Annotated in this window: 49 protein-coding genes and 1 tRNA gene (1 of these 50 cut by a window edge); 22 read left to right on the forward strand and 28 right to left on the reverse strand. The window is 49.4% G+C overall.

The features are described from left to right. Together clpX and ACYVH9_RS11845 are read right to left on the reverse strand one after the other, a co-directional pair. Positions 1-655, reverse strand: the 5' portion of a protein-coding gene (gene clpX / locus ACYVH9_RS11840; protein ID WP_460636564.1) for an ATP-dependent Clp protease ATP-binding subunit ClpX. Its footprint begins 581 nt before the window's first position; only the first 655 of its 1,236 coding nucleotides appear in the window; the start codon lies at positions 653-655; its stop codon lies off the left edge, out of view. A gap of 270 nt (positions 656-925) precedes the next feature. After that, positions 926-1,600, reverse strand: a complete 675-nt coding sequence (locus ACYVH9_RS11845) for a ClpP family protease (protein ID WP_460636565.1) — start codon at positions 1,598-1,600, stop codon at positions 926-928. Between the two features lie 217 nt (positions 1,601-1,817). On the opposite strand from ACYVH9_RS11845, the gene ACYVH9_RS11850 reads away from it, so the two are divergent. Continuing rightward, a complete protein-coding gene (locus ACYVH9_RS11850; RefSeq protein ID WP_460636566.1) occupies positions 1,818-2,216 on the forward strand; it encodes a helix-turn-helix domain-containing protein in 399 nt (132 codons plus the stop codon). A gap of 65 nt (positions 2,217-2,281) precedes the next feature. On the opposite strand, the gene tig is transcribed toward ACYVH9_RS11850, so the two are convergent. Beyond that, on the reverse strand, positions 2,282-3,643 hold the full coding sequence (tig, locus tag ACYVH9_RS11855; RefSeq protein ID WP_460636567.1) for a trigger factor: 1,362 nt from the start codon (positions 3,641-3,643) through the stop codon (positions 2,282-2,284). 114 nt (positions 3,644-3,757) lie between these two features. Then, positions 3,758-3,839: transfer RNA gene (locus ACYVH9_RS11860), tRNA-Leu, on the reverse strand. Between the two features lie 256 nt (positions 3,840-4,095). On the opposite strand from ACYVH9_RS11860, the gene ACYVH9_RS11865 reads away from it, so the two are divergent. From ACYVH9_RS11865 to ACYVH9_RS11880, 4 genes are all read left to right on the forward strand, one after another. Beyond that, positions 4,096-6,342, forward strand: coding sequence for a RelA/SpoT family protein (locus tag ACYVH9_RS11865; RefSeq protein WP_460636568.1), 2,247 nt, complete (start codon positions 4,096-4,098; stop codon positions 6,340-6,342). A 118-nt stretch (positions 6,343-6,460) separates the two neighbouring features. After that, on the forward strand, positions 6,461-6,979 hold the full coding sequence (locus ACYVH9_RS11870; protein ID WP_460636569.1) for a Fur family transcriptional regulator: 519 nt from the start codon (positions 6,461-6,463) through the stop codon (positions 6,977-6,979). Positions 6,980-7,054: 75 nt separating this feature from the next. Then, a complete protein-coding gene (locus ACYVH9_RS11875) occupies positions 7,055-8,338 on the forward strand; it encodes an adenylosuccinate synthase (protein ID WP_460636570.1) in 1,284 nt (427 codons plus the stop codon). Between the two features lie 110 nt (positions 8,339-8,448). Further along, on the forward strand, positions 8,449-9,678 hold the full coding sequence (locus ACYVH9_RS11880) for a sulfite oxidase (protein ID WP_460636571.1): 1,230 nt from the start codon (positions 8,449-8,451) through the stop codon (positions 9,676-9,678). Positions 9,679-9,745: 67 nt separating this feature from the next. On the opposite strand, the gene rodA is transcribed toward ACYVH9_RS11880, so the two are convergent. The 4 genes from rodA to ACYVH9_RS11900 all read right to left on the reverse strand — a co-directional run bounded on the left by rodA (position 9,746) and on the right by ACYVH9_RS11900 (position 16,871). Continuing rightward, positions 9,746-11,026, reverse strand: a complete 1,281-nt coding sequence (gene rodA / locus ACYVH9_RS11885) for a rod shape-determining protein RodA (protein WP_460636572.1) — start codon at positions 11,024-11,026, stop codon at positions 9,746-9,748. Positions 11,027-11,056: 30 nt separating this feature from the next. After that, positions 11,057-13,024 (reverse strand): penicillin-binding protein 2, encoded by a 1,968-nt coding sequence (mrdA, locus tag ACYVH9_RS11890; RefSeq protein ID WP_460636573.1) that lies wholly within the window; start codon positions 13,022-13,024, stop codon positions 11,057-11,059. A gap of 220 nt (positions 13,025-13,244) precedes the next feature. Continuing rightward, entirely contained in the window at positions 13,245-14,282 is a 1,038-nt protein-coding gene (locus tag ACYVH9_RS11895; RefSeq protein ID WP_460636574.1) for an SMP-30/gluconolactonase/LRE family protein, read from the reverse strand. Between the two features lie 120 nt (positions 14,283-14,402). Next, entirely contained in the window at positions 14,403-16,871 is a 2,469-nt protein-coding gene (locus ACYVH9_RS11900) for a TonB-dependent receptor plug domain-containing protein (protein ID WP_460636575.1), read from the reverse strand. Between the two features lie 82 nt (positions 16,872-16,953). Between ACYVH9_RS11900 and ACYVH9_RS11905 the strand changes: the two genes are divergently transcribed. Continuing rightward, entirely contained in the window at positions 16,954-17,604 is a 651-nt protein-coding gene (locus tag ACYVH9_RS11905) for an oxidoreductase (protein ID WP_460636576.1), read from the forward strand. Positions 17,605-17,607: 3 nt separating this feature from the next. Continuing rightward, complete coding sequence (locus tag ACYVH9_RS11910) at positions 17,608-19,533, forward strand: hypothetical protein (RefSeq protein WP_460636577.1); 1,926 nt, start codon at positions 17,608-17,610, stop codon at positions 19,531-19,533. Positions 19,534-19,612: 79 nt separating this feature from the next. On the opposite strand, the gene ACYVH9_RS11915 is transcribed toward ACYVH9_RS11910, so the two are convergent. Continuing rightward, positions 19,613-20,851 (reverse strand): DUF6786 family protein, encoded by a 1,239-nt coding sequence (locus tag ACYVH9_RS11915; RefSeq protein WP_460636578.1) that lies wholly within the window; start codon positions 20,849-20,851, stop codon positions 19,613-19,615. A gap of 87 nt (positions 20,852-20,938) precedes the next feature. Between ACYVH9_RS11915 and ACYVH9_RS11920 the strand changes: the two genes are divergently transcribed. Continuing rightward, on the forward strand, positions 20,939-21,379 hold the full coding sequence (locus ACYVH9_RS11920; protein ID WP_460636579.1) for a GNAT family N-acetyltransferase: 441 nt from the start codon (positions 20,939-20,941) through the stop codon (positions 21,377-21,379). A gap of 4 nt (positions 21,380-21,383) precedes the next feature. Here ACYVH9_RS11920 and ACYVH9_RS11925 read toward each other — a convergent pair whose 3' ends face one another. From ACYVH9_RS11925 to ACYVH9_RS11955, 7 genes are all read right to left on the reverse strand, one after another. Further along, positions 21,384-22,442 carry a CHC2 zinc finger domain-containing protein gene (locus ACYVH9_RS11925; RefSeq protein WP_460636580.1) on the reverse strand — a complete coding sequence of 353 codons (1,059 nt, stop codon included), beginning with the start codon at positions 22,440-22,442 and terminating at the stop codon, positions 21,384-21,386. Positions 22,443-22,583: 141 nt separating this feature from the next. After that, the gene (gene atpH, locus ACYVH9_RS11930; protein WP_460636581.1) at positions 22,584-23,120 is read right to left on the reverse strand and encodes an ATP synthase F1 subunit delta; all 537 of its coding nucleotides are present in this window, start codon (positions 23,118-23,120) and stop codon (positions 22,584-22,586) included. Between the two features lie 82 nt (positions 23,121-23,202). Further along, the gene (atpF, locus tag ACYVH9_RS11935; protein ID WP_460636582.1) at positions 23,203-23,697 is read right to left on the reverse strand and encodes a F0F1 ATP synthase subunit B; all 495 of its coding nucleotides are present in this window, start codon (positions 23,695-23,697) and stop codon (positions 23,203-23,205) included. A 159-nt stretch (positions 23,698-23,856) separates the two neighbouring features. Continuing rightward, complete coding sequence (gene atpE / locus ACYVH9_RS11940) at positions 23,857-24,114, reverse strand: ATP synthase F0 subunit C (protein WP_460636583.1); 258 nt, start codon at positions 24,112-24,114, stop codon at positions 23,857-23,859. Positions 24,115-24,247: 133 nt separating this feature from the next. After that, on the reverse strand, positions 24,248-25,318 hold the full coding sequence (gene atpB, locus ACYVH9_RS11945) for a F0F1 ATP synthase subunit A (RefSeq protein WP_460636584.1): 1,071 nt from the start codon (positions 25,316-25,318) through the stop codon (positions 24,248-24,250). A gap of 19 nt (positions 25,319-25,337) precedes the next feature. Continuing rightward, the gene (locus ACYVH9_RS11950) at positions 25,338-25,700 is read right to left on the reverse strand and encodes a hypothetical protein (protein WP_460636585.1); all 363 of its coding nucleotides are present in this window, start codon (positions 25,698-25,700) and stop codon (positions 25,338-25,340) included. Between the two features lies 1 nt (position 25,701). Next, complete coding sequence (locus ACYVH9_RS11955; protein ID WP_460636586.1) at positions 25,702-25,956, reverse strand: AtpZ/AtpI family protein; 255 nt, start codon at positions 25,954-25,956, stop codon at positions 25,702-25,704. Between the two features lie 209 nt (positions 25,957-26,165). Here ACYVH9_RS11955 and porW point away from each other — a divergent pair, with 209 nt between their 5' ends. From porW to uvrC, 4 genes are all read left to right on the forward strand, one after another. Further along, the gene (gene porW, locus ACYVH9_RS11960; RefSeq protein WP_460636587.1) at positions 26,166-28,331 is read left to right on the forward strand and encodes a type IX secretion system periplasmic lipoprotein PorW/SprE; all 2,166 of its coding nucleotides are present in this window, start codon (positions 26,166-26,168) and stop codon (positions 28,329-28,331) included. Between the two features lie 76 nt (positions 28,332-28,407). Further along, a complete protein-coding gene (locus ACYVH9_RS11965; RefSeq protein WP_460636588.1) occupies positions 28,408-30,762 on the forward strand; it encodes a penicillin-binding protein 1A in 2,355 nt (784 codons plus the stop codon). 101 nt (positions 30,763-30,863) lie between these two features. Further along, the gene (locus ACYVH9_RS11970; protein WP_460636589.1) at positions 30,864-31,985 is read left to right on the forward strand and encodes a glycerate kinase; all 1,122 of its coding nucleotides are present in this window, start codon (positions 30,864-30,866) and stop codon (positions 31,983-31,985) included. 103 nt (positions 31,986-32,088) lie between these two features. Further along, positions 32,089-33,897: an excinuclease ABC subunit UvrC gene (gene uvrC, locus ACYVH9_RS11975; protein ID WP_460636590.1), complete on the forward strand. Its 1,809-nt coding sequence runs from the start codon at positions 32,089-32,091 to the stop codon at positions 33,895-33,897. 64 nt (positions 33,898-33,961) lie between these two features. Here uvrC and porN read toward each other — a convergent pair whose 3' ends face one another. The 8 genes from porN to sucD form a co-directional block, all read right to left on the reverse strand. Further along, positions 33,962-35,023, reverse strand: coding sequence for a type IX secretion system ring subunit PorN/GldN (porN, locus tag ACYVH9_RS11980; RefSeq protein WP_460636591.1), 1,062 nt, complete (start codon positions 35,021-35,023; stop codon positions 33,962-33,964). Between the two features lie 61 nt (positions 35,024-35,084). Beyond that, positions 35,085-36,680: a type IX secretion system motor protein PorM/GldM gene (gene porM / locus ACYVH9_RS11985; protein ID WP_460636592.1), complete on the reverse strand. Its 1,596-nt coding sequence runs from the start codon at positions 36,678-36,680 to the stop codon at positions 35,085-35,087. Positions 36,681-36,718: 38 nt separating this feature from the next. After that, positions 36,719-37,540, reverse strand: a complete 822-nt coding sequence (porL, locus tag ACYVH9_RS11990; RefSeq protein WP_460636593.1) for a type IX secretion system motor protein PorL/GldL — start codon at positions 37,538-37,540, stop codon at positions 36,719-36,721. Between the two features lie 80 nt (positions 37,541-37,620). Then, positions 37,621-38,700 carry a T9SS ring complex lipoprotein PorK/GldK gene (gene porK, locus ACYVH9_RS11995; protein WP_460636594.1) on the reverse strand — a complete coding sequence of 360 codons (1,080 nt, stop codon included), beginning with the start codon at positions 38,698-38,700 and terminating at the stop codon, positions 37,621-37,623. A gap of 265 nt (positions 38,701-38,965) precedes the next feature. Further along, positions 38,966-39,934: a PorP/SprF family type IX secretion system membrane protein gene (locus tag ACYVH9_RS12000; RefSeq protein WP_460636595.1), complete on the reverse strand. Its 969-nt coding sequence runs from the start codon at positions 39,932-39,934 to the stop codon at positions 38,966-38,968. A gap of 259 nt (positions 39,935-40,193) precedes the next feature. Next, positions 40,194-40,979: a uroporphyrinogen-III synthase gene (locus ACYVH9_RS12005; protein WP_460636596.1), complete on the reverse strand. Its 786-nt coding sequence runs from the start codon at positions 40,977-40,979 to the stop codon at positions 40,194-40,196. Positions 40,980-41,018: 39 nt separating this feature from the next. Continuing rightward, positions 41,019-42,155 (reverse strand): DUF4271 domain-containing protein, encoded by a 1,137-nt coding sequence (locus tag ACYVH9_RS12010; protein WP_460636597.1) that lies wholly within the window; start codon positions 42,153-42,155, stop codon positions 41,019-41,021. Between the two features lie 106 nt (positions 42,156-42,261). Next, entirely contained in the window at positions 42,262-43,140 is an 879-nt protein-coding gene (gene sucD, locus ACYVH9_RS12015; protein ID WP_460636598.1) for a succinate--CoA ligase subunit alpha, read from the reverse strand. 201 nt (positions 43,141-43,341) lie between these two features. On the opposite strand from sucD, the gene ACYVH9_RS12020 reads away from it, so the two are divergent. After that, positions 43,342-43,938, forward strand: coding sequence for a DUF6962 family protein (locus tag ACYVH9_RS12020; protein WP_460636599.1), 597 nt, complete (start codon positions 43,342-43,344; stop codon positions 43,936-43,938). A gap of 75 nt (positions 43,939-44,013) precedes the next feature. Further along, positions 44,014-45,840, forward strand: a complete 1,827-nt coding sequence (locus ACYVH9_RS12025) for a DNA polymerase III subunit gamma/tau (RefSeq protein WP_460636600.1) — start codon at positions 44,014-44,016, stop codon at positions 45,838-45,840. Positions 45,841-45,855: 15 nt separating this feature from the next. On the opposite strand, the gene ACYVH9_RS12030 is transcribed toward ACYVH9_RS12025, so the two are convergent. The 3 genes from ACYVH9_RS12030 to ACYVH9_RS12040 form a co-directional block, all read right to left on the reverse strand. Next, positions 45,856-46,275, reverse strand: coding sequence for a hypothetical protein (locus ACYVH9_RS12030; protein ID WP_460636601.1), 420 nt, complete (start codon positions 46,273-46,275; stop codon positions 45,856-45,858). Between the two features lie 499 nt (positions 46,276-46,774). Next, positions 46,775-47,767 (reverse strand): phosphotriesterase family protein, encoded by a 993-nt coding sequence (locus ACYVH9_RS12035; protein ID WP_460636602.1) that lies wholly within the window; start codon positions 47,765-47,767, stop codon positions 46,775-46,777. A gap of 18 nt (positions 47,768-47,785) precedes the next feature. Further along, a complete protein-coding gene (locus ACYVH9_RS12040) occupies positions 47,786-48,895 on the reverse strand; it encodes a tetratricopeptide repeat protein (protein WP_460636603.1) in 1,110 nt (369 codons plus the stop codon). Positions 48,896-49,008: 113 nt separating this feature from the next. On the opposite strand from ACYVH9_RS12040, the gene ACYVH9_RS12045 reads away from it, so the two are divergent. From ACYVH9_RS12045 to ACYVH9_RS12060, 4 genes are all read left to right on the forward strand, one after another. Beyond that, positions 49,009-50,244 carry a M16 family metallopeptidase gene (locus ACYVH9_RS12045; protein ID WP_460636604.1) on the forward strand — a complete coding sequence of 412 codons (1,236 nt, stop codon included), beginning with the start codon at positions 49,009-49,011 and terminating at the stop codon, positions 50,242-50,244. A 47-nt stretch (positions 50,245-50,291) separates the two neighbouring features. Continuing rightward, on the forward strand, positions 50,292-50,768 hold the full coding sequence (gene ispF / locus ACYVH9_RS12050) for a 2-C-methyl-D-erythritol 2,4-cyclodiphosphate synthase (RefSeq protein WP_460636605.1): 477 nt from the start codon (positions 50,292-50,294) through the stop codon (positions 50,766-50,768). 102 nt (positions 50,769-50,870) lie between these two features. Then, on the forward strand, positions 50,871-51,965 hold the full coding sequence (locus ACYVH9_RS12055) for an amidohydrolase family protein (protein ID WP_460637582.1): 1,095 nt from the start codon (positions 50,871-50,873) through the stop codon (positions 51,963-51,965). A gap of 14 nt (positions 51,966-51,979) precedes the next feature. Continuing rightward, positions 51,980-53,077, forward strand: a complete 1,098-nt coding sequence (locus ACYVH9_RS12060; protein ID WP_460636606.1) for a dipeptide epimerase — start codon at positions 51,980-51,982, stop codon at positions 53,075-53,077. A gap of 52 nt (positions 53,078-53,129) precedes the next feature. Here the strand turns inward: ACYVH9_RS12060 and ACYVH9_RS12065 are convergent, their stop codons facing one another. Next, on the reverse strand, positions 53,130-54,911 hold the full coding sequence (locus ACYVH9_RS12065) for an ABC transporter ATP-binding protein (protein ID WP_460636607.1): 1,782 nt from the start codon (positions 54,909-54,911) through the stop codon (positions 53,130-53,132). A 269-nt stretch (positions 54,912-55,180) separates the two neighbouring features. Between ACYVH9_RS12065 and nusB the strand changes: the two genes are divergently transcribed. The 4 genes from nusB to yajC are packed head-to-tail and all read left to right on the forward strand — an operon-like array spanning position 55,181 to position 57,576. Further along, on the forward strand, positions 55,181-56,356 hold the full coding sequence (gene nusB / locus ACYVH9_RS12070; RefSeq protein ID WP_460636608.1) for a transcription antitermination factor NusB: 1,176 nt from the start codon (positions 55,181-55,183) through the stop codon (positions 56,354-56,356). Positions 56,357-56,404: 48 nt separating this feature from the next. After that, positions 56,405-56,707: a YtxH domain-containing protein gene (locus tag ACYVH9_RS12075; protein ID WP_460636609.1), complete on the forward strand. Its 303-nt coding sequence runs from the start codon at positions 56,405-56,407 to the stop codon at positions 56,705-56,707. A 48-nt stretch (positions 56,708-56,755) separates the two neighbouring features. Beyond that, a complete protein-coding gene (locus ACYVH9_RS12080; RefSeq protein ID WP_460636610.1) occupies positions 56,756-57,202 on the forward strand; it encodes a DUF1573 domain-containing protein in 447 nt (148 codons plus the stop codon). 56 nt (positions 57,203-57,258) lie between these two features. Then, complete coding sequence (gene yajC, locus ACYVH9_RS12085; protein ID WP_460636611.1) at positions 57,259-57,576, forward strand: preprotein translocase subunit YajC; 318 nt, start codon at positions 57,259-57,261, stop codon at positions 57,574-57,576. Positions 57,577-57,671: the final 95 nt, after the last annotated feature.

Genomic DNA, 57,671 nt, shown 5'->3' on the forward strand with positions numbered 1-57,671 from the left:
GGGGCGGCACGTTCACAATGGAGCCTTCCAGCAGCTTCAGCATGGCCTGCTGTACGCCTTCCCCACTCACATCGCGCGTGATGGATGGATTGTCCGACTTCCGGGCGATTTTGTCAATTTCATCAATGTAAACGATTCCCCGCTCGGCATTTTCCACGTTATAATCAGCGGCCTGCAACAAACGCGTCAGGATGGTCTCTACGTCTTCGCCCACGTAGCCTGCTTCGGTAATAACCGTAGCGTCGGCGATGCAAAAGGGTACTTGCAGAATTTTCGCGATGGAGCGTGCCAGGTACGTTTTACCCGTCCCGGTGTCACCAACCATTACAATATTCGACTTTTCAATCTGTACTTCGTCATCCGAGGGCGGTTGCATCAGCCGTTTGTAGTGGTTATAAACCGCCACCGTCATGACCTTCTTGGCTTCATCCTGCCCAATAATGTACTGATCGAGGTATTTCTTCATCTCCATCGGTTTGATGAGATTGAAATCGGGCCGATCGTCCGGATTAGAGCGTTTAGGGCGGGTTTCCTCCAGCACAACCTGATGGCCCTGCTCGATGCAAAAATTACAAATATGGGCGTCGATGCCCGATAACAGGAGAGTTACCTCGTTTTTCCGTCGTCCGCAGAACGAACAGCTCACTTGTGGCATATCAATATTTATAAACGGTATTGGTGGCGTTTTGCCTTAACGTTGGCTATCTGTAGCTAGGTTCCGGCTTAGCCGATAAAAACCGGATGCCCCAGGGGAATTCGTCTCGAACCAAGACAAATATACTAGAAATTTTATTGTATGTTTTTACATAGATCGGCCAAAAAGTCCAATCAGAACCAGGTTGATCAGGATGATCTCATTCAGGGCAAATAAAAACGGGAACCGGCCAGACCAGTTCCCGTTTTTAGCATCGGTTTATTGGATGAATTATTTTTCCCGACGGAGGACTTCGTCGATCAAGCCGTACTCTTTGGCTTCGTCTGCCCGGAACCATTTATCACGATCCGAGTCTTTCTCAACCTGCTCTTTCGTTTTACCGGTATGGTAGGCAATGATTTCGTACAGTTCGTCCCGCAGTTTTACAATTTCACGGGCTGTGATCTCAATATCAACCGATTGACCCTGCGCACCCCCCGACGGCTGGTGAATCATCACGCGGGCGTGGGGCAGTGCGGAGCGTTTGCCAGCAGCCCCTCCACAAAGCAGTACAGCTCCCATTGATGCCGCCAGGCTCGTACACACTGTAGCCACATCAGGCCGAACGTACTGCATGGTATCGTAAATTCCCAGACCAGCGTAAACCGAACCGCCCGGGCTGTTGATATACATCAGGATGTCTTTTTTCGGGTCCGCCGACTCCAGGAAAAGTAGTTGAGCCACGATGATGTTGGCAATATTATCATCAACGCCCATTCCCATGAAGATGATCCGGTCGGCCATCAACCGCGAGAATACGTCAACCTCACGGAAATTCATGGGACGTTCTTCAATGACGGAACGGGTCATGTTTTCAACGGTGTGGTTCATATAGCCATCAACCGTCAGGCCGTTCAGACCCATGTGGTGAACGGCAAATTTGCGGAATTCATTTCCTTGATTCATACTCGTTATTCTTTCTGTTTAGCGGGGCTAAAATACAAACTTAACGTACTCTCCAAAACCGTTCCTGTTTTTTTACGAACAAACGGTCGTTGTATACAACAGCGCTTTCTGGAAACCAACTCGCCATTCGTCGTTGTTGTGTTACAAAAATGAGTGATTGCACCCATTTTTAGTAGTCGGTCAGACTTAATTTATTATCAGTATTACTTGAGACCCTATGAAGATTAGCACCCGCATCCGTTCCCTTCGCCAGCAAAAAGGGTATTCGCAGGAAAATATGGCCGACATGCTGGGCCTTTCGACGACCGCTTACGGCGACATCGAGCGCGGAAAAACCGATCTGACGATTTCCCGTCTGCAACAAATTGCTACAGCATTGGGAACCACCGCCCCGCAACTATTGGCCGAAGAACCCGACCTACAGCCGGAATTATACCCCGCAGAAGTGGTTCATCAGGTCGAAACGCTCAAATCGAATCAGGAACGCAAAGACCTGGAAATCGAAAAACTCCGTCTGGAAGTTACCTATTGGAAACAAAAAGCCGAAGAACTGGCCCTCGTGGAAGTTGTTCGGCAGTTTTCCGTTCCGACAGAGCGAAACAGAATCGGGTTTTAATTCACAGCGCCGTTGGTAGCGAAGTAAATCAAAACCCGATTTTCTACTCTTTATTGGGAGCCCGATTACGCCTGAGGCTGGCGGGCACTTACCAATTCTTTAAACTCATCAACCGAAATCGTTTTCGGTTCCAGTGTCAATTTGCTTTTGATCACGTCGATCACCTTGTCGTCTGAAAGGCGGTTATACATTTGCATGTAATTGTTGCCTTTTTCGTCCATCAGGTATTGCCGGGCTATCTGATCGATGCTTTGCGCCATTTGCTCATCATCGCCGTAGAAACCAAATTGCTCCCGCACCATCGAGCGCGTCACCTCCATCACATCTTCGTACGAAACGTTGATTTCGTTCTCGCTGGCAATTTTATTTTTGATCAGTTGCAGTTTCACCGAACGGGCAAACGCATCGTACTGTTCTTCTACTTCGGTTTCCGTTACCTTGCCTTCATTGGTTTCCAGCAACCATTGCTTCAGGAATTCATCCGGCAGTGAAATGGCAATATTGTCGAGAAGGGCTTGCTCAATATCAATCCGTTGCAAGGTTGACGATTCGCGACCGTAGTTGCTCTTAATGACTTCCAGCACTTTTTCCCGAAATTGCTCCTCGTTTTCGACGGCATCTTTGCCCAGCACTTTGTCGAAAAACTCCTGACCAATTTCGGCCGGTTCATTCCGGGTAATATCATCAACCGTAAATGTGAATTCTCCCGCCAGCGAAGCTGCTTCTTCCGCTTTCAGACCCGTTGCCAGGCCGCGGGCTTTCTCGTCCGGGAAGGTTTTCTGAATATCAAACGTAACCGTATCGCCTTTTTTCAGCCCAATGAATTTCGACAATTCGTCAGCCGCAATCTGCTTGGTTGGCAAAGCGGTTTTTGTCGCAAACGGTTCTGCACTTTCTGCCCCCTCCTGCTTCAGTTCACCGTAGATCATGTCGCCTTCTGCCGACTCTTCAGCGTGCGCATGGCCGCTAAAGCGGGTTTTCAGTTCTTCGATGGTATTGTTCAGTTCGGTTTCTCCCGCTTCGATTTCGTAAACCGGCACCGCTGGCAGGGCGCTGAAATCAACGTCAAAGTCAGACGCCAGTCCTAGATTATAGTTGAACTCAAACTCACTCTGCGTATCCCAATCGATGGCATCAGCCTGCGCCCGGTCGGGCAAGGGATCACCAACTACCTGCAACTTGTTGTCACGGATGTAATTGTTGACAGTATTTTTCAACAATTCGTTGATTTCTTCAACCAGAACGCTTTTACCGTACATTTTCTGAATCAACGAGGGGGGTACTTTCCCCGGCCGGAACCCTTTGATGCTGGCCCGCCGTCCGTAGTCCTTCAATTTTTTATCAACTTCCGGCTGGTAATCACTTTTCGTCAGCTTGATTTTCAGCGAAGCGTTGGTTTCCGTTGATTTATCTAATGCAATTTCCACAGAAAAATAGTGAGTGAATGAGTGAACGAAAGAATGAGTGAATTAACGGAAGCGTAAATAGAGGTAAAACCTATTCGCTCAATCGCTAACTCACTCATTCACAATTAAACTTTGTACGGGCGGAGGGACTCGAACCCCCATGCCTTGCGGCACCAGATCCTAAGTCTGGCACGTCTACCAATTTCGCCACGCCCGCGAAACACAACTTAGTTTGAGCCTTCGTCGTTACGGTTTTGGTGGTTCTGCCTGGGCGAACCCCTACCCCGAACTTCCGTGTCTTAAACTGTTTTTGGCCTGCAAAAGTACAAATGATTTCTGTATCGTACAACCTCTTTTCGCAAGAGTATTATTTTTTACACGATCCTTTGATTTGCTGAGTCCATTTTTTTAAATTTAATGTATATCCTTTACTGGAAACGATGCCGAGTATAAGAGAAGGAGAACACACCCTTATGGACGTAACTGCGGATCCGATCAATGATCTTGATCTGGAACGGAAAGAAATACTGAAGCGCTACCGGCGATTGCTGCGGGAAGCCAAACCAATGCTGAAGGACAACGACGCCAAATTGATCAAAAAGGCGTTCAATACTTCACTCGAAGCCCACCAAAGCATGCGTCGCCGATCGGGCGAGCCGTATATTTATCATCCACTGGCCGTTGCCCAGATTGCCGTTGAAGAAATTGGACTGGGCACCACCTCGATTGTGGCCGCGCTCTTGCACGACGTGGTGGAAGATACGGAAATGACCATTGCCGATATCGACCGGCTTTTTGGCCCGAAGGTGGCCCGAATCATCGATGGGTTGACCAAGATCTCGGGCAAATTTGAATACGGCACTTCGCAGCAGGCGGAAAATTTCCGCAAAATGCTGCTGACGTTGTCGGACGATGTGCGGGTAATTCTGATCAAACTGGCCGATCGGTTGCATAACATGCGGACACTCGATTCGATGCCCCGCGATAAGCAACTGAAAATTGCCTCCGAGACAATTTATATTTATGCCCCCCTGGCCCATCGGCTGGGTTTATACGCCATCAAGTCGGAATTAGAAGATCTCTATCTAAAATACACCGAGCCGGAAGCGTACAAAGATATTGCCCGTAAGCTCCGGGAAACCAAAACCTCCCGGGATCGATTCATCGCCCGCTTTCTGGAGCCTATTGAAGCTGATTTACGGGAAGTTGGGTATAATTTTGTAGTGAAAGGACGCCCGAAGTCCATTTACTCGATCTATAATAAACTAAGCAAACAGAAAAAACCGTTCGAAGAAATCTTCGATTTGTTTGCGATCCGGGTTATTCTGAACGTTCCGCAGGAAACCGAAAAAGCCGCCTGCTGGCAGGCTTATTCGGTGGTTACGGATCATTACAAACCCAATCCTGACCGGCTGAAAGACTGGATCAGCACCCCCCGCGCCAACGGATACGAGTCGCTGCACACCACGGTTATGAGCAAAGCCGGGCAGTGGGTTGAAGTACAGATCCGGACGGCCCGTATGGATGAAATTGCGGAGAAAGGCTATGCGGCCCACTGGAAATACAAAGGCAACGAAACTCAGACCGGGCGGGGCATCGAAACCTGGATCAGTCAGGTGCGCGAAATGCTCGAATCGGCCAACAACGAAAAAACCGGAGCCATTGAGTTTCTGGATGATTTTCGGAGCAATCTATACAGCGAGGAAGTCTTCGTGTTCACCCCGAAAGGTGACTTGAAAGTGCTTCAGCGGGGCGCTACAGCCCTGGACTTTGCCTTTGATATTCACACCCAGATTGGGGCACGGTGTATGGCGGCTAAGGTTAACAGCACGCTGGTACCCCTCAGCTACGTGTTAAATAATGGCGATCAGGTCGAAATTATCACGTCGAATAAACAGAAACCCAACGAAGACTGGTTGCGGTTCGTGGTGACGTCGAAAGCCAAAACCAAGATCAAGGACCTCATCAAAGAGGAAAACAAACAGCACATTACGGATGGTCGTGAAGCCGTGGCCCGCAAGCTGAAAACGTTGCGGATGGATATGACCAACGAATTGCTCAACCAGATTCGGGCGTATTTTGGCTCCAAAACCTCCAACGACTTTTTCTACCGCGTCGGCAAAGGCCACGTTGATGTTCAGGAACTGAAAAAGTTCAAGTCGGATAAAGAAGCAAAGGAAAACCGTCAGAACAAGCTTAATACCGATACCCTTCAGGATGGCAAGCAGTTTGAAAAAGAGCTGAAAAAAATCCACGGGGAACGGGCCGACGCCGACATGCTCCTGATCGGCGAAGACATGGACCGCATCGACTATACACTGGCAAAATGCTGCAACCCCATTTCGGGCGACGACGTGTTTGGTTTTGTGACGGTTAACGAGGGCATCAAAATTCACCGGACCACCTGCCCTAACGCGGTCGAGCTGATGTCGAACCACGGCAACCGGATCATCAAGGCCAAATGGACCTCGCAACGCGACCTGGCTTTCCTGGCGGGGTTACGCATTACGGGAACTGACCGGGTGGGGCTAGTCAACGATGTTACCAAAATCATCAGCAACGAGTTGCACATCAACATCCGTTCCATCACAATTGATTCGAAGGATGGTATTTTTGAAGGCAGCCTGAAGTTATACGTTCACAATACCCATCACCTCGAAGAATTGATGAAAAAACTCGAAAAAGTAGATGGAGTCGTGAAAGTAGCCCGGTTTGATTAATTTTGTATTCTTTTTAGCGCGCTTGGGGCTTAAAGACTTTGTACCGATTCGTTGATTCTGCGTCCACGTTTCTGGTAACACCTTTCCTTTCAGCCCCTTAGCCCATATCTGTGAAGTTATGCCAGTAGCGAAACAAGCCAACCTCGAAGCCGCAAGAAAAATCTTTACGGCTTATTTAGAAAGCAAAGCCCTCCGGAAAACCCCGGAACGCTTCGCAATTCTGGAAGAGATTTATAACCGCGAAGACCATTTCGATGTAGATGAACTCTACATCTCGATGAAAAATAAAAAGTATCAGGTTAGCCGGGCCACGGTTTACAATACACTTGATGTACTCGTTGACTGTGATCTGGTAACAAAACACCAGTTCGGCAAAAACCTGGCCCAATACGAAAAATCGTACGGTTACAAACAACACGACCACATCATCTGTACGGATTGTCATCACGTGATGGAATTTTGTGATCCGCGCGTGCAAAACATCCAGTCGCTCGTTGGTGATATGCTGAAATTCAACGTCATGCACCATTCGCTGATTTTCTATGGAAGCTGTCAGCGGGACAACTGCGAAAACCGTCAGAAAAACGAAGAAGAAAAAGATCTTCAGGAACATGGCGGCCAGCCGTTGGTATCGTAACCCGCTGGCCAACTATTACGCTTCAACGACAAAGACCGACTTGATGAACGTAGTCTTTATCTTTAATTATTTATCATGGTAGATGTATTACTCGGCCTTCAATGGGGCGACGAGGGCAAGGGGAAAATTGTGGATGTACTGGCCCCGCAGTACGAAGTGGTCGCCCGGTTTCAGGGCGGACCAAATGCCGGTCACACACTGGAATTTGACGGGTTCAAACACGTATTACACCAGATTCCGTCGGGTATTTTCCGGGGTGATATCAAAAACATCATCGGTAACGGTGTTGTACTTGATCCGATTGTATTTCGGAAAGAAATCGACGGTTTAGCCAAATATAATCTCGATCTGACGCGGAATCTCTTTATCTCCAAGAAAGCTTCGATCATTTTGCCGACCCACCGGTTGCTGGATGCGGCTTACGAGCAGGCCAAAGGTGATTCCAAAATTGGTTCCACACTGCGCGGTATTGGCCCAACCTATCAGGACAAAGTAGCCCGGCAGGGCTTGCGCGTTGGGGATATATTGTCCCCAAACTTCCGCACCAAATACAACAAACTGGTCGCCATTCACAAAATTACATTAGACCACCATACGTTCGATTATCAATCCGTTTTGCCACAGGCTGAAACGGAGTTTTTTGAAGCAGTGGAATTCATGAAACAGTTCCGACTGGTTGAAAGCGAGTACGAAGTCAACCAGGCACTGCAAAACAACCAGAAAGTGCTGGCCGAAGGTGCTCAAGGCTCCCTGCTCGACATTGACTTCGGTTCGTATCCGTTCGTCACCAGCTCAAACACAATGACGGCGGGTGCCTGCACAGGCCTGGGCGTTGCTCCCCGGCAGATTGGCGAGGTCTATGGTATTTTCAAAGCCTACTGCACCCGCGTTGGCAGCGGCCCTTTCCCCACCGAATTGCTGGACGAAACCGGTGAGCGTATGCGGGCAGAAGGCCGGGAGTTCGGCGCTACTACGGGCCGTCCGCGCCGGTGTGGCTGGCTCGATTTGCCCGCCCTGAAATACGCCATCATGATCAACGGAGTATCGCAATTGATTATGATGAAAGTGGATGTATTGAATATTTTCGATACCATTAAAGTCTGCACGCATTACCAGCTGCCCGACGGAACCGTTTCAGAGCAACTACCTTATGATCTGTGCGATACGACTGTAACACCGATTTACAAAGAATTCAAAGGCTGGGAAACGGCGCTGACCGACTACCATACGTTTGAAGAAGTGCCCGCCGAACTGGCCGCTTACATTGACTTTCTGGAAGCTGAACTGGGCCTTCCCATCAGCTTCATTTCAACCGGTCCCGACCGCGAAGCTATCATTCACCGCGAAGCCGTCGCCTGACTATGGTAGCTTCGGTTCCAGAATAAAATGCAAGGACCTGCCCAGATTCACTCTCGGCAGGTCTTTTTTTGTTATTTTTGAGTTGTTAAACCCACTATTTTAAGTACAGCATGGATCAATCACCGCTCTTTAATCGCCGGGGATTTCTAAAAAAAGGTGCGCTAGCTTCCCTGGTTGGTGCCTTAGGGACCGAAATTGTCTTTGCCAATAATTTACCCGCCCATTACGTCCCGGTGGCTTTCGACCCCAATCCGATGCCGGGTAAGCACAAAGACCTGACGGTGCTGAATGACAAACCGTGGAATGTTGAAACACCCGCTCACCTGCTGGACGATCCTATCACGCCCGCCGATAAGATGTTTATCCGAAACAATGGTTTGATTCCGGAGAAGATCGACGTAGCAACCTGGAAACTGACCATCAACGGCGAGTCGGTGAAGGCTCCAAAAACCTATTCGCTGAGTGATTTAAAGAAACGGTTTAAAACCTATACGTACCAGCTGGTGCTCGAATGCGCTGGTAATGGCCGGGCGGGATACTTCCCACAAACTTCTGGTAATCAGTGGACTGATGGAGCCGTGAGTTGCGCAGAATGGACGGGGGTTCGGTTGAAAGATATTCTGGCGGATGTAGGGCTGAAAAACGATGCGGTTTATATCGGTTACTACGGTCAGGATTTACACGTCAGCAAAGATCCCACTAAACCGGTTATTTCGCGGGGCGTCCCCTTAAAAAAAGCACTTGAAGACGAAACACTGGTGGCCTGGGCCATGAACGGACAGGATATTCCATTGACGCATGGCCACCCGCTGCGGCTTGTTATAGGCGGCTGGCCCGCATCCACTTCTGGCAAATGGCTGCATACCATTGCGGTTCGAAACAAAATACACGATGGAGCCAAGATGACCGGCAAAAGCTACCGGGTACCTATCAACCCGGTACAGCCTGGAGTCGATCCGCCGGAAGATCAGTTTCGGATCATTGAATCCATGCCGGTGAAGTCACTGATCACTTTTCCGAAAACGGGAGCTGAACTAAAATCAGGAGAAGCAATACCGGTGCGCGGTCATGCATGGGCGGGCGATCGTTCCGTTAAAACCATGCAGGTTTCGTACGACTTTGGTGCTACCTGGCAGGAATGCAAACTCAAAGCGCCTAAAAACCGCTTGGCCTGGCAGCAGTGGACCATTGACCTCAAGCTACCGCAGAAGGGATACTATGAAATCTGGGCCAAAGCGGTTGATGAGGCCGGTATATCGCAACCCATGGTAATGCCCCAATGGAATCCGGAAGGCTATTGCAACAATGCCTGTCACCGAATCGCCGTCAAGGTGGTTTAAAATTTATAGTTTCAGTGTACGGTTTGAGGACCCCTACAGACATGTATCAGAACCGTAAACTGATCACCTACCGCGTAAACAGCCCGACCCGGCGCGAATCCAGTTTCAGAAAGACAAAAAGTAGGATCGAAAACGACCAGAGTGATGACCCTCCGTAACTAAAAAACGGCAACGGTATGCCAATTACGGGCATCAAACCAATCGTCATGCCGATGTTGATCATGATGTGAAAGAAAATAATACCGGCTAGCGAATATCCGTAAACACGGGCAAACCGCGTTCGTTGCTTTTCTGCCAGTAAGACAATCCGGCACAACAACCCTATAAATAAGCAAACGACGATGGCGCTGCCCACGAAACCGTGCTCTTCACCAATGGTACAGAAAATAAAGTCGGTACTTTGTTCGGGTACAAAGTCAAATTTGGTTTGCGTGCCTTCCAAAAAGCCCTTTCCCTGTAACCGCCCTGAGCCAATGGCTATTTTGGCCTGCGTTACATTCCAGCCCGCACCAAGCGGGTCAGCTGCTGGATTGATCAATACTTTAATCCGGTTTTGCTGATGCTTCTGTAAGACACGGTTAACAAAAAAATCTACCCCCACCACAACGAGTATCATCGTCACAGCCGTGATGCAAATGACCATTACATTCTGAACGGAGCGCTGATACCGGGGAGTCAGCAGAAAGATCAGCAGTGCCAGTAACACGATTGCTGCGAACAGATAGAGCTTCGGAACAATCAGGGTCAGGATAAACAACGTAATGGTCACTACCGCGATCAGGGGGTAAACTCCCGGTAGTCCTTCCCGATACAGCATGATGATAAAAGAGGCAAAGACCAGCATAGACCCAGTTTCGTTGGAAGCAATAATCAGCACGGCCGGTAATGCAATGATGCCCGCACACCAGAGCTGATCTTTCAGCTTCGTCAGGTTTACGTTCGGATAGTCGATATAGCGCGCCAACGCCAGGGCGGTCCCCAGTTTCGCAAATTCCGCGGGTTGAATGGAAAAGCTCCCAAACTTAAACCACGACCGGGAGCCGTTAATATTGCTGCCTGCTACCAGCACCAGCAACAAAGAAAGGATCGTGATGCCGTAGATGACAAACGCAAATGTATCCCAGAACCGGTAATTGATCACCAGAATGGCAATGATCAGCAGGATCGTGGTCCCAATCCACATTAGTTGTTTACCGGCATTAGTCGATAAATCAAACAAACTCGTTTGAGACTCGGGACTGTTAACGGCCGCATACACGTTCAGCCATCCCATCAACACACAGGCTATGTACAGCATGAGCGTTGTCCAGTCGATGTTTTGCGTAATTTGTGGTTCGCGAGAAACCAATGGTGTACAATTAGAGGGTGAACAATGGGATTAATTTCCGCTGGTAGTAGCTGGCTCAGGCGACAGCGGGCGGGGCTCGTTCTGCATGGCAGGCCGCATCACCGGTTTTTTGGGCGGCCCGGCCATAGGGCGAATGGCGCTGTCTTTAGGCATTTCAGGGCGTTTCGGCTCTATTTTTTTGGGCAGCACTACCCCCGGCAGAAAATTCATTTCTTTTACCCGTTTTTCCAGGGCTACGTTACTGATCTGTCGTTTCAGGTATTTTTCTATAACCAGGGCGGCAATCGGCGCAGCGGCTTTTCCACCCGCACCCGCATTTTCAACAAAAACGGCCACCGCGATTTTCGGGTTTTCACGCGGGGCAAAAGCAATAAAAATGGAGTGGTCCTCGCCCCGTTTGTTCTGCGAAGTTCCGGTTTTGCCGCACACCACAATACCAGGAATCTGGGCGGAACGGGCCGTTCCGCTCTCCACTACCTGCTGCATTCCATCAATAACGATGTCAAAATAACGCGGATTGATACCCACATCGTGTTTGATGCGGTACTGTTCCGGCAAATTCTGCCCGGGACTACCAATGCCGGCAACCAGATGAGGTGTATAATAATACCCCCGATTAGCGAGAATAGCTGCGACATTAGCCATTTTCATCGGGCTGATCAGCAACTCACCTTCCCCGATACTCAGCGAATAAATCATGGAAAATTTCCAGCGTTTTTCGCCGTATATCTTATTGTAATATTCCGGTCCGGGCAAATTCCCTTTCAACTCACTTGGCTGGTCGACGCCCAGTTTCTGGCCGATTCCGAATCTGGAAACCATTTCGTGCCATTGCTCCAGTCCTAGAGCCGAGGCCTTAAACGTATTGCGTTCGGTATTGTTATACAGCAGTTTTTGAAAAACCCGGTAGAAATAAGGGTTACAGGAATGCTGAACAGCTCCATCCAAGTGAATGCCGCCCGGATGTGCGTGGCATTTCATGGGAACACCCGCGTGCGAAAACGTCGAATAGGGCGTAATCACGCCTGATTGCAAACCCACCAACGCCTGAATCAGCTTAAACGTAGAACCAGGTCGATAGCTAGCCATAACCGGTCGATTCACCAGCGGTTTGTACTGATTGCGGATCAGTTTGATGTAGTTCTTGGAGAAAAACCGGTTCGACAAAATATTGGGATCATACGTTGGCGCCGATGCCATCACCAGAATCTGACCCGTTGATGGCTCAATCGCTACCACACTGCCTACTTTGTTTTGCATTAGGGTATCAGCGTACTGCTGAACTTCTGCATCGATGCCCGTATACAGGTTTTTACCCGCAACAGCCAATGAATCAAACTCCCCGTTTTTCCAGGAACCTTTAATAACCCCCCGCACATTCTGCATTACAAACTTGGTTCCCCGACGTCCTCGTAGTTCTTCCTCATACTGTTTTTCCAAACCGCTGTGCCCCAGGTAATCACCCTGTCGGTAATAAGGCGTTTCCTGCTCGTCGAACTGCTTCTTGGTGATTTCACTTACGTAGCCCAAGGCGTTGGCCAGAGTTCGTGCCGGATAGGTTCGTACCGAACTGGTAACGTGCTCAAAGCCCCGGTAATCGACTAACGCATCCTGAATCTGGGCAAAATCTTCTTTTGACAACTGGCGTAGAAATAGCGACGGTTTGACGGGTGAATACGCTTTTGCCGTCGACATAATACTGTCAAATTCCGCTAGTTCCAGCCCCATCAGCCGACAGAAAGCCAATGTATCCGGAATATAAACTTTTTTAGGAGTAACGTATATGTCGTAAACTGGGGTATTAAATACCAGGATTTTCCCGTTCCGGTCGTAAATCTGTCCCCGGTAAGGAACCTCAATAATTCGCTTGATGGAATTACTCGACGATTCCAGCGAGTAGCTATCGTCCAGAATTTGCAGGTAAAACAAACGCGACAAGTAGACCAGCCCAACCAGACAGAAAACGCCGATGACAATATATTTTCTGTTCTCAATCATAACTCCTAAAATACTCCAGCCCTTTTTGTACCGAATTATAATACAAATATAACGAGAGAAGCTCTAGAAATAATGAGTTCTTTCGCAAGAAATAAACAGGATTTATCCAAGAAAAAAGTACCAGACGTTCTATACCCTTCCTTCAAAAAACGAGTCACCCGAGAGCCTTGGCCCGGTATGATTCAGAACAGCCCTACTTATCTACTTTTTACAGATCGGCTTACAAACCTTTGGCCAATGTTTTTACCCGAATCAAATACATATCGGCCGTGATGTAGAGCGTAGAACCATCATTCCCGAAAGCACAATTGGCCGTAGCAACCCCGGTCCGGATACGTCCCAGGAGTTTTCCCGGGCCGTCGGGGCGGTCGGGAGCAATAACAAGAATACCGCCCGGTCCGCTCGACCAGACTGTGCCGTTTTTATCAACTTTCAGCCCATCGGGCAGGCCCGGCAGCTTTTGCTTTACGCCTTCCGTTGCATCGTAGAAGATGCGGCCTTTCCCAACTGTGCCATCGGCCTGAACAGGATAAGCCATAATGTACGGTTTCTCGGGATCGGACTGGGCGATGTACAACGTTTTTTCGTCGGGTGAAAAGGCAATTCCGTTCGGACGGGTCAGGTCACTGATCAACTGCGTAACGTTTCCATTGGGCGTAACCCGATAAACACCATGGACCGCCAGCTCCCGGGTTTTAGTATCTTTTTCGCGCTCGGGCAGCCCATACGGTGGATCGGTAAAATATACGCTGCCACTCGAATGAGGGGCAACGTCATTGGGACTGTTAAACCGCTTTCCTGTATAGCTATCGGCCAATGTCTGTTTACCGCCCGCTCCCGGTTCCAGCGAAAGCACCGAAATACGCCGATCACCATGCTCTGCCGAAATCAGCCGACCTTTTGCGTCCACAGCCAGGCCATTGCTACCGGGTTCTCCACTGTACGGCGCTACCCCTGTATACCCCGACGGTTTCATAAACGGTTTGCTCCCTTCTTTTTCCGACCATTTGTAAACCGTGTTCTGGGGAACATCGGAAAAAAGCAGGTACCCTTCTTCGCGCCCCGAACCTTTGATCCAGACCGGCCCTTCTGACCAGTCAAAACCGCTGGCCACTACTTCCAGCTTAGCCTCCTTTGGCAGCAACGCGTCCAGCCGGGCATCTAGCCGTTCAATGGACCCAATAATGGGATAGGGTGTCTGTGCAATGGCAAAGCAACTGATTGATGTCAGCAGCACCGAAAAAAGACTTTTTCTCATACGGATTCGGTCAAGCGTTAGGGTTCTGGCGGGAAATTACAAATTAAAACCGGTTTACGGTATCCATTTTATGGTATTCAGTCCGCTCATTTGTTCCGCAAACTGAACGTTCGTAAACCGTTATTTTATTTCAAAAACCGCTTTTCCCACCCCGGGCCGCCCGTCGGTTGAAGCACCCTCTGCCAGCACGCGAACGGGTGTCCGGGCGTCGGAAGCAAAGAATGTAACCTGTGCCTTGCCATCGTCGCCCGTTTGAATCATCGGTGCCCAGTGAAGCGTCGGACGGAAATCCGGACGAGTATGTTCGGGTTTAGCTTCGTCGTAGCGCGGGGCATAAAATTCACGTACCGTTCGGAAGCCGGGCAGTATGGTAACCAGGGTACCGGGCGATCTCTCCTGGCTGAAATCGTAGTTGGGTGAGCCGCGCTTGGTGTAAACAGCTATAACTCCTCCGCTGGCCCGGCTGCCAAAAATAGCCGCCGATGCCCCTTTCAGTACGTCAACATAATCGACGTCGAATACCGGAATGGATACAATGCTTTCTTTTGCAACCGGCATACCGTCTAGGATAAACAGCGGTTCAACCGCACCTGAGAAATTGACAGCACCCCGAATTTGGACGGTTGGATTCATGGGGTTACCAGACACGTTGACACCCGGAATCCGACCGCGCAGCAATTCCAGCACGGACATAGCGCCTGAAGCCATGTTTTGATCTATTTTCAGCGTATTACTGGCCTGTCCGTATATTTTCCGCGAGTCTGACGGAGCTTCCCGTTTCTTCCGAACTGTTACTTCCTTCAGCAAAATCTCACGATTCCGGCGAATTTGCCGTTCAATATCCAGGTACTCCTTTGTTCTTTTCAGGTAGTCGGCCAGTTCGTCGCGCTGAAAGACCAGGGGGTTATATGGAATTTTTGTCAGCGTAACGGTTGGCCCGATCAGGTCGGTCAGTTTAATGGTGACGTTCCGATTGCTTTTGCCCGCAACGGCCTGAATCAACACTTTGGTTGAATCCGCGAAGTCCAGCCCATTCACGTAAAACCGTCCGGTTTCATCCGATTCACCGGCAAATACGTCCCGTGAACTATCCGGACGCATCACCATAAACGTCAGGTTAACCACCCCGGGTGTTTTCTGATTCGGCCGCATGACCTGCCCTTCAATGGTGATTCCCTGCTCAACGGGGTATTGGGCCGCAGCGTACGCATCCTGCAACACATCCGGCCAGACAAACCGTCGCCATCCCTGCGTCATCATCAGCACATCCAAATCCGTGAGTCGCTCTTTGTTCGACGGTTCGAAATAATAACCGGGCTGTTCAATCATTCCAGTCAAATCAGACCGAAGCAAGAGATAGGATATTAAATCGGCAGCATACGGTTCTTTCTCCAGTACCTGCGTCGCATCGGTGGCAGCCAGCGAGAGGTTGGCCCGCACCGGCTTTCCGGTGGCATCCCGCACCAACACCTCCAACTGAATTTTTTCGCGGGGAGTAAACGCAGGTTTAGACGGTTTTATCGTAACCGTGAGTCGATCATCTTTTTCCACAAAAACCAGTCGTTCACAAACGGGCCGATTGGATTCATCAAACAGCGTAATCTGCGAAATACCATCCAAGAACAACGTTCGGGGAATTTGCAGCATCACCGCCTTTTTACCAACCTCGCCCTGGGCTACTTGGATAACTTTCCCCCGCGACTGCGCAATTAGGGTAAATTTACCCTGCGCGCTGGCCGGTTTATTGTTCTTGACAAATACGCGCACGTTATCGCGGTTGGTCGTATTGTCTACCAAAAGCACATAGCCCTCTGGCCGAGCGTCTGGCAGCTTATAGGAATGGGTCCTTCCATCCGCCAGTTTGACAAAAGCCGTGTAGCGTTGCCCTGATTCCGGTTTGAGCGAAAAATACCCCATGCCTAGGTGCTTGTCCGAAAAAGCCGTCACGGTATCACCCGACGAACTTAGCACAAACCCTTCTGCGTTCAACCCTTTCCCCGCCGGACTAACTATTTTGAACGCAACGCGTCCTTCCAATCCAGTGATCAGTTGTCCTCCTTCCGGAAAAAACTGGCCATCGGGCTGGGCCGCCGTCGTTGGATTCGAAACGAGTTCAGCTGGTTGAGTATCCGTCCGCAACAAGGTCAGCGGTTTGGTAAAAAAATAGTCTTCCGGAAAATTTCGCATCCAATTGGTGTAAGCCCGCAGCAGATAAGGACCAGCTGCCAGTGAATCACCCAGGGTAATATCCCCTACAGCATAGCCGTTTTCGGCCCGTAGCATCCGGTGTACCATTACTTTCTGGCTCTCCAGGCTTATCAGATCTACATACAGCACTTTGCTCACGGAATCGGCCAGATGCGCTGGGCCATCGAATAGATAGCCCTTCAGCCAGATCGTTTCGCCCACGGTATAATACGGACGGTCGGTCTGGACATACACTTTTTCTTTTGGGAAAGCGGTACTAAATGCGTTCAGCCGTTCTGCTAAACGGCCCGGAAAATCGTTATCAATAAATCCGAAGGCCAAGACTATGGAAACAGCCAGGAACAAGCCAACTCGCTGAAATAAAGTATTTAGTCGATTCATTGAGTAGTTTTTCAAAAAAAACATGGCAAAAAACAAACACTCCCCTATAAATTAGCAAACTTATTTGGTAACAAAACCCGAAATGACCAGACCCATTCCCAAAACTGCACTTATCGTTGGCGCAACCGGACTCGTTGGTTCTGCACTAACTCACCGCCTGGTAGAATCAACCGCCTACGAAAAAGTAAAAGTACTGGTTCGGCAGTCCTTGGGCTGGCAACACCCTCGCTTACAAGAGATTCAATACGACTTTGATCATCCCAATAGCTTACTGGTTCAGGCCGACGATGTATTCTGCTGCCTCGGCACCACGATGAAAAAAGCCGGTTCCCGGGAAGCATTCCAGAAAGTCGACTACCAGTATCCCTTAGACGTAGCCAAGCGGGCTTTGGTCAACGGAGCCCGGCAATTTTTATTGGTTTCATCGATGGGGGCCAACCCCGACTCATCTTTTTTTTATAATCGTGTCAAGGGCGAGCTTGAACGCGACATTACGGCTTTACAATATCCGGCTTTTTTAGTTTTTCGCCCCTCTCTGTTGCTCGGCGACCGAAAAGAATTTCGCTGGGGAGAACGCATTGGTGAGGGCCTGATCAAAGTCTTCAATCCTCTGATTCCCGCCAAATACAAAGGTATTCGGGCCGAAAGCGTGGCCAACGCCATGTGTAAGAAAGCGCAGGCAGAGCTAAGCGGAAAGCACATTTTTGAGTCGGATCAATTGCAGCAATTCTAACCCATGACGTACTCACCTTCCTTGCTTCGCTACGGCCATAATGAGCCGTTGCCCGAACCCCGTATTCTCCGTGCCGGGCCGTTGACTATGCTGTATGACAACGGTTTTCTCCGCTATATCCGTTTGGGTGACCACGAAGTTTTACGGCTCATTTATCACGCGGTCCGCGATCACAACTGGGCTACGGCAACACACCGTATCGAAAATGAGGTTGTTGAACTAGGCGACAACTCGTTTCGGATTAACTATACCTGTTTTTGCCAGTATGAGACGGCTGCTCTGCGCTGGCAGTGCGAAATTACCGGCGACCCGGACGGAACCATTCAGTTTACGATTGATGGAGAAGCCCTGAGCGAGTTCCAGCGAAACCGGGCCGGATTCTGTGTGCTCCACCCCATTCCGGAATGCGCCGGGCAAGTTTGTACCCTAACCCACCCCGATGGGAGCCAGTCGGCGGCTCTTTTTCCGGAAACCATCAGCCCTCACCAGCCTTTTTTGAATATCCGGGAAATGCAATGGCCGACGGTGAACGGTGGGGCTGCGGTTCTGTGGTTTGTGGGGGATATTTTTGAAACGGAAGATCAACGCAACTGGACGGACGCATCGTATAAAACATACTCCACACCCTTATCAAAACCGTTTCCGGTGATGCTCAGACCCGGCGATACCATTCAGCAATCCGTCGAATTGCGGCTGGTTTCACCAGATGTCAGCCTGCCCAGTTCGCCATTGCACTCCACCGAAACTATACTTTCGGTGGATACAACCGCTCTGCCGTTACCCGCAATTGGCACCAGCTCCAACCACAAACCGCTAACTGCCCTGCTGGTTGAGCGTCTGAAGAAAGTCAACTTCCAGCACCTGCGGGCCGAAGTAAATTTTCAAAAACCGTCCTGGCCTGAAACCTTTCAAAAGGCGGTTGAAGATGCTAACCTGCTTGGTGTCAAGCTGGAACTGGTTCTTGTTTTCAACCAGCTTCCTAATTATGAATTGTATACGTTTCTGAAAGAACCCGTCGACTCCGCTCTTATCTCGTCGGTTTTGCTAGTCAGTAATTTCGCTAAAACAACGCCGGTCTCGTTGGTCGACCAGGTGGTTTCACCAATCCGGCAGGCCTTCCCGGCGGCCACGATTGGTGTGGGAACAAATGCTTTTTTCGTAAACCTGAATCGTGAAACGCCCCCCATTGACGGCGTCGATTTTATGGCTTATGCCATCAGTCCACAAGCCCACGCGGTGGATAACCTGACGCTCATGGAGAATACGACGGCGCAACGGGACACCGTTCGGGATGCCCGCCGTTGGATTCCGGAAGTCCACGTATCGCCGGTCACCCTGCGTCCCCGCTTCAACCCCGACGCCAAAGGCGATGATCCTGACCAGATGCCGTTTTCTACCGACCCCCGGCAAATGTCCTTATCTGGAGCGGCCTGGACACTGGCCAGCTTAAAAAATCTAATTCAGGCCCAAGCCCGGTCGGTAACTTATTATGAAACCGTTGGCGAGCAAGGTATTTTGCAGGGTGATATACCGTCGGCATATCCCGACCAGTTTCGGGCAGAAGCAGGCACGGTTTTTCCGCTCTACTGGATTTTTGAGGCAGTAAACCGCTTTCAGGGCGGACATGTGGTCCCAACCAGCAGTAGCCAGCCTTTCAAAACGGACGGACTGCTACTGAGCAAAGGAAACGTAAAAATGCTGATTCTGGTAAATCTGACCAATAACGTACAACCCCTTTCGATTCCGGTTGACCACCCGGTTACGGCCCGTGTTTTAGACGAAACCACGTTTAGTCAGGCCTGCTTTTCGCCCGATGCTTTTTGGGAATCTGCTGCGCAACCTTTAACGCCTAACGACGTTGGCAGCCTGCAGTTGGAATTAATGCCTTTTGCTACTGTTTTCGCAGAATGGCAAGAAAATGTTGAGTAGCAAACCGTTCTAGGCTCCCTAAACCTGATAGGTTTCTGAACCCATCAGGTTTGTCTTTCTCTACGCTTGTTTGAAGATTTTAAAACGCGTTGACAATTTCCTCCAGTGAAACGCCCAGCCACTGCCGGGCAATTTTATTGAGCTGCGTTTCATCGCCCTGAATATGCAAGGTTGTATGCGTATGGGTCAGGCGCCCACCGGGTTGCAGCGCTGCTGCGGGCGACGAGCTTTCCAGTTCGTAAAATTTCCCCATTTGTGGTTGTCCGGGTTTCATCGGGCCATCGTTATACGCGTTGGCAACATCTCCTGCATAAGGCTCTTTCTGAATTTCCCAGGCTGAATTGACATAATCCCGGTCGGCCGGATTGAAGGTAAATGTCACCAAAGTCAACGTTTGGGCGCTAGGATCGTAGCTTCCCAGCCGGTTTTTAGTGCGCGTGGGCGGCACGCCAATCTTGCCCCGTTCGTTGGCATCCGCCCGGAAAAACGCCACGGTCTCTTTTTGTACCAAACGCGAAGCGGGTACTTTTCCAAAATAACTATCGTTGATCGCGGGGCCAGTCCCGGCTTGAAACGGGATAATGATGGTGGCTTCCGGCGAAGCATTGAACATTCCTAGTATCCAGATTGAGAGTAGCCCTTTTTGTTTCATCCATGGCTCTTTGCCTTTGTTAACCAGCGTATTAACAGATTCAACACCCACAATTTTCAGCGAATCCTTCGCCGGAATACCAATTTTGCCCAGCGCCTGCTGGATCTGTTCCGGACGTAGTAGGTGAATATCCCGTTCAACGCCAACGCTGAATCTCGTTCCGGAATAATTAACTAACTGAAAATCTTTCGTAAACCGGGCCGAACGCTCATCCTTCGAAGCCAACGTGAACGGTTCTGAATCGATAGCCGCAGGCGTCTGCCAGTTATCGCCGTTGAACTCCGCTCCTGGTTTGAAATATATGGCAAACTGGCCTCCCTCCGGCCCCAGCCAGAAGCGATCTTCTCCGCCAAAGGCATTCATATGCGGTTGCAGCTTTCCGGATTCGATTAGTTCGCGGTTGATCCAGCCGTAGCTGGTCTGGCCATCGGCGGTACTGGTCATGATGCGGCCCTGGTAGGCCGGGCAAATTAAAACCTGGGCATTTCCATCTTTTAACGTTACTAGATCGGGGTGGTATTTCCGGAGAAAATCGGCGTCGGAGGTAAACATGTTGAGCTGAATGGAATCGGTTGGGGTAGTTTTATGGTTGGTTGAAGAATTGGACTGGCAGGCAACCGCGCCCGCTAACAGGGGCAAGATTGCCCAGTTCGTTATTTTTTTCATCATTGGGTTTAGGATTCGTCAGAATTTCCCGAAATTTAACCACATATTAGCCACTTCCCGAAAACCGTACGTAATCTTTCTCTGATCATGAATGCCACCGCTCACATTCGCCCGGCCGATTTCCAGGATGTTGCCACTCTTTATCGGTTTATTTGCGAACTCGAAGAGTGTCAACTCAACGCCGTAGCCTTCCGAGCTGTCTTTCAGCGTAATCTTACTGATCGTCGGGTACACTACCTGGTGGCGGAGATAGATGATAAAGTCGTTGGCTTTATTAGCTGCCACGTTCAATATTTACTCCATCATACCGGCAAAGTTGGGGAAATTCAGGAGCTCTATGTAGTACCAGAATACCGAAATCAACAGATTGGTCGGCAACTGGTCACCGCCCTGGAGCAATTAGCCGAACTCCACGGTTTTGTCAACCTGGAGGTTGCGGCCAATCAGAAGCGCACCCATACACACCAGTTTTACCAAAAGCTGACGTTTCACCCCTCCCATTTCAAGTTTGTCAAGGAGCTTCAGTAAATCGTTAGTCGCGCTTTGAGAAGTAATCATTCACATCTTTGTAGCCTTCTTTCACGGTTTTTATCCGAGTCGAGACGCCGTATTGACTGAAGATTTCGCCGAATTCGCGGGCGGCTTTTTGTCCGGCTGCGTCATTGTCGAAGTAAAAGCATACTTCAAACCGTCGAAATAGCTTCATCCACTCCTTTTTTAGCATTGTCGCACTGCCCAGGCTTACAGCGGGCATTCCCTGTTGCATAAGCGTCATGCAATCGAAAGCACCTTCGGTTACGTATAGGGTCTGCCCCGTTTTAAGCACATCCAGCACGTCGGCATTGAACAACTCAACGGGTACTCCGCTCAGAAATTGGTACCGGGAAACGGTATCCGTTGGGCTTCCAATCACCCGCCCCTGAAGAAATAGAATGCGGTTTTTTCGGTAGTAAGGAATAATAATAGGATGGCGGTAGAAAATCAGGTTTCCTTTTTCGTTGAACAAACCGCTCTCCTGCAAGTCCAGCAAACCGTAGGTGTTTCTCAAATGCGATTGTACGGCCTGGTAATCGACAACGGTGAAAATGCGAAATTTCCTCAGGGTCGAATCCGAAAAACCGCGTCCGGCCAGATACTGCTCAGCCTCCTTTTTGATAGCACCAACAGACTGTAAGGAGCAAATCCGCTGGAAATCTTCGTAGATATCGCTGTGAACTGGTTTATACTCGTATGTTTTGGTATCGGTCGGCAGGGCCGTTTTTTCCACCGGAACACCGCTTGCTGCCTGTATCTTATTGAGATGGCCCCGCTTGTACAACTCTGGTTTATAATCGGGCAAATAATTAAAGGCGAGTTCATGCATGGCTGCCGTGTAATCCAAGCCAGCAACACCAGCGTAGAAATGAATGACATCCCCGTGTTTGCCACACCCAAAACAGTGGTAGGAGTTGTTTTGCGGATACACCACCAGCGAAGGTGTTTTCTCGAAATGAAACGGACAAACAAGTTTGCGGTTTTCACGCAGTTCATACCCAAGGTCCGTTACAACCCGGATAATGTCAATTGCCCGGGTTTGAGCAAGTAAATCCATGGAGTGACGGTTTTACGGCATGTTAACAAAAAACCGGGTATCTGTACGCAGATACCCGGTTTTTTGAGTAAAGATGATAGCCCAGCGTAGATGAGATTACTTTAAGTCGTTTTCTCTTGGCTGACTTCTGCTATGTGATGCTTAGTTCTGGAAGTTCAACCGCAAGTCGGCCAGTTGGCTGCGAATGGAAGCATCGATTTGCTGATCACCAATCCGGAGGATGTAGCCCCCAATCAGCTTCGGATCAATTTTCTCTTCCAGCTCGATCTGCTTGCCGGTTGCTTTCGCAACGAGTTGGGTAAACTCCTGCTGTAGCTCAGCTGTCAACGGTACCGTTGTGGTGACCTGTACCTTCAGGATTCCTTTCAGTTCGTTATACTGCCGAATAAATTCGTCGGCGATAACGTCCATGATCCCTTCCCGGTTTTTCTTCGTGATGATGTTGAAAATCGAGAAAGACAGAGGATCAACCCGTTTTTCGAAAACCGCCCGTAAAACGGCCAGTTTCTTTTCGTGCCGTAAAATCGGGCTTTTCAGCGCCAGCATGAGGTCACGGTTTTGGGTGACCACCTGCCGGAAGAAGCTCATATCATTGTACACTTCCTCGACCTTATTCTTCTCTTGAGCCAGGTCAATCAGTGATTTTGCGTATCGGAATGCAACTGTAGATTCTGCCATCTTAACAATTAAGAGCTAAGAGTTAAAAGTTAAAAGTTGGCTAACGCACGTTATTCTTAACTTTTAATTCTTACTTTTTAACTCAATTCAACCGGGCTTCTGACACCAGACTTTTTACCAGTTCTTCCTGCGATGTTTTATCGCTGAGCTCTTTCCGGAGCACTTTTTCAGCAATGTTCAGCGACAGATCAATCACTTCGCGTTTCACTTCTGCCACCATTGCCTGCCGCTCTGACTGCAATTCTTCACGGGCTTTTTCGATGATTCGCTTGCCTTCTTCGGTTGCTTTATCGCGCGCTTCGGCAACAACGCGGTCGGCGGTATCCTTGGCATTGCGCAGGATAGCATCCCGTTCAGCCCGGGCTTCGGCCAGCAGCTTCTGGTTGTCAGCTTGCAGCTTCGCCATTTCGATCCGGGTTTTTTCGGCCATATCCAACGCTTTCTGGATATCGTCTTCCCGCTCTTTCAGGCTTTCCGTAATCGGTTTCCAGGCAAATTTGGACAGGATGAAATACAGCAGCCCGAAAACGACCACCATCCAGAATAATAACCCAACATCAGGAATCAGCAGATCCATGGAAGTATGAAATTAGGATATAGTAAAGTATGAATAACTTCAGGTTTGTGAGAATTAGCCCGTCGGCTGACTAATTCATACCAACGGGCTTTTTCCAGTTTTGGTGAGCCGTAAGCCGGTGCCTAATGCAACCAGCGACTCGGATTCTGATGCCAGGGATTAGCCCAGGGAGATCAGCAGACAGATAACGGCTGCGAACAGAGCCACAGCCTCGATCAGAGCCGCGATAATCAACATCGCAGTTTGAATCCGACCGGCAGCTTCCGGCTGACGAGCGATACCTTCCATCGCTGAACCACCGATACGGCCGATACCCAGACCTGCACCGATAGCCGCCAGACCAGCGCCGATAGCGGCACCCATAACTGCGAAGCTACCCGTAGCTTCCAAAAGAATAGAGAGCAACATTGCTAACATGCTCGAAATAGAAATTTATGGTTAAACAAAAAATGCAAACTAAAAAAAGGTATTCGGTTTACGGTTTTCAGTATCTGGACCGGATTGGTTCGCTAGAATTACTACTATAAACCGAATATCATAAACCGACAACTCAATGTCCGTGATCGGCCTCGTGGTGATCTTCGATCGCACTGCCAATGTACATGGACGAAAGCAGCGTAAAGATGAAGGCCTGAAGAAACGCAACCAACAATTCGATCAGGTTCATGAACAGCGAGAACAGCACGATCAGTGGACTCACTCCCCAACCCATTCCCTTCCCGCCCAGATCATTGGCGATAAAAATCAATCCCAACAAGCTCAGGATAATGATGTGACCAGCGGTGATATTGGCAAATAACCGGACCATCAACGAGAACGGTTTCATGAATACACCGACAATCTCGACCGGAATCATGATAGGCAGCAGCGCTACCGGAACCCCCGTTGGTTTGAAAAGGTGCGCCCAGTAATGCTTGTTACCACTCAGGTTAACAATCAGGAAGGTAATCACCGCCAACGTCATTGTGATGGCAATGTTCCCCGTCAGGTTGGCTCCACCTGGCAACAGACCAAGCAGGTTATTGAACAGAATAAAGAAAAACAGCGTCAGCAGGAAAGGCAGATACCGTTCGTATTTCGGGCCAATGTTCGGTTTGGCGATCTCATCACGCACAAACAGGATAACCGGTTCCAGGAACGACTGCAGCCCTTTCGGCGCTTTCCCTTTGTTTTTCTGGTAACCACCGCTCACGGATGAAAAAACCCAAAGTAGCAGCACTGCACTCAGCAGCAGCGAGGCCACGTTTTTCGTAATCGAAAAGTCGTAAACTTTAATTGATTTATCAGCCTCACCGTTTGCTCCGGCCCGGTAGATTTTATTATGTTCTTTAACGTACCCGTTGTAGTGTGATTCGTGGGCAAAATGCGAGGATGAGAATACATCCAGACCTTTATCCTGCGTATACAGAATGACCGGCAGAGGGATGGTCAGGCCGTGGGCAAATTCCCAGCCGTGATCATCTTTAATGTGGTGCATGATCATATCACCCACATTGAACTTTTTCTCACCTTCGGCGGCACCGTGGTCGTGATGATCTTCGTGTTGAGCGTTGACCGCAACCAACGTGCTCATTAACAGGGCAATACTAAAAAAAGCTTTACGAATCAGGAGACGAAACATATGAAGTAAATGGTATGTATCACAAACCGCGTCGCAAGTTACGACTCAAAATGTAGATTTCAAAGGTTGTATAAAATATATATAATGCAAGAAAGTCCAGAATGAATAGTTTTACGTTGTCGACTCCGCGCCACAAAAAGACGCCAACAAATACCAGCGCCAGAATCAGCCGGGCCACGATGGTCGCCATGTAAAATGGCACGAATTTCTCGCGATTATTCTGAAAACCAAGATCCATTAACCGGTGAATCAAAAAGGAGATGCTCAGAAAAAAAATCAGCATGAACTTCCAGTACGGATGCAACCAGCTGACGGCTCCGTAGAATTCGGCTATAAATAATACAATTGCAAGCAGGGCGGTGAACCCAAGACTAGGAAGCATATCAGGGTTGTTTGGGTAAACTACGAATAAATAGGTACAACGATGACCCGATGGCGAACAGCGACAGCACCAGCGTCCAGATGGGTTTTTGGTTGCCCTGCCACTCATCCAGTTTGATTCCACCCCACACGCCCAGCCCGATAGTTGCCAGCATCTGGAACCCGATGGAAGAGTACTGAACGAACGAATTTGTCCGGCGTGTCACCTTTTGCAACGGTTTTTCCGGGTCGTCAGGGTTGGTTTTATCGGTTTCCATGCGATCAGTCTTCTGGGTTAATGTCAGTAATTTCGTATTTTTGTTTAAGTGGCACGTTTTTCGATACGGTTTTTACGCAGACAACGTTACTATTACGGTTAATGCCACGAAGGTAGAAAGCCTTCCACCGGTTACCAAGAATCTTACAATTTTCCATGCAAGGCGGGTTTCATAACCGATATTTTTTCCCTCTTCCTGTTGCGAACGGTGTGCAGTTTTGCCTGTTATGGGCCATTCTGGTCATTGGTGTGAGTGGTTGTTCGCAATACAGTACGAAAAAACTACCCGTCGCCTATCATAACCTCAACGCTCGCTACAATGCCTACGTCATCGCCCGCGACCGCCTTCGGGAAGTTGAGCGGTATCGGCTGAAAACGTTTCAGGAAAATTATAACCATCCGCTGCCCATTCTGTTGCCGCTTGACTCCACCAAACTAGAACCTGTCAAAGCTCAACTGGACGATGCTATCAAGAAAGCCTCGCTGGTAGCAGAACGCCATCAGAATAGCAAATGGCTGGATAATAGCTATATTCTGCTTGGTACGGCCCGCTTATACCGCCAGGATTACGGCAACGCTATGGAGGTATTTAAGTACGTTAATACGAAAGGCGAAGGCGAAAACGAACGGCATGAAGCCCTCATCGGTCTCATGCGCACGTACATTGAAGTAGGCGATTACGCAAACGGTCTGAGCGTGGCTGAATTCCTGCGCGCCCAGCCGCTGAATAAAACCAATACCCGGGATTATTACTTAACCAAAGCCTATCTGCACCAGAAAAGACAGGAGTACGCTGTAGCGGCTGCCCTGCTGGATGCCACCTTTCCTTTCCTCAAAAAAGGTGAAACAACTGCCCGGTTGCATTTAATTGCCGGTCAGCTGTATGATCTGATCGGGAAACCGGAGCAGGCTCTGGCCCACTTCAGCCAGGTGCAGCGAAACCGACCGAACTATGAGCAGTCTTTCTACGCAACGATTTATTCCATTCAGGGTGGGCGAACCAGCAACGATCGGTTTGGCCGGATGCTGAACGACCGGAAAAACAACGACCTGAGGGATAAAATTTACTACACGATGGGATTGCTGGAAGCCCGCAATAACCGGTATCCAAAAGCCATCGAGTACTGGAAAAAATCCATCAAAGAAACCACGACGAATACCTCCCAAATTCCGTATACCTATATGGAAATGGGAAAATTGTATTTCGACAAGATTCATGATTTTCCGACGGCCAAAGCCTATTACGATAGCGCGCTGGCTTTGTTACCACAACAGTCGGCCGATTATAAGGCGCTGACCGATCGGAAAGCCGTTCTGGATGAGTTTGTGGAAAACCAACAAACGATCGTCAAGGAAGACAGCCTGCAAAAACTGGCAAAACTCAATCCGGCTGCCCTCGACCAACAACTCGACGACGCGATTAATCGCAAACTCAGGGAGGAGCAGGAATTACTGGTGAAGGCACAGGCCATTGCCGCCGAAGCCGCCAAGCGACCGGCCACTTCTTCGGATATTCCGGCCGATCAGCGCTGGGTATTGTACAACCCGATTTCCATCACTCAGGGCCGGGCCGAGTTTACGCAGAAGTGGGGAAACCGTCAGTTGGAGGACAACTGGCGCCGAAGTCAGAAGGAATCGACCGCACAAACCAGCCTGGTTGAACCTGCTCCCGGAACCGGTCCGTCTACGATTGGCAGCGGACCCGACAACGCGCCCGCTTCACCGACTACGCTGACGGCTTCGGAACGAAAGACCCGGAAAGATGCGCTTTATGCCACCATTCCGCTTACGCCGGAAGCGTTGGCGCAATCCAACCAACGACTGGAAACGGCCTATTACCGCGTGGGGAAGCTCTATAAATTTCAATTTGATCAACCGGCTAAGGCCATTCCGACTTTCGAAACGTTGCTCAACCGTTATCCCAACACTGCGTACAAGCCAGAAGTTTACTACCTGCTGATGTTTTCAAACGATCAGTTGAATCAAACGTCCAGCTGGAAAGAAAAATTGCTGGCTGAATTTCCAACCTCGTCTTACGCTCGCCAGGTCGGGAAAACCGGTACGAACACCGCCCACACAGCCACCGGAGAGACCGAAGCGCAGCGCATTTACACCCAAATTTACGAACTGTATAAAGCCAACAACCTGAGCGAAGCCCTGAGCCGGGCCGAGGCCGCGATGAGTGCACTAAGCGGTAGCCTAATTGAAGACAAGCTGGCCGTATTACGGGTCATGCTGATTGGCAAAGTCCGGGGCATTGATCCCTACCGCCAGGCATTGATCGAATTTATTCGCGATTATCCTTCCAGTTCCTTACTTCCGAAGGTCCGGGAGATGCAGGTTGCAGCCGAACAACCCACCGCCAAACGGAAGTAGCGTTTTAGGCGAAATTGTGTACTTTTGACAAAACGCAGAAGCGTAATTAGTATCAAGTTTAATCCCCGACTCGCGTATGTTTGAGTTCCAACCGGGTTTGTATCGACGCCTGATTGCAAGACTCTGGAAATTTTCTCTGGCTGGTATTTTCCTGCTGATTCTGTATATCGTTGCCGTTAGCTTCAACTTCTTATGGCTATTCGGTGGCATGCCTAGTCTGAAAGCCCTCGAAAATCCACAAAGCTACCTGGCCTCCGAAATTTATACGGAAGACGGGGTGCTGCTTAGCAAATACTATCTCGAAAACCGTACCCCGATTGAAATTTCTCAGGTTTCGCCTAACGTCATTTCAGCCTTGCTGGCCACCGAAGATGCCCGATTTGTGAAGCACTCCGGAATCGACGCCCGCAGTATTTTCCGAGCTATCAGTGGGGTGTTGACCGGGCGGAGCAGCTCGGGCGGGGGCAGTACGCTGACGCAGCAGGTGGCCAAAAACCTCTTTGAAACCCGGACCGAAAAGTTTCGGGGCGTGTTGGGCAGTATTCCGTACGTGCGCGTGCTCATTGACAAAACCAAAGAGTGGATTCTGTCCGTACGGCTTGAGCGCAATTATACCAAACAGGAAATTCTGATGATGTACCTGAACACGGTTTCGTTCGGGAATAACACGTTTGGGATAAAAACTGCTGCCAAAACCTATTTTAATAAAGAACCCTGGCAACTGAATGTAGAAGAAGCGGCTTTGCTGGTGGGAATGCTGCAAAATCCCTCCCGGTTCAATCCGCGGCTGTATGAAGATCGCTCGATGGTACGCCGGAACGTGGTGCTGTCGCAAATGCGGAAATACGGTTTTCTGACCCCCGATCAGTATGCACAGTATAAGCAGAAACCTATCAAACTGGATTTCAACATCGAAAACCAGAATACCGGTCGGGCGGCCTACTTCCGATCGGTCATCAAAGATGACATTCAGAAGTGGCTGGACGAATACAATGAGGCTAATCCGGACAATGAGCTGGACCTCTACACCAGCGGATTGCGCATTTATACGACCATTGATTCCCGGCTCCAGAAAGCCGCTGAAGAAGCGGTTTATGAGCACATGCGCGAGCAGCAGCGTAAGTTTTATGAACACTGGCGAGGACGCAATCCCTGGACTTACAAGGATAAAGCTGGCAAATGGCGCGAACTAGCGGGTTACATTGAGCAGGTTGCCCGGCGTACCCCGCGGTATATTGCGCTGAAAAAAGAGTACGGTGACGACGAAAAAGCCATTTGGACGGAAATGCGCAAACCCGTTAAAATGAAGGTTTTTGTGTATGGAGGCCGCCGGAATGAGAAGGATACCGTAATGAGCCCACTCGATTCGATCAAGTATTACAAACGGTTTTTGAACGTCGGTTTCATGTCGATGGACCCTCGAAACGGCCATGTGAAAGCCTGGGTGGGTGGAATCAATTTTAAGTATTTCAAATTCGATCACGTCAAGCAGGCCAAACGCCAGCCCGGTTCTACCTTCAAACCGTTCGTTTATCTGACGGCGATCGACAAAAATTTCCTGACGCCCTGCGACCGGGTTACCGATCAGCCAATTCGGTTTGAACCCAAAGAAGATAATAATGGCCCTACTCCCTGGGTACCTCATAATTCCAATGGAAAATGGAGCTACCAGCAATTATCCCTCCGGCAAGCGTTGGGCCGTTCCGTCAATTCTGTCAGCGCTTACCTGATTAAACAGGCCAAATCCGCATCCGTAGCCGAATACGCGCACAAACTGGGCATTGAAAGCAAGCTGGCCGAAAATCCGACCCTCTGTCTGGGTACCAGCGACGTTTCTGTTTACGAAATGGTGGCGGCTTACTGTACGTTTGCCAATGCGGGTTACCGCGTAAAACCACTGACGGTTTTGCGCATCGAAGACAAAAATGGTAATCTGCTGACCAGCTTCTTTGCGGAGAACAAACTGGTCATTAATGCCAATACTGCTTACCAGATGCTGTACCTGATGCGCGGAGCAGTAGAAGACCCCGATGGAACGTCGCAACGGCTCCGGACGCAGTACAAACTGCTGGAAGGTGGCAACGAGATTGCGGCTAAAACCGGAACAACGTCCAGCTATTCGGATGGCTGGTTCATGGGTATGACCCAAAATCTGGTTTCGGGCTTATGGGTTGGGGGCGACGACCGGAGTATTCACTTCCGCGATATGGCGTTGGGGCAAGGTGCCCGGGTGGCCATGCCAGCCTGGGGCATGTACATGCAGAAAGTGTACGCCGAACCAACGCTCAAACGCTCTTACCCTAGAGTACCATTCCGGAAACCTGACGGTTTCAATCTGTCGCTGGATTGTGGTGGCTACGCCATTGATTCCAGCCAGCGTTATATTCCGCCCAAGGTGGTCGAGTCGGAAGAGGAGGAAATTCTGAATTAAGAAGGTCGGGAAAAGATTTGAGAAAAAAGCAGTAAGTCCTATTACGCCTGGTATTTGTTACTTTAGTCTTTTACCTCATTCCTATCCCGCACGTCTGTTGAATGAAAATTCTGCTGGCACCCGATAAGTTTAAAGGTTCACTAACCGCCCGTCAGGTTTGTGAAGCCATGACGGAAGGCATTCAGCTGGTTCTCCCAGCGGCCGAAATCGTCGCGCTGCCCATGGCCGATGGTGGTGAAGGCACTGCCGAAGTTCTGACGCTGGCTACTGGCGGGCAATGGCTCACGGTTCCGGTTCTTGATCCGCTCGGGCGCTCCGTTGAAGCATCTTACGGGATTTCGGCTGATTCCAAAACAGCCTTCATTGAAATGTCACAAGCTTCTGGCTTACGGTTATTACGCAGCCACGAATACAACCCACTGACAGCAAACACATTCGGGACGGGCCAGCTGCTCCTTGACGCTGTCCGGCGTGGTGTCTCCCACATTGTACTCGGAATTGGTGGCAGCGCGACTAACGACGCCGGAACGGGTATGGCGGCTGCACTGGGCTGGCAATTTCTGGACGAGCAGGGAAACTATCTGCAAGCTTGCGGTGGCAACCTTTCCCAAATTAGCCGGATCATTCCTCCTGCCTCATCGCCTATGCCAACGGTTGACGTGGCTTGCGACGTAACAAATCCGCTGTTTGGACCCAACGGAGCCGCTGTCATTTATGGCCCCCAGAAAGGGGCTTCGGCTGAAGACATTAAACTACTCGATCACGGCTTACAACACCTGGCCAAGTTGATTTTGGACCAGTTTGGGGTTGATCTGGCAACGATTCCGGGAGCGGGGGCCGCAGGAGGTATGGGAGCAGGTGCTCTGTTTTTTCTGAAGGCGACTCTGAAAGAAGGCGTCAAAGTAGTTATGGAGCAAACCCGTTTTGTCGAACAGCTTACTGATGCCGACCTGGTTTTGACCGGCGAAGGGAAAATCGATAATCAGACACTCCAGGGCAAACTAATTCACGGAATAGCCCAGCAGGCACGTATAGCGCAAATTCCCGTTATTGCACTCTGTGGTACGCTGGAGGCCGAACCTGCTGACATCGACACGCTGGGCCTGACGGCCGCCTTTTCAGTCTTGACCCGTCCCCTATCGCTTAACGATGCGCTCGCATTGGCTTATAAAGCGGTCAGCCAGACAACTTTTAATGTTCTTCGAGTGTTAATAGAACGCTAATTGAGTATATAACTCTTTTACCCTGTGGTCATTTTTGGCGGTTAAAAGTTGCAGGCCAAAGAAGGTCATTGCTTACACGCAGTAAACAGATCGACAAATACGAATGGCTGAGTTTGACTATAAAAAAGAATTAGCGAAGGTTCCGCACGAACCGGGCGTTTACCGCTACTTCGACGCTACAGGAGAAGTAATTTACGTGGGCAAGGCGAAGGATTTGAAAAATCGGGTCAGTAGTTATTTCGTCAAATCCAATCAGCACGACCGCAAAACCCAGCGGCTGGTGAGCCAAATTCGTAAGATTGAATTCACCATTGTTCACACGGAATTTGATGCGTTACTACTGGAAAACCAGTTAATCAAACGGTTTCAGCCCCGCTACAACATCCTTCTCCGCGACGACAAAACCTACCCTTTTATCTGTGTGACCAATGAGCATTTTCCGCGCGTTCTGACAACCCGCCGTATCGACCGGAAAATGGGTACATTTTACGGCCCCTACGCGCAACTCAGGCCGATGTATACGCTGCTGGAAATGTTTAGCCAGTTGTTTACTATTCGTACCTGTAACCTTAACCTGTCGCCGGAGAACATTGAAGCGAAGAAGTTTAAGGTCTGCCTGGAATACCACATTGGTAATTGCAAAGGCCCTTGCGAAGGATTGGTGAAGGAAGAAGAGTACCTGAAAGATATTGATCAGGTTCACTCCATTTTGAAAGGAAACGTTGCTCCTGCTCAACACTATTTTAAAGAACGGATGTTGGAATCGGCCCACGACCTGGCCTTTGAACAAGCGCAGCAATATAAGGAGAAGCTGGGTGTCTTACAGAACTTCCAGAGTAAGTCGACGGTTGTAAATCCTAAAATTCTGGACGCCGATGTGTTTACGATTGCTTCTGATGAGTCGGCGGCTTATATCAACTTCATGAAGGTAGTCAACGGGACCATTACGCAAACAAATACCGTCGAGATTAAGAAAAAACTGGACGAAACGGACAATGACCTGTTGACCATGCTGATCGTTGAATTCAGGACCATGTACGGCAGCGAGGCCAAGGAAATTATTACAAATATTCCATTGGACACGGATCTGAAAGCGGAGATCACCGTTCCGCAAATTGGTGATAAGAAGAAGCTGCTCGACATGTCGCTGAAGAACGTGCTCTATTTTAGACGGGAACGAGCCGAACGCGCAGCTGCCGAAGCAACCGGTAATGCCAGTAAGAAAGACCGCGTACTGATTCGACTTAAGCAGGATTTGCAGCTTAAAACGGTACCAAACCGGATCGAATGTTTCGATAACTCAAATATTCAGGGGACCAATCCTGTATCGGCAATGGTTTGTTTTATCGATGGAAAACCGTCGCCCAAAAATTACCGCCATTTTTCGATCAAAACCGTTGTTGGTCCCAATGATTTTGCATCCATGCATGAAGTGGTAACCCGACGTTATACCCGCGTATTGGATGAACAAACCGGTTTGCCTGACCTTATTGTCATTGATGGTGGTAAAGGACAGTTAAGTGCAGCCTGCGAAGCCTTGAAAGAATTAAATTTATACGGTCAGGTTCCTATTATTGGCATTGCCAAACGATTAGAGGAAATCTATTTTCCGGAAGACAGCCTGCCCTTGTACATTGATAAAAAGTCGGAATCGCTGAAACTGATTCAACGCATTCGCGATGAAGCTCACCGGTTTGCGATCACCTATCACCGCGACAAGCGCAGCCGAAACAGTTTGATAAGCGAACTGGAAAACATTGAGGGAATCGGCAAAAAAACGGCGGCTAAGCTATTGAAAGTCTTCAAAGGAGTGAAAAAAATCCGGGAAGCTCCTACGGATGATATTGCCGTTGTTGTGGGCAATGACAAGGCCCAAAAAATCAAGGAATATTTTGCTGCAATTAGCCAGTAGTAAACTAAAAAAGGGAAGCAGTCTGCTTCCCTTTTTTAGTTATGATTTGCTCAGGATCACCGGATTAGTACTCCCACAAACCGTGTTCCTGCTCCATCAACTGCTGTTCGATTTGGTAAGATTTCATCAATCCCTCACGCTCACTGCCGTATTGACCGATCAGATCGCGATCTTTCGGGTTTGATACCTTGTAAATCCGTCCCCAAAACAAACGCAGATCGAACGCATCGGCCAGGTTTTTATGCTGGGCCTGGTTTTGTGAGTTATACCAGATGAATTTCTTCGGGTCGCTCCGGAACAGTTTATCCAGGTCTTTGTATTTAAAATACGCCACGGGTTGCTCCAATCCATCCGGGGTTTTATCCGCCGGAATCACAATTCCAATGGTTTGGATGTCATAATACAAACGTGAACGCTTCCGGTCAAACACCCAATCTTCTTTGATGTCCAAAACGCTGTACTCATCAGCCAGCCGCTCATTATCTGAGAAAGGAGAAGGCGCAGCTTTCGCCATCGCAGTTGTATCTACTTTAGGCGGTTCTGGCACAACTGGAGCGGGTTTTGCTCCTTTTTTTCCTTTCGTGTTCTTCGCGGTCGTTTTTTTCTTTGGAGCGGGTGTTCCCCAGCCGTCATCAGCAGGTTGCGCTTTAGCCGCTTTCGAGGGAGTTCCCCAGCCATCATCCGCCGGCTTGGCAGCCGTTTTTTTATCCTTCGGTGCAGCAGAGCCCCAGCCGTCGTCGGTTTTTGTTTCTTCACCGAAGCCAGCCGCTTTTTCTTCGGCCGTCAATGCCACGGTTTGATTCGGTACAACCAATTTTTCAGCAAATTTTTCAACCTGCATCGGTGTATTTACCGAGTCGTTGGGATAGGCCACCAGGACGCCCGCTTTCACGGCATCAATCAGATACTTTGTAATCTGATTGTTTTTGGAAAACATGGCTTGATTTTGCTTTTCGTTCAAATCAACGCGACGCCATAATGTCTTTTTCATCATGATGTCGTTTTCGTTGATTTCCCGCACTGATAAGGGATTGGTTTTGGTGTTATCCCTTTCCTGCGCTTGTGCCACCCCTCCTGCCATTACTGCCAATACCGCAGCTACTGCTACACTTCCCGCCTGTTTCATGACCTTGTGCTTTTTGCTTGTATTCTTCACAATAACGAATTGATTGTGAGTATCGTACCTTTTAGTACAAATTAATTGTATAATACTTTTGCGTCACTGGCACATCACTTACTTCACCCCGGAAGTTACGCCGTTCTACGCCTTCCACTTCAATGCTGTACCGCATTCCAGGTTGAGCTTCAGAGGCCAGAGAACCAACCGATCCTCCGTTTGGTCCCAGCGTCACTGGCGGACCAACCGGGCGGCTTCCCTGTGCCAGACGAACCGTAAATCCTTTTACCCGGAAGTTGGCATCATCCGGCATGAAGTTTTTAAAGCTCTCGTCGGGGATAGCCCGTACCTGAATGGAGCGTACTGCCGATACCGCCATACCGCGTCGGTCATCCACCTCTGCACCACCCGCAAATACTTTGAGTGTGGGGCGCGGCACCGTATTTACCTTGAACTGGTTCGTTCCCAGCAAGTTACCGCCATTGTTAACGTTCAGGCTAACCTGTCTCGAATTAGGGATGATTGTAATTTTTCCACGCTCATTACTAGTCAAAACCGCGGCTCCGTTGGCTGTAAACGTTGGGTTCCACAGAGCGCCTAATTGCGGACTCTGGATACTCAGCTTGTTGGCACAGCCCAAGTAGAGCGGAGGCAGGGTAGCGGTTTCAATCTCATAAGATGGTTTGGCTACAAAGTACTCCTGATTGAAGTTAACCGTTTTCATCCCATCGGGAGCCTGGTAGCTAATTGATCCCGTCAAAGCACGTTTCGCCAAACCATTCTGGTCGTACGTACCGCCCTGAGCCGTAAACTCAATTTGACCAACCCCATTCTCAACCCGAACAGCGCCACCATTCAGGCTCATCCGGGGGGTGATCCCCGAAGACGAAGCTGCCAGGAACATTTGTCCTTTGAATTTGGTACCGGCTACGACAACTTTCGATTCCATGCTGACCATGGCCAGAATTTTATCGAATTTGATGTCCTGCGCTCCTACTTTGGTAGCCAGAAAATCCAGTACCTCTCCTTCCATCCGGCGGATATCAGACTGACGCTGGCTTAGCACTGCCAACGCGGCCGGAACCGGCGTCTGTTCAAAGTTCAGTTCGGCAAAATCCTTATTGCGCTGCTCTTTGGAGCGGCTGGCAATCGGATCATCCTTGGCATCAACTGCCAGCGGAATGAACCGCGCATTGGGGTTGTACTTTTGAAGCTGTTGGGTATATTGGTTCAGTTTGGTTTGCAACTCATATGCTTTACCATTCTTATTGTTCCCCACCATAATAGCGCCAACCTTCGTCTCTTCATTTGGCGTTTTGATGTTTCCTTCTTCATCAAGGCCACCGCCCGCTTCATTAATGATTTGCTCCTTCAACGCACTCAGCTCATTGTTGATTTTTGAGGTAAGCTCGCGAACTTCCTGCGCCTGTTTTACAATTGCTAAATCAGTAGCCCGGTTACCCGACTTTTCAACGGTGGCTTTGATATTATCTAAAGTAGACTGATTAATTCGATCGGCTGAACCTGTTGATGTTTCAAGGCTTCGGTTCAGCAGAATAAATTTTTCCAGTAACGCCGAGCTAACCTGTAAGGCCAGCATAGCGGTCAATACCAGATACATCATCCCGATCATCTTCTGCCGGGGTGTTTCTTTTCCTCCTGCCATTTGTGTATGGTAGTGTAGCTATAAAGTAGAGTTAGAGTTTATTTTGCGCCATTACCCCGCATTGCCGTCAACATACTGCCATAAACGTTGTTCAACGACGACAGGTTGTTGGTCAATTTCGACAACTCATTTTTGAATTGCTGTGTATCGCGGCTGGCTTCTGACATATTTTCCATAGCACTCGTTAAGTTGCTATAGAAAGCATTCATGGCTTTCAGGTGCTTGTTGGTATCCTGCAACTCCAGTTCGTAAACGGCATTCAAAGCACCCATGCTCTGCGTAATTTTCTGGAATTGTGTGCGGTATTCTTTTGCATCCTGCGTAGCATCGGCCATCGCATTCATGGATGTGACGGCCACACCGTACGATTTGTTCATTTCATTAATAGAACTGGATGCCTGACGGACGTTCTGCGCATATTCGCTCGTGGCAATGGTAGCGTCGGATACATCCCGCATTTTACCAACGGTGTCAGTGAAGCTCCGCAGACCCGTGCCGAGTTTTTCAAAAACATCCGGCGTTACTTTCGCGTCGGCCAGCATTTTATCCATGTTAGCCGTCAAGCCATTGCTTTGTAAAACGGGGCCACGCTTCGGCAGCTCACCTTTGTAGTCATCTGCCAGCTCCGGATATACCCGCGACCAATCCGGTTCGGTTTGGGTTGGCTGGAAGAATGTTTGTAATGCAAAAAGAGCAAAGATGGCAGCCTCAACCGATAAACCAATTGTCAGCATCGGGCCACCCCAATCATAATGTTGGATTTTACCCAGAGCTCCGAGGACTACAACAGCCGCTCCGGCACTATATATCGTCGGAAGAATCTTGTCGAAAAAAACACTGGAACCGTTACTTTTAGCCATGATATTAGAAAAGGGATAATTAGTCTTTATAGTATACTTAAGAGTTTACAACTTGAGCAGGTTGGATAAATCCAATCAGTTTAACGGCGGCCTCCGCGAGACGAGGTTCTTCCCTGAAGATTGTCCATCACACACCGGAATCCAATGTAAGAACGTTTGTTATTCTCATCTTCGTAATACCGGGTTCCCGTCTCCAGGTAATAAGCAATATCCTTCCAGGAACCACCCCGAACTACTTTCCGTGGCTCATCAGCATTCTGATTATCGGGGTTCATATCCCAAACGATTGCCGACGAGTTTTCGGCATACGCATCCCGCGTCCATTCGGCCACGTTACCGGCCATGTTGTATAGACCGTAATCGTTGGGATTGTAAGCGTTAGCCGGTGCCGTATACGGATAACCATCCGCATCAAAATTACCCCGCTGGGGTTTGAAGTTGGCTAAATAACACCCTTTACCGTTAGCCACATAAGGACCTCCCCACGGATATTTGGCCGAGTTGTGTCCACCGCGAGCCGCCCACTCCCATTCTGCTTCGGAAGGTAACCGGAAACGGGGCGAAACAAATTGTCCTTCTTTCGTACGGTAATCGTTGTATAAATTGGTCCGCCAGTTGCAGAAGTACTGCGCAGCGTTCCAGCTCACCCCTACTACCGGATACGTATCAAAGGCCGGATGCGAGAAATAATATTCCAGCATTGGGTCTCCATTGTGGTACGTAAAGTCGTTTTTCCAAACCGTTGTATCCGGGTAATACTTGGTCATGATTTCTTCTTCACCCAATACCGAAACGGAGTCAGTCAGCAAAGCATTGACAAACTGCCGGTATTCATTGTTCGTAATTTCAGTATCATCCATGTAGAATGAACTGATCGTTACCCGCCGGTTCATATTGGACTGACTAGCAGCCAAATCCTCGTCGGCTTGTCCCATCATGAAGGACCCGGACGGAACCAAAACCATCCCATACGGTGTGGTTTGTTTCCAACCTTTCCGACCGCCAGCGGTAACCTCTCCGTTAACGACTCCTACATCTTCGCCTTTTCCTTTGCCCCCGCCAAATTTGGATTTGATAAACCCGCAACCCTGCATCAGCAGAACCGTTGCTACCACCATCACCCCTCGGGCTGCGTTGCCGGTAAACCACTTATTACTCATAGTTGTATGATACGTTAAAACCTGTTTCGCGTGCAAACCAGTCTTAGAACGAAAATAAAGCAATTTATTGTATACGTACATTTGAATTGATTAAATGCATTTATTATTCTGAAATAGTGCAAACGAACATACGATCAATTATATCATCCACCCTACTAAATTTTCAAAATTATTCTTTTGGCTTCAAACAGCCTAACAATAATTACGCCAATATCAGCAGTAAGAAGAGATAATGAGATGATAGTTGTTATTCGTAGCGGTTTTATCAATAGCGGAAGCGGGGAGTTCGAATGATGGGTTTACGGCCCGAACGAGGTTCGGGAAGTGAATAGGATAACAGTATTTCGTGGGAAGTGGGACTTTTGGCACCCCGATTGCCCACAATGAAATCAAAAAAGTAGCCAAACCGCAATGCATTGTTCCGCAACAAACTAACGCCCGCATTGGCAGAAATGGCGTCGCCTTGCCGATAACCGAGCCCTACCCAGTGCCGTTTGTCATACATGGCCATCAAATTGAGTTCCAACGACGAATAGGCTCCACTCGTGTTGAATTTATAGATCGCTGATGGCATGAAATCAATCAACTCGTTCCATGCATACCGGTAGCCCGCCGTCAGATAAGCCGTCCGATACAGTGCGTTCACATTGACATCGGAACCTAATCTGAAATCGGGTTGCGTCAAATGTTTCATGCTGGCCCCAACATAATAGGTATCCGTGTTGTAATAGAGTCCGGCACCAAAATCCGGTTGCATCTGATTAACCCGCCCATTCTGAATCAGCGGATCTCCAGGATCATTGGGACGAAACCAATCGTAATTAACAGAATAGTTATGTAAACCGCCTTCGGCCCCAATCGAAAGCGTACCGTTTTTTAACGCCAACCGGAATGCGTAAGCCAACTGAATTTTCTGAAAACCCTGCGGCCCAACAGACTCATTTAACGCATATAGTCCAATCCCGCTCCGGAATTTGCTTAAGGGCATATTAAATGAAAACAGCTGCGTATTAAACGCTCCTCCCTCATCAAAATTGCTCTGATAACCCGTATACTGCGTACGGTGAACCAACTGAAACCGGGCTACTCCTTCTGAACCGACTGCTGCCGGGTTGTAGTAGACCGGATTAAACATGTACGAGCTGAACTGTGGATCCTGATTTTGTGCTTTTGCAAACGGAGTCGTCAGCATACAGGCCACTATCAGCAGGATAACGTAGAACTTACGATTCATATAATCTCAGAACGATCACCAAAATAATATCAGAGAACCTACCGAAAGATAAACTAAAAGTTACAGCATCTGTTCAGTATTGCATTACGCATCAGGCGGCATGTTACCTATTAAACGGAGAATTTACAAAAATATTGGTATAAAAAACTACAGTTTAGAAGTACGAATGCGCGGATCGAATGATAACCCTGATTAAGCTCAATCAGCGTCTTTCTTCATTCAATCTGCGCATCCGCAGGTTCAGGCTAATTCCGCGTAATTAGTTGTTATTCGCCTTTTTCATATATAGTTCCAGCGCCCCCGCCATAGACGGTGCATTCGGCAAGGGGGCTTCAATATCCAGAATAAACCCAGCTTCGGTAACGGCCCGGGCGGTTGTGGGGCCGAAAGCCGCCATCCGAATTCCGTTCTGTTTGAAGTCCGGAAAGTTATGCAACAGGGCATTGACCCCCGACGGGCTGAAAAAAGCGATGATATCAAAAGAGTTGATATCCAAATCGGATAAATCGGCCGGTACGGTTTCGTACATGATGGCTTCAGTCAGGTGCAACCCGCTGGTATCCATAAAGTCCGGAATGTCGTTGCCCCGGATGTTGGAGCACGGAAACAAAAATTTCTCGTTCTTGTGCTTCCGAATCAGATCGAACAGGTCAGCCGCGGTTTTATTTCCCGTGAAAATTTTCCGTTTCCGGATCACAATGTACTTCTGCAGGTAGTTGGCCGTCTGTTCTGTCACGCAGAAATACTTCATGTCTGCCGGCATTTCCAGCCGCGCTTCCTGGCAAATCCGGAAGAAGTGATCGACCGCATTACGGCTGGTAAAAATAATAGCCGTATGGTCCAGAATGTTGATTTTCTGCTTTCTAAAGTCTTTGTAGGAGACGCCCTCTATCTGAATAAAGGGCCGAAAATCAATCTGCAGATTGTATTTACCTGCAATCTCAAAATAAGGAGAATTGTTATCGACAGGTCGGGCTTGCGTTACAAGGATGCTAGCAACTTTCGTCAGCCTTTCCTGATCGTACTTAGCAGAAATCTCACTCATCGAATACCTCTCGTTTTTGTTTTAAGGCTTTCCCAATGATTACAGTGCAAACCGCACTCCAATAGTTAGTGGTATCAGTTCAACGATGCAAAGGTACGAAAATAAATAGAGATTTTTGACAACGGCTTTGTTTGCAATTACAACATATAGCAGCGCCAGGCGGATGACATAGAACCCTACAAACGGGACTATCAGCCACATACTGGGCCAAGTTGCGGTTGATGGCGTATTGGCGGCAACGGTCGCTACGCAGATTGCACCTGCGGTGAAGAAAAACAGAGAGGATTGCATCGCCTTGAAGAAGTGCAAATTAACTACCTCTTCCAAACGATATAAACCGCCGATCATTAAAATAAAAACATACTTCGCTAACAGAAGCAGAAACGAAAGACCACTCAGTTCAAAGAAAGTAAGCGTTAAATCCAGCAAGCTCTGCCCCCGTAACAACAATGCTCTCGACAAAAAGATATCGATATTTTTATGCTGAATAATCAGGTATAAATAAGCAGTAATAAAACTCAGGTTCAGCAAAAAAAGAAGGTTGGTACGGCCCAATGGCCGATTAACCAGAAACAATTCGTCCCGCACTGTCATCGAGAGCAAATCGGCTAAATTGAAAAACCGGAGAAAAGCGCGGTGGTGGAAATTAAACAAATACGCATTGACCGCGACAATGAACAACAAACAAAGCGTAAAGAAATCCGGATAAACCGACAGGCGCCGGGGTAGAATACTTAGTCGGGTATCAGCAACAACACTATTTTTCTGCGCTGCGGTTTTCAGATGGCCAATAAACACCTGCTTGTCATCGACCCCCGGGCTCCCGTGAAAAGTCAGGAACAGTTCGGGCTTGCGGTAGGCTCGGTATAAACTATCCAGATTCAGCACCAGCCACTCACGGGCATGCAGGTTGCGTTTGAGCGCGGCATCAATGAACAAATAGCCATCCTGCTGGGTCGAAATCAGCAGGCTGTACCGGCGGTTGCTTTCAATATCGAGGAAAAAACTGACAGCATTAACCAAGGCGTGCTGTTCGTCGATAAAAGGCACATAGGACTTATAGGTCTGGTCGTAGACCAACCAATCATTCCGGAAGTCGTGAACAGGAAAAAACTGTTGATTCGGTCCGACTCCCTGCGCCCTACTGCTCTGGGCCCACAGCAAAAGCGTGAACACAATCAAACAAATCCGCACAAACCCTAAAATTATGAGTTAAGAATTAAGAGTCAGGACGATGCTTTAGGGAATGCCCTTTGACTCTTAATTCTTAACGCTCAACTACTTAATTTTTCCCCAGTGCTTTCAGCATTGTCTCACCAATCAGGGCTGGTGATTCAACGACGTGAATCCCGCATTCGGACATAATCCGCATTTTGGCGGCAGCCGTATCGTCAGCCCCACCAATGATGGCTCCGGCATGCCCCATCCGACGGCCTTTCGGCGCTGTTTGTCCGGCGATGAAACCCACAACGGGTTTTTTATTGCCATCGGCTTTGATCCAGCGAGCGGCTTCGGCTTCCATGCCACCACCAATTTCACCGATCATCACGATACCTTCGGTTTCCGGATCGTTCATCAGCAACTCAACCGCTTCTTTCGTCGTTGTACCGATGATGGGATCTCCACCAATACCAATAGCGGTGGTTTGACCCAGGCCCACTTTTGAAAGCTGATCAACGGCTTCGTACGTCAGCGTACCGGATTTGGAAACAATACCAATCGTGCCTTTTTTGAAGATAAAGCCCGGCATAATTCCTACTTTACATTCTTCCGACGTCATAACGCCCGGGCAGTTGGGTCCGATCAGTCGAACATCTTTGTCGTGCAGATACGCTTTTGCCACCATCATATCTTTGGTCGGAATTCCTTCCGTAATACAGATGATCACTTTGATACCGGCGTCGGCAGCTTCCATGATGGCATCAGCGGCAAAAGCCGGTGGGACAAAGATAATCGAGACATCGGCTCCGGCCTTTTCAACAGCCTCCTTCACGGTGTTGAATACTGGCCGATCAAGATGGGTTTGGCCGCCTTTGCCCGGTGTAACACCACCAACGACGTTTGTGCCATACTCGATCATCTGCTGAGCATGAAATGACCCTTCAGAGCCCGTAAAGCCCTGTACGATAACTTTGGAATTCTTGTTAACTAATACGCTCATGATGAATGGAAAGCTATGCTATTAGTGTGAAGGTTTAAGCCCTTGGAACCGGCGCAAAAGTAGAGGGAAATGGCTAAAGAACAAAGTGAAGAATGAAGAGTTAAGAATTAAGCGTTGGCTAACGCACTTCCAGCGCTTCCTTCTTTACGCATCGCTTTTCACACTCTTTGGCTTTTTCCCCGAAAAATTGTTACTTCCAGCATGAACGTATCAAATATGGTATCGGAGGCCGTATTGGCATTTACAGGCATATGGGTTTTCTGGCGGTATTTTCAAGGTCTAAGTTGGTATAATCGGTTGTTGTGGGGGCTTTTTTTAATAACGATTTCGATAACGGCCCTGGTCGGAATCGTGGTGTTTGCGGGGGTTTCAGGCATGGTTCCTTTCCATCGTTCGCTGGTGACGCTGGCCGGTAGTCTGGGGGTTGTTTGTGTGATTGTTGGGGTGTGGGGCATTGTTTTAAAGCAGCGTATTCCGAGAAATAGTTTTATCATTACCATCGCCCTCGGACTGGGGCTATTTCTTGTTTTATTGCTCAATCCGGTCATTGGCGCCTTTCAGGCTGTTGTGCCGCCGATGGGCATGATCGTCGTCCTGCTGATTGCTTTTCTGGGTGTCATCCGCCGGGATACCCGGGCCTCCTGGATTGTGTTGGCCGTTATGATTCTGGCCCTCGCTACCCGTGTCGCGCAGTTGCAGAATTTACCCATGCATCCCGTTGACTTTTATCACTATACGCTCTCATTATCATTACTTTGCTTCGGAAAATCGGCGCAGGGACTCCGCCAGCAGACCTGACCAGGCCGGATTTTAATTTTAATCGAGCAGGCGCCAAGCGCAACGGCGGACCGTTTTTTTGGCTAACTTGCCGACATGGATAATTTCGTTGTCTCGGCCCGGAAATACCGTCCGGCAACCTTCGATACCGTCGTTGGACAGACACATATTACGACTACGCTTAAGAATGCCATTCTAACCAATCACCTGGCGCAGGCTTTCCTTTTCTGCGGGCCACGCGGGGTTGGAAAAACAACATGTGCCCGGATTTTGGCAAAAACCATCAACTGCCAGAATATCGGTCAGGTCAAATCCGCCGACGCTGTCGAACCGTGCGATCATTGCGATTCCTGCGTCAGCTTCAATCAGAATGCGTCGTTCAACATCCACGAACTGGATGCTGCCTCCAATAACTCCGTAGAAGACATCCGGAACCTCATCGACCAGGTGCGGTACCCACCCCAATCGGGCAAGTATAAAATCTACATCATTGACGAGGTTCACATGCTGTCGCAGGCCGCTTTTAACGCGTTCCTGAAGACACTGGAAGAGCCGCCATCGTACGCCATTTTTATTCTGGCAACCACCGAAAAACACAAAATTCTGCCGACGATTCTGTCGCGCTGTCAATTATTCGATTTCAACCGGATTCTGCCACGCGATATCTCCGATCATCTGGCCAGCATTGCCCAAAAGGAAAATATCCAGACGGAATACGAGGCTCTGGAGTTGATTGCTCAGAAAGCCGACGGCGGTTTGCGGGATGCCCTCTCAATGTTTGACCTGAATGTTACCTTCTCGGAAGATCGGGTCCTGCGCTACAAGGAGGTGCTGGAAAATCTGCATATTCTTGATTACGACTATTATTTCCGGCTGACCGATCTGTTGCTGGCGGCCAACCTGCCGCAAAGCCTGCTCCTGTTTGACGAAATTCTGCGAAAAGGCTTTGATGGACACCAGTTTATTGTTGGCCTAAGCGAGCATTTTCGGAACCTGCTGGTTTGTAAGGATGCCGCCACCATTGCGTTACTCCAGGTTACCGAAAGCATTCAGCAGAAATACTTGCAGCAAGCTGCCGAAGCCCCCATGAGCTTCTTGCTATCGGCATTGAGCATCGGTGCGCAGTGCGATATGACTTACAAATCCGCTAAAAACCAGCGGTTGCACATCGAGGTCAGTCTAATGAAACTGGCGCATCTACCGAATGTACTTGATGTGTCGGCTCTGTCCGCTCCTGCTGGCGACACTACACCCAAAACCGTTTTGACTGCGCCCGCCGACCGGGTTGAAAAAAAAAAGGACAGCTCAGCCGATAGCCCACCCGTAGTCGCCGACGAAAACGCTGTAACTGACCCCATACCTACCAACGGGCATACGGTTAAATCCAACGGAACGGTAAAACCCGTCCCTGAACGACCGGCCACCATTGCCGAAATTCCAAAACCGGTCAGCAGTAAATTGCGGACAACAGCCAATCTGGCTTCCATGAGCCGCCCGGTAGCAGTCGCCACCGTGGAAACCGCGGTTGTGGACGCACCGGTAATGCCTAAGGTAGATCAGCCATTCGTCTTTGAGCAACTGAAAGCGGCCTGGAATACGTTCACGCGGCTGCGCGATCAGCAGGGAGGTTCTCAAACGGAGCAAGTGATGCTCAACCGGGAGATTACCCTCGACGGAACCACAATTCATATTTCGCTCGACAACTCCCTGCAGGTCGATATGCTCAACGATCTGCGCCAGGCTCTGCTCACCTATTTGCGGATAGAGTTACAAAACAGCCAGATTCAGCTGATGCACTCCGTCGCGATCCAGGAAAGCCGCCGGATGATTTATACCCCTCAGGATAAATTCAATTACCTGGCCGAAAAAAATCCAGCCCTGCTGGACCTGAAACGGACCCTGGGGCTGGATGTAGATTACTAAGTTGGGACTGTCAACCTATCTACCGAAGACCAGCGTAACCGGAGACCCGTTGGCCGTCACAACCATTTGAAGTTTCTGATTATTGTCCGTCAACTGAATACCAGCGTCTTGCCGTTGTCCGTTGGCGACCATATAATATTTCCCCTGACTCTGTTCCCATTGCGCCGTTTGTGATTCCGTTTGGCAGGTCGTCGATCCTTGTTGCCGGGGCGAAGAAACCGTTAAAGTAAGATTCTTTTCATCCACCACAAATCGGGTGTCTTTGTAGCAAGCCTGCTCAGAAACATCGGCAACCTGTCCACCAGACTGAAGCGTCTTTAAATACCAGGACCCGATGATGGGATCCTGACCGGGTTGTGGATCGTTCTTATTATCCTTGCAGGAAAATTGAAACAGGGCGCTTGCCACTAAAACGAGCAAAATTCGTGCTTTCATGACGTTAACAGGTTTAAATTGATAATTGACTCCCAGAATTGTCCTGCTCATCGGTGGGTTTCATCGTGGTTTATCAATTTAGTACCGTGACCAATGACGACTTAACAAAATACCATTGACCATCACCCCTAAATGAATTCACCCGTTACGCCTTGCGGCCCACAGCGGAGGTAAGACAGTAGCAAAGGTCTGGGAGATTCGGTATACACACAATCCACGAAAACCAGTATTTTGAGCAGCGCGTAGCGAGCGAAATCGTCAAAAATCGGTATTTCCCCTGTAGAGATAGCCAAAACGGTTACCACTAAACCCATCAGCTGGGTTCCCAAAATACTCGGTTTAGTCGCTCCTTTTAGGCGTGAATGAAAAGAAAGGACAATCTAGAAAGGCAGAAAAAGAAGATACGACCGGAAAAAACCAGAAACTCGGATATATATTTTATCCTATTTTTTATCAGATCCGCTAGAGCGTTGGAGAAAACAAAAGCCGCGTAGCAAGCTTACAACCTGATGGAAAAAGCCTTCATTGGATTTTCCACCAGCAGCTGCTTCCAATCGGTGCGGGAAAAACCTTTTCGGGTTAATTCGGGCATTAACCGATTAAACAAAACCGTATAATCCCGCCCAACGGGTCCGCCCTCGGGTTGCCCTGGGTCATACCAGCCCGCGTCGTGGGAAAGCAGGGTCCGGTGCAAAAGGCGGTTTTCTTTCATCAGCAGCAAAGTCTCGATATACTGGCCAACGTTGCTACTGTCCAAACCGTCCAGGCTTACCCAGGCTCCTTCCCGAATAGCGCGGGCGTAATGCACCATGTTCTGACCCTGCGCATGCACCCAGACCAAAGCCGACGGGTCAACGCCCTCCTGCTTCACTACCTCAATCTGTTCGAAAGCCGGAAGATAAGGCCCGGTATGTGAATAAATCGGCAGTCCCGTTCGACGGTGCGTTCGGGCAGCCGCCCGAATTAACTTACGATGCAACTCCGACAATGATCCGGGATTGACGCCGATTTTTATGAAAGCGGGTCGAATACCGGTTGCTTCAATCCCGTTTTCAAACTCGGCCACCCAGCGGTCCGCCAGTTGATCAGCGGTTTCGGTGAGCGCATGATCAGGCAGGTATTTGTCATTGGAGGCCCCGTAATAGCCTGTATTGGTTAGTATCCGAAGGCCAGACTTTTCAGACAGTTCTTTCAGCAGCATGGGATCCCGCCCCAGATAGGCAGGTGTGCATTCAACCAACGTTTGCACCCCCAGCTTCTGTAGATTCTGCAAATAAGGCAACATTTTAATAACCACTTCGGGTCGTTTCCAGCGATCAGCGGTGATTTGGTTCGCACCAATAAAATCAACCAGAATGTGCTCATGAATCAGTGTTAGCCCCAGATCAGACGCTAGAACCGGCCCCGTAACGGTATTGACCAACGTTTTTTTGCCGGAAGCACCGTATACGCCAAGAGCCAGTGAAGCTTTCAGGAAGGTCCGGCGTTTCATGATGCCTAGTTTGAAGGGTTACGATTTTAGATAATTTTTCGCTTCCTGGATGGTCGACTTGTATTCGGCAACGCTCAGCGCCTTCTTGTACATTGCCTTCGCCCGGTTCCGATCTCCCGCCCGGGCGGCAATGCGGGCGAGTCCAGTGTAAGCGTGAGCCATAAACTCCTTGGTATGCACCTCATCCAACGGCAATTTAAGCGCGGCCTGGTATTTTTCGGCAGCCTGATTGAGATTACCGTTCATTTTTTCTTCCACAGTTCCTTCCAACACCTGAATAGGCATGGCCAGAAATTTCTGCGGCATTTTATGCAGCCGCTCGATATACGCCTGCGCTTCCCGATACCGGCCCGATTGCACCAGCGCTTCAGCACCCAGCAGATTGAAAATCGGATTCTGAGGATATTTATCCGCCAGCGGTTTCATCACCGCTGCTGCCCGCGCGGGTTGGCTTTCGTGCTCCAGGTACAGGTGTCCCAGGTAAATAGCGGTTTCTGTCCGGGTAAAAAGGCCCCGGCGGATGGCCGTTTCCATCTGTTTTATCCCCAACGCCATATCGCCGTTCTGAAAAAAGAGCAGCAACGGTTTTGACGCCGGATGATCGAGCGGATACCGTTCCCGGTAGTAATTGTACAGGCCGGTTGAAAAATAAAACTCCGGGTTCTTTTCCATGAGCTTGAACCCTTTTCGCAAATACCCGTATGCTTTCTGCGCTTCGCCAACGGCTTTTAGCGTTTCGTCGTCGAAGTGATTCTTCATCGCCAGATAACCGTGCGATGCCAGCGAAAAAAAGACACCTTCCGGATCGTTCTCGTTGCGATCCAGTAGTTTTTTCGATAACGCAACGCCCTGATTCAGGTAGTTCACATACTGCGTCGTGGCGGTTTTGTTGCCTTTCAGCGGCAAGTATTGCCAGTAAATCTGAATGGCTTTCATCACTGGCACCACCGGATGCTGGGGGTATTTTGCTTTTACCTGCCGGATGTAATCTTCGGCTTCGTCGAATTCGTAATTGTAAATCTTGTCGGTCGCTTTTAAAATAACCTGCTGGATACCAGCATCATCGAGCAGCTGAGAACGGGACAGTAAGGGCGTCAAAAGGAGCAAAAGCAGGAAGAATTTTTTCATGAGATGGTGTGTTGGTACGTTACGGGAATGTTCCTTTTTGAAGAATAGGATTTGACGCTTACTTTTGTTTGTTCTCAAAACGGCTAACGACACCCCCGCCGAAAAAGTTTGCTATGATTCAATTTGAGCATTTTGTGCTGGACAATGGCCTGAAGGTCTACGTTCACGAAGATCCGACCAGTCCGATGGCTGCGGTCAATATTTTGTACAATGTCGGGTCGCGTGATGAAGATTCGAAAAAAACCGGTTTTGCTCACTTGTTTGAGCACCTGATGTTTGGCGGTTCACAGAACATTCCGGTGTACGACGAACCCTTGCAGAAAGTGGGGGGCGAGAACAATGCCTTTACGTCACCCGATATCACCAATTATTACATCACGCTGCCGTCGGCTAACCTGGAAACGGCTTTCTGGCTCGAATCCGACCGTATGCTGGGCCTGTCGTTCGATCCAACGGTTTTGGACGTGCAACAGAAAGTGGTGATCGAGGAATTTAAACAGCGCTACCTTAATCAACCTTATGGTGACGTCTGGCTAAAACTTCGCCCGCTGGCCTACCAGGTTCACCCGTACCGATGGGCCACCATCGGCAAAGACATCAGTCATATCGAGAACGCCACGCTCGACGATGTCAGGGACTTTTTCTACACGCATTACATTCCTAACAACGCTACACTCGTGGTAGCAGGGAATGTGACGACGGAACAGGTCAAGCAGCTCTGTAAAAAGTGGTTTGCCCCTATTCCAATGGGGAAAACACCCGTTCGGAACCTGCCGCAGGAACCCGTGCAAACCGAGGCTCGTTTTCTGGAAACCGTTGCGGATGTGCCGCTCAACGCCCTGTACAAAGTGTATCACATGCCGGGCCGCTTCACCGATGGGTATTACCATGCAGACTTGTTAAGCGACGTGCTGGGCCGGGGCAAATCGTCCCGTCTGTACCGGCAGTTGTTAAAAGAACAGGCGCTTTTCACCGGGATTTCGGCCCACACAACCAGCTCGCTGGACCCTGGCCTGCTGGTCATCAGCGGTTCGCTCAATCAGGGCGTTACGCTGGAAGACGCCGATGCCGCCATCGAAACCATTCTGGACGAATTGATCGGCCAGCCCATGCCGGAGGAAGAACTCACGAAAGTAAAGAATCAGGCCGAATCAACCCTGTTCTTTTCTGAAGTAGAACTTCTGAACCGGGCCATGAATCTGGCTTATGCGGCCAATGCGGGCAATGCGGACTGGGTCAACCTGGAAGCCGAACGCATTCAGGCTGTTACAGCCGCCGACATTCAGGCGTCTGCGCAGAATCTGCTCCGCAAAGAAAACCGTTCCACGTTGTATTATCGGGCCGCGTAGGTCGGACCGCGCAGGTCGGGCTACATAAATCATTCACATCAATTGTCATGAAAATCCGTGTAGGACAAGGCTATGACGTTCATCAGTTGGTCGAAGGCCGGGCGTTCTGGCTCGGTGGCATTCTGATTCCGCACACCCACGGCGCTCAGGGCCATTCCGACGCCGATGTGGTTTGCCACGTGATCTGTGACGCCCTGCTGGGTGCCGCCAACATGCGCAACATCGGGTATCATTTCTCGGACAAAGATCCGCGCTGGAAAGGCGTCGACAGCAAACTGCTGCTGGCCGAAGTGATGCGGATGATTCGCGAAAAAAACTACGAAGTTTCCAACATTGACGTAACGGTTGTTTTGCAGGAACCGAAACTCAATCCGCACATTCCGGCCATGAAGACCTGTTTGTCGGGTGTTATGAACATCCCGGAAGATGATATTTCAATCAAAGCCACCACCTCCGAACACATGGGGTTTGTGGGCCGAAAAGAAGGAATTGCGGCTTTTTGTGTCGCCCTGATCCACTCCTGAACAACTGGGTGAACGGTTTATTTAGACGGTTTTAGCTCCATTATTATGATCGCATCGCTACAAAATCTGCGCTTTTTAGTTCCCTTGGCCACCGCTGCCCTGATGTTGTCTACGGTTTGTGCACAGCCCAAAGTGGCCACGCCCAGCGGCCCCATTGATTTTGAAGAGTACGAACCGGTTTCGACGCTCAAAACCGCTGAGCATAAGATCACCCGCGCCAAGTATCCGTTTATCGATGTTCATAATCACCAGTACGATATGGACAAGGCCGATCTCCGGAAACTGGTCGCCCAGATGGACGATCTGAACATGGGAATTATGGTCAACCTGAGCGGGCGCGGTTTTACATCGAACGTAGGCGAAAGTACGGCGTTTATCACCAATGCATTGTCGAATGTGCAGAAGACCAGCCCCAGTCGCATTGCCATTTTCACCAACATCAATTTTGCGAACGTGGGCGAACCCGGCTGGACCGAGCAGGCTGTAAAATTGCTGGAGGAAGATGTGAAAAAAGGAGCCAAAGGGCTCAAGATTTACAAGAGTCTGGGTTTCAACGTCAAAGACACCAAAGGCAATCGCGTTCAGGTGGACGACCCGCGTCTGGACCCCATATGGGCCAAATGCGGCCAACTGGGCGTACCGGTTTTGATTCATACCGCCGATCCCAAACCGTTTTGGGACCCCATGGATCGGTTCAATGAACGCTGGCTGGAATTGAAAACCCACCCTGGTCGCAAGCGCTCCGATAATAACCCGGTTTCGTTTGAGCAACTGATTGCCGAACAGCACAATGTGTTCCGGAAACACCCGAAAACCACCTTCATCAATGCACACATGGGCTGGTACCCGAATGATCTGGTTAAGCTGGACAGCCTGATGAAAGTATTCCCGAATATGCTGGTGGAAATCGGAGCGGTCATTGCCGAACTCGGCCGGCAGCCCCGGGCTTCCCGGAAGTTTTTCGAAAAACACCAGGACCGGATTCTATTTGGAAAAGACAGCTGGATTCCGTCGGAATACGCGACGTATTTCCGCGTTCTGGAGACGGACGACGAATATTTCCCGTATCACAAAAAGTACCACGCTTTCTGGCGAATGTACGGCATGGCGCTGCCCGATGAGGTGCTGAAAAAAGTCTATTACAAAAACGCCCTGCGGATTATTCCGGGTCTGGACAAATCACAGTTCCCGAAATAACGTACTTACGAGTTATGAAGATTAACCGGATCGATATTTACAAGTACAATATTCCGCTCAAAGCACCCATTGCCATTTCGCTGGGCACCATCGAAAACGCCCGGAATTTACTCATTCGGATTCACGCCGACGGGTTGATGGGCTGGGGCGAAGGCTCTCCGTTCTGGATGATTGTGGGCGAAACCCAGGAAACCGGCTGGGCGGCCGCTCAGGATTTTGCCCGGCTGCTGATTGGACAAAATGCGCTGGATATCGAAGGCAATCTGAACCGGCTGGATGCCTACTTACCCAATAACCCAACGGTTAAAAGTGCCTTCGACATGGCGCTTTACGACCTGGCGGCCCAGACTGCCGGATTGCCGTTGTATGCTTTCCTGGGCGGGGAGCGGTTTCCGCTGGTGACCGATGAGACAATTTATATCAACTCACCCGAACGCATGGCCGCCGATGCGATCCGGATCAAGGAGCAGGGCGGAATAGCCATCAAAGTAAAGTTGGGCACCAACCAGCGTGACGACATTCGGCGTGTAGAAGCCATCCGGAAAGCCGTTGGCGATCAAATTCCGATTCGGACGGACGCTAATCAGGGCTGGAATTACGTAACCGCACTCACCGTGCTGCGAACCATTCAGGATTGGAATGTTGAATACTGCGAACAACCCGTCAAGCACTGGAGTATGGCGGATCTGAAACGCCTGCGGCAACATACCACCGTTCCGATCATGGCCGACGAATCGCTCTTCAACCACCGCGACGCCCTGCGGCTGGCGCAGGAAGAAGCCGTTGATTATTTTAATATCAAACTCTCCAAAAGTGGGGGCATCTTCAACGCTCAGAAAATCAACGCCATTGCCGAGGCCGCCGGCATACCGTGCATGATTGGTTGTATGTCGGAGTCGCGATTGGCTATCACCGCCAAAGCCCATTTTGCCTCCGCCCGGCGCAATGTCACTTTTTATGACCTGGACGCTCCGTTTGAACACGCCATCGATCCGGTGGTTGGTGGAGTGACTTACAAAGGGTATGCGCTCGAATTACCAGCTACGCCCGGCGTTGGGGCCGTTGTTGACACGGCTTTTCTGAATGGTTTGGAAAAAATCGAAGTTCACTAAAAAACCAGCCCACGGTTTTCCGGCGGGCTGGCTCTATTTCTTCCGGAACAGGCTAAACTTCTTCCGTCTGCAATTGCTTCTCATACAGCTCCCGGTATACGCCATTGGCCGCCAGGAGTTCCTCGTGGGTTCCCTGCTCCACCACTTCGCCTTCGTCGAGAACAATGATTTTATCCGCCAGCTTGGCCGATGAAACCCGGTGCGAAATCACCACGGAGGTACGGTTTTCCATGATGCGGTGCAGGTTGTTCAGGATGATGTTTTCCGTATTGGTATCCACCGCCGACAGGCAGTCATCCAGAATCAGAATCTTGGGATCGCGGGCAATGGCGCGCGCAATGGAAAGCCGTTGCTTTTGACCGCCCGATAACGTCACCCCACGCTCACCAATGCGGGTATCGAATTGCTCCGGAAAACCAATGATGTTTTGGTAAAGATCAGCGTCTTTAACGGCTTGCTCAACCTTTTCCTGCGGCATTTCGGGCATCCCAAATTTCACGTTGTTGCTGATGGTTTCGGAAAACAGAAATACTTCCTGTGGCACGTAGCCCATTTGCCGACGAATGCTGGTCAGGCTATAGTCTTTCAGCGGAATACCGTCAACCAGAATTTCGCCTTCGGTGGGGTCGTACATCCGCGTAATCAGGTTGGCAAGCGTACTTTTGCCCGATCCCGTGGTGCCCAGAATGGCTACGGTTTCGCCGGCATTGATGTGCAAATTAAAGTCTTTGATAGCCACAATACCCGAATCCGGATACGCAAACCGAATGTTCCGGAACTCCAGTTCGCCCACGATATCGCGCTCCAGCGACTGCGCGGAAACGAGATCGGTTTTGACCGACAGGAACTCGTTGATCCGCTGTTGGGAAGCCGCGGCCCGCTGGGTCTGGCTCGTCGTCCAGCCCAAAGCCATCACTGGCCAGGTCAGCATGTTGACGTACAGAATGAATTCCATGATGTTGCCCGGCGTCAGTCGCCCGGTCAGAATTTCCTGTCCACCGACGTAAACCACCAGCACGTTGCTCAAGCCGACGAGCAACATGATCAGGGGAAAAAACAGCGAATCAACGCGGGTCAATTGCAATGATTTATGACGGTATACGTCGCTTTCGACCGTAAAGTTGGCAGCTGAATTTTCTTCCCGTACAAATGCCTTCAGAACGCGAATCCCCGAAAAGGCTTCTTGCACAAAGGTAGAAAGCCGGGAAAGACTGCGCTGAATTTCTTCCGAACGCTTGATAATGATGTTATTGACGACGTAAATCGCAATGGAAAGCACCGGCAGCGGCAACAAGACGTACAGGCTCAGGCGGGCATTGATCGACACCATGTACGAAATGACCAGAATAAACAGCGTGATCAGGTTCAACCCGTACATAATCGACGGCCCGACGTACATCCGTACCTTACTGACATCTTCCGAAATCCGGGCCATCAAATCTCCGGTATTGTGCTGCCGGAAAAAGCTCAGCGGCAACGTTTGGTAATGCAGGTAGATTTCGTTTTTCAGGTCGTATTCGATGTGCCGCGACATTACGATGAGCGTTTGCCGCACCAGAAAAAGAAAAAAACCTTTTAGCAAAGCCATCGCCAGAATCAGCAAACCGTAGAACAAAATGCTGAAGGCAAACACATCATAGAGATTCCGTTGCAGGCGACTTCCGTTATAGAGGAAATAAACGTCGAGCGTCTCCTTCACCAGGTCGAGCGAATACCGCACCAACTGGGCCGGAATAATACCAAACAGGTTTGAAATGACGGTGAAAGCGGTGCCCCAAATGAGGTACCATTTGTATTTCAGTAAGTATTTGTTGAGGTGGGAAAGTGCTTTCACAAATCAGGAGACGTCTTGCAATGAAACAAATTTAGCGGTTCTGACCGGGTAACAGAAATCCAAATGGAAAGGTTGCAGAATTGGCTGGAACTGGGCTTTGCCCCAGTAAAGGATTTACAGAATCCAGACGATTTAACAGGACTGCGTCAGCTTTCTTGGTTAATCCTTTAATTCGTGTAATCCGAGTTCCAGACATTTTCCGTACTTTTGTAGCCAATTACCAATCTTCGAAATATCGAACCCAGTTCTTTGTTTCTTGCCGGACCAGAATGCTAAACAGACGTTTATTGCGGATAAAAGTCATGCAGGCTCTTTATGCGCTACGACAATCCGAATTATCCAATCGACAATTGGCCGTCGATACCATCACCGAAACCTTTCAGCCGGACCTCAATTCAATGGAGGAACAGAACCTCCAGCAATTGGAAGGTTTTCGTCGGCTGGCAACGGTTTTATTTGAGGAAGGCCTCAAGCCGGGAAAACCGCTGGAAGAAGAGAACATTCCACGAAAAGTACTGGTAGCCGCCAATCAGGCATTGGTTGATTACCGCAACAGCCTGACCCGCGAACGCCATCGGGTGTTGCAATCACTGATTGATGATGTTCGAACGCTGGACGATTCCTACATCCGGTTGTTGACGTTGCTGCTCGAATTGGCGCACATCACCCAGATTGACCGGGAACGGATACGGCGTTACGAAGACGTCGATGCCCGGACCATTGCGAAAGAATCAAGTCTGGATCGTAACCGGATTATTCAGGCGTTGCGCGACAACAAAGCGCTGGAAGTAGAAAAGATTCGTCGGAAAATCGACTGGGGCGACGATATTCAGATGCTGCGTTCGATTTACAACGATATCCTGAAAGAAGACGAACTCTACCGGTCATATTGCGAAACCCAGCAACATACCGCAGACGAAGATCAGCAACTGGTGCAGCACGTGCTGCGGAACGTACTGCTGAAACAGGATCCGGCAAAAAACTATTTTGAAGAAACCGTACTGAGCTGGGCCGAAAACGGCGAACTGGTCCGGAGCATGGCGATCAAAACGCTCAAGTCAGCCCAAAGTCCGGAAGGATTGCAACTGCTGGCATTGACCGACGACTGGGAGGAGGATCGGCTTTTCATGGAGACATTGTATAAAAAGTCCCTGGAAAACGACGCCGACTACGAAGCCCTGCTGGCCGAACAACTGACCAACTGGGATGTGGAGCGGGTAGCGCAGCTGGACAAAATCATTCTGAAACTGGCGCTGGCTGAATTGCTAAACTTCCCGAATATTCCGGTAAAAGTGTCTATCAATGAATACATTGAGCTGGCCAAAGTATATAGCACGCCCAAAAGTGGCAAATTTGTCAACGGTATTCTCGACAGTTTATCCGAAAAATTAAAAACGACGGGCCAACTCCGCAAAAGTGGCCGGGGATTGTTAGACAATAAATAAGTTCTCCAGTTGTTTTATCATTCGAACAACTGTCAACATAACAAAACCATGAGCAGAACAAGCCAAACCTTACTAGCTTTTGTAACGGGCTGCCTGACGGGAGCCACTTTGGGATTACTGTACGCCCCTGAAAAAGGCGCCGTGACCCGTGACCGGCTAACCTACCGTTTGTCGAGATACCGCGATCAACTGCGCGACCTGCTGGATAATGTTCTTAACTCGGATTCACTGCCCGAAAGCTTTGCTAAAGTGGAAGGCCAACGCGTGGTGAACGACGCCCGTGAAAAAGCCGAAAAACTGCTGGAAGATGTCGACCGGCTGATGGCCCAGATCAAACAGCAGGGTGCTTAAAAAGCCAATTAGTCTGTCGATTTTTACTAACCAGCGTTATCTAAAACAATGAAAAAGATTGCCATTGGTCTGTTGTTGTTGGTTGGCGTTGCCGCCTGCAACCAGACTAAAAAAGATTCTTCCGGTGAAATGTCGGGTAAGATGCCCAAAATCGTTTTTGCCGATCAGGGTGTTTACGACTTCGGCGACATTACCGAGGGTGATACTGTATCACGGAACTTCAAATTCAAAAACGAAGGCGAATTTCCGCTGATTATCAACAACATTAATACATCCTGCGGCTGTACAACGCCCGAATGGCCTAAAAAACCAATCGAACCGGGCCAGGAATCATCCATCAAAGTGATGTTCAATAGCCAGGGGAAACGGGGCGTTCAGAACAAAACCGTTACGGTTTATGCCAATACTGACCCCAGCTTTACGGAGCTGACGTTTCGGGTAATGGTCAATCCCCGAACGGGTGCCGACTCAAGTCGTACGGCGGCTGTCCGGTAGGCACAGCCCAAGATCCTGACCAATAAAACTTTCCATTTTAATCACTATTCGCCAAAATGAATCTCCTTTCTATTCTATTGCAGGCCCCAGCCGGGTCGTCTAATTCCATGGTCTGGAACATTGTTCTGTGGGTCGGTATTTTTGTTGTATTCTACTTTTTCATGATCCGTCCACAGCAGAAAAAGCAAAAGGATCAGAAGGGCTTCATCGAAAATCTGAAGAAAGGAGATAGCGTCGTAACCATTGGTGGATTGCACGGAAAAGTTTATTCGGTAGAGGGTACCACCGTTACGCTGGAAGTGGACAAAGGACTGAAACTGACGTTTGAAAAAACCGCCATTTCCCGCGAGGCTTCGACTAAAACCGCTGCGTAATTCAAGAATATGTCCGAAATAAAGAACAATGCCCGGCGGCAACGGTTCTTCCTACGAGCAACCAATGCATTGCTCTTTATTTCGGACACATTCAT

Source organism: Larkinella harenae (assembly GCF_054780515.1).

What these genes read in the sequence shown, in the direction of transcription:
- porL (WP_460636593.1), bottom strand. Translation starts at nt 37,540, where the DNA reads ATGGCTAAAAGTAACGGTTCCAGTGTTTTTTTCGACAAGATTCTTCCG.
- ACYVH9_RS11950 (WP_460636585.1), bottom strand. Translation starts at nt 25,700, where the DNA reads ATGCTTCCTAGTCTTGGGTTCACCGCCCTGCTTGCAATTGTATTATTT.
- ACYVH9_RS11850 (WP_460636566.1), top strand. Translation starts at nt 1,818, where the DNA reads ATGAAGATTAGCACCCGCATCCGTTCCCTTCGCCAGCAAAAAGGGTAT.
- yajC (WP_460636611.1), top strand. Translation starts at nt 57,259, where the DNA reads ATGAATCTCCTTTCTATTCTATTGCAGGCCCCAGCCGGGTCGTCTAAT.
- ACYVH9_RS11920 (WP_460636579.1), top strand. Translation starts at nt 20,939, where the DNA reads ATGAATGCCACCGCTCACATTCGCCCGGCCGATTTCCAGGATGTTGCC.
- atpF (WP_460636582.1), bottom strand. Translation starts at nt 23,697, where the DNA reads ATGGATCTGCTGATTCCTGATGTTGGGTTATTATTCTGGATGGTGGTC.
- ACYVH9_RS11875 (WP_460636570.1), top strand. Translation starts at nt 7,055, where the DNA reads ATGGTAGATGTATTACTCGGCCTTCAATGGGGCGACGAGGGCAAGGGG.
- ACYVH9_RS11910 (WP_460636577.1), top strand. Translation starts at nt 17,608, where the DNA reads ATGACGTACTCACCTTCCTTGCTTCGCTACGGCCATAATGAGCCGTTG.
- ACYVH9_RS11915 (WP_460636578.1), bottom strand. Translation starts at nt 20,851, where the DNA reads ATGAAAAAAATAACGAACTGGGCAATCTTGCCCCTGTTAGCGGGCGCG.
- atpB (WP_460636584.1), bottom strand. Translation starts at nt 25,318, where the DNA reads ATGTTTCGTCTCCTGATTCGTAAAGCTTTTTTTAGTATTGCCCTGTTA.
- ACYVH9_RS11865 (WP_460636568.1), top strand. Translation starts at nt 4,096, where the DNA reads ATGGACGTAACTGCGGATCCGATCAATGATCTTGATCTGGAACGGAAA.
- nusB (WP_460636608.1), top strand. Translation starts at nt 55,181, where the DNA reads ATGCTAAACAGACGTTTATTGCGGATAAAAGTCATGCAGGCTCTTTAT.
- ACYVH9_RS12045 (WP_460636604.1), top strand. Translation starts at nt 49,009, where the DNA reads ATGATTCAATTTGAGCATTTTGTGCTGGACAATGGCCTGAAGGTCTAC.
- ACYVH9_RS12080 (WP_460636610.1), top strand. Translation starts at nt 56,756, where the DNA reads ATGAAAAAGATTGCCATTGGTCTGTTGTTGTTGGTTGGCGTTGCCGCC.
- ACYVH9_RS11895 (WP_460636574.1), bottom strand. Translation starts at nt 14,282, where the DNA reads ATGAGAAAAAGTCTTTTTTCGGTGCTGCTGACATCAATCAGTTGCTTT.
- ACYVH9_RS11845 (WP_460636565.1), bottom strand. Translation starts at nt 1,600, where the DNA reads ATGAATCAAGGAAATGAATTCCGCAAATTTGCCGTTCACCACATGGGT.
- ACYVH9_RS11970 (WP_460636589.1), top strand. Translation starts at nt 30,864, where the DNA reads ATGAAAATTCTGCTGGCACCCGATAAGTTTAAAGGTTCACTAACCGCC.
- uvrC (WP_460636590.1), top strand. Translation starts at nt 32,089, where the DNA reads ATGGCTGAGTTTGACTATAAAAAAGAATTAGCGAAGGTTCCGCACGAA.
- ACYVH9_RS11925 (WP_460636580.1), bottom strand. Translation starts at nt 22,442, where the DNA reads ATGGATTTACTTGCTCAAACCCGGGCAATTGACATTATCCGGGTTGTA.
- ACYVH9_RS11870 (WP_460636569.1), top strand. Translation starts at nt 6,461, where the DNA reads ATGCCAGTAGCGAAACAAGCCAACCTCGAAGCCGCAAGAAAAATCTTT.
- ACYVH9_RS12020 (WP_460636599.1), top strand. Translation starts at nt 43,342, where the DNA reads ATGAACGTATCAAATATGGTATCGGAGGCCGTATTGGCATTTACAGGC.
- ACYVH9_RS12060 (WP_460636606.1), top strand. Translation starts at nt 51,980, where the DNA reads ATGAAGATTAACCGGATCGATATTTACAAGTACAATATTCCGCTCAAA.
- ACYVH9_RS12075 (WP_460636609.1), top strand. Translation starts at nt 56,405, where the DNA reads ATGAGCAGAACAAGCCAAACCTTACTAGCTTTTGTAACGGGCTGCCTG.
- ACYVH9_RS12055 (WP_460637582.1), top strand. Translation starts at nt 50,871, where the DNA reads ATGTTGTCTACGGTTTGTGCACAGCCCAAAGTGGCCACGCCCAGCGGC.
- ispF (WP_460636605.1), top strand. Translation starts at nt 50,292, where the DNA reads ATGAAAATCCGTGTAGGACAAGGCTATGACGTTCATCAGTTGGTCGAA.
- ACYVH9_RS12025 (WP_460636600.1), top strand. Translation starts at nt 44,014, where the DNA reads ATGGATAATTTCGTTGTCTCGGCCCGGAAATACCGTCCGGCAACCTTC.
- atpE (WP_460636583.1), bottom strand. Translation starts at nt 24,114, where the DNA reads ATGTTAGCAATGTTGCTCTCTATTCTTTTGGAAGCTACGGGTAGCTTC.
- ACYVH9_RS11955 (WP_460636586.1), bottom strand. Translation starts at nt 25,956, where the DNA reads ATGGAAACCGATAAAACCAACCCTGACGACCCGGAAAAACCGTTGCAA.
- ACYVH9_RS12035 (WP_460636602.1), bottom strand. Translation starts at nt 47,767, where the DNA reads ATGAAACGCCGGACCTTCCTGAAAGCTTCACTGGCTCTTGGCGTATAC.
- porN (WP_460636591.1), bottom strand. Translation starts at nt 35,023, where the DNA reads ATGAAACAGGCGGGAAGTGTAGCAGTAGCTGCGGTATTGGCAGTAATG.
- ACYVH9_RS12005 (WP_460636596.1), bottom strand. Translation starts at nt 40,979, where the DNA reads ATGAGTGAGATTTCTGCTAAGTACGATCAGGAAAGGCTGACGAAAGTT.
- porM (WP_460636592.1), bottom strand. Translation starts at nt 36,680, where the DNA reads ATGGCAGGAGGAAAAGAAACACCCCGGCAGAAGATGATCGGGATGATG.
- ACYVH9_RS12030 (WP_460636601.1), bottom strand. Translation starts at nt 46,275, where the DNA reads ATGAAAGCACGAATTTTGCTCGTTTTAGTGGCAAGCGCCCTGTTTCAA.
- ACYVH9_RS11880 (WP_460636571.1), top strand. Translation starts at nt 8,449, where the DNA reads ATGGATCAATCACCGCTCTTTAATCGCCGGGGATTTCTAAAAAAAGGT.
- porK (WP_460636594.1), bottom strand. Translation starts at nt 38,700, where the DNA reads ATGAGTAATAAGTGGTTTACCGGCAACGCAGCCCGAGGGGTGATGGTG.
- ACYVH9_RS11900 (WP_460636575.1), bottom strand. Translation starts at nt 16,871, where the DNA reads ATGAATCGACTAAATACTTTATTTCAGCGAGTTGGCTTGTTCCTGGCT.
- sucD (WP_460636598.1), bottom strand. Translation starts at nt 43,140, where the DNA reads ATGAGCGTATTAGTTAACAAGAATTCCAAAGTTATCGTACAGGGCTTT.
- atpH (WP_460636581.1), bottom strand. Translation starts at nt 23,120, where the DNA reads ATGGCAGAATCTACAGTTGCATTCCGATACGCAAAATCACTGATTGAC.
- ACYVH9_RS11905 (WP_460636576.1), top strand. Translation starts at nt 16,954, where the DNA reads ATGACCAGACCCATTCCCAAAACTGCACTTATCGTTGGCGCAACCGGA.
- ACYVH9_RS11965 (WP_460636588.1), top strand. Translation starts at nt 28,408, where the DNA reads ATGTTTGAGTTCCAACCGGGTTTGTATCGACGCCTGATTGCAAGACTC.
- ACYVH9_RS12000 (WP_460636595.1), bottom strand. Translation starts at nt 39,934, where the DNA reads ATGAATCGTAAGTTCTACGTTATCCTGCTGATAGTGGCCTGTATGCTG.
- ACYVH9_RS12040 (WP_460636603.1), bottom strand. Translation starts at nt 48,895, where the DNA reads ATGAAAAAATTCTTCCTGCTTTTGCTCCTTTTGACGCCCTTACTGTCC.
- mrdA (WP_460636573.1), bottom strand. Translation starts at nt 13,024, where the DNA reads ATGATTGAGAACAGAAAATATATTGTCATCGGCGTTTTCTGTCTGGTT.